This window comes from Bradyrhizobium sp. LTSPM299 (genome assembly GCF_000938235.1).
Classification (GTDB): Bacteria; Pseudomonadota; Alphaproteobacteria; order Rhizobiales; family Xanthobacteraceae; genus Bradyrhizobium.
Genome location: NZ_JYMU01000098.1, coordinates 57,672 through 115,342, shown reverse-complemented (window position 1 = coordinate 115,342; position 57,671 = coordinate 57,672). Strand labels below are relative to the sequence as shown.

Genomic DNA, 57,671 nt, shown 5'->3' with positions numbered 1-57,671 from the left:
CCTGGCCGATCGCTTGCGCCGAAACATGTCAGGAAGGCCGAGAGCTACATTCGCGAGAACGTCGGGAAATCGCTGACGGTGGCAAAGATCGCCGAGCAGCTGGGCGTAAGTGTGCGTTCGCTGTTTGACGGTTTCAAAGCGTTCCGAGGCGTGACCCCTGGTGAATTCATGCGCAGCCTTCGATTGGAGGGGGCGCGGGAGGATCTTCTATCGGGCAAGGGCACAGTCACAGATATCGCGTTGAAATGGGGTTATGCCCATGTCGGCAATTTTGCCGCCCGGTATCGTCAGCAATACGGAGAGCTGCCGGCCTTGACGTTGCGCTTCGGCGAAACGAAGACGCGGCGAGCTGACTAAATTCGGCATTTCAGCGCGGGAATCGGCGAGAATTGACGCCGGCTGCTTTCGTGCAAAACGAACTCGCGGTATGACAATTCTTCTTCAGGTAAGGAGGATCGTCGTGCATGCGATAAAATACTATCTTCCGCCGGCGGGTCTCAAAACGCCGCCCTTGTCCTTCGCGACCGAAGCAGACGGCTTCCTTTTTGTTTCCGGTATCCCCGGGTTCATGGAAGATGGAACGCTCGAACCGAATTTTGCCGAGCAGTTCCATCGCGTGGTCAGCAATATCCGCGACATCCTTCGGCAGGCAGGTTGCGAGTTCAAAGACATCCTCAAGCTCACCGTTTTTCTAACCCGCCCCGGTGATATTGAGGAAATGAACCGGCTCTACGGTCCGGCATTTGGACCCGCACCTTATCCTGCCCGAACGACATTGGTGGTGCAGGCCTTGCCGACTCCGGAAATGCTTCTTGAAGCTGAATGCATCGTTCTTTTACCCTAGAAATGATGGAGCCAACTGGGTTTTCCTCCTGGTTCACCAGGTTTCATTCGGCACGACTTTGTCGATGGCGAGAGTTCTGCAGCATTAACCGAGTTGATCTGCCGCATCATTGTCAAGCGCTCTGCCTCCTCTAAACGTCCATCGGAGGAGGCCTCTACTTTCCGTTGATCTGTCCAAAATGTGAGCCCATCGCCAGCAGAAACCGCCGGATCGAGGGCGGTGATCAAATCGCCTTCAATCAACAGGTCTGAGGCTTCACTGGCCGGTCGGCCGGCCGTGAGCGAGATCACGGTTCCACCCCGAATAAGCTTTCTCGTTCTCATCCCCCTCGCTTCCCCGAGTTTTTCGAGCCAGGAGCCAGCAGCCCCGCGGATGTGAAGGCGACAGGCTGTTCTGTGATGATTGCTGGCGGAGCATTTGCGCCTGCATCGCCGAGAAGTTTTGAAACGCGACCATTGTTGGCTCGCACAGACATCATGCTTCCGAACAGGCAGTTCAGCCGCCAGTAAAACTCGTAATCGGTGAGGTGCCAGCAACTCTTACAAGAGTGCGGTAAAGCACCGTCTTACATTGTCCCTCGCGGACAAGAACGGCCGCCCAAAGTCCACATACCAGATCAGGCACGACCCATTGCGATGTGCTCCAGAGTTCGATGCGCTCGGCGATGACCTCCGCATAGAGCACGTTCGGATCGGTAGGCCCCCTGGAAACCACCTGTCGGCATCGGGCGTTCCGGCCGCGGTTCTGGCCACGACGTCCTCGTCCAATCAGCGAGACATAGGCGTTTCCAGCATCGACCGTAACGGCGACGCGTACGTGCCGGTAGTAAATCCAATGCCACGGCGATCACCATACATGCCGGAACATTGGTCATGATTTCCCGGGCGATCCGGAACAGTGCATCGGTACGCATCATTCCCACCGTAGTTCAAGCGGAAGTCGTAACTCCCGTGCCGCCGGCCGCCGCCGTGACGGGCCCGCAACCGGGTCGAGTGGTTCTCCAACAGGATCAGCCAATGTCGTCGGGGTCGCGACGACCTACGATCGTTTACTCTCACGCTCGCACTCCATGGGATCCGCGGCGCGGCCTAGTCAATGATTTTTGCCGACAGCTGTTGGCCGTTGCCGAAACTTAGCTGTTCCTCGAAGGGCTATTTATCGAGACTTCTTAAAGTTGCACCAGAGGACACCATGCAGGTTAGCTGGTGTGCAAATAGGTTCTTGCAACCGTGACAGAAGCGACGTGCGGTCTGGAGGAAGCCTATCTGATTCCGAAGTGCACGATCTTTTCGCAGGTGTGGTCTGCATGTTGGTCGCCACGTTACTGACTGTGCCGCCTTCTCGAGAAGCGCCCTCATATTTATCCCTCATGTCGGCATTGCGTATTCATATTTTGTTTCGACTACATGCAAAGCGACGTGTGCGAATAAGCAAAGCGACACAATCTACAAATACACCGAACTGCGAGACCCGCTTCTTGCGAATGCAATTTGCGATAGGAGATAAGGTATCAAACTCAATGTCGATATCGAAAGTCGAGTAGCCCGCATGCTGCTCATCCAACTTTGGAAGAAGAGACCGGTGGAATAAGCTCCATCGCCTCTAACCCTCTCTCTAATTGGGCAGCTCGTGAGACAAAAACGATGCAGTGGCCGAACTGAGAGCTGCGGGGGCAGTAGGTCCGCGTTTGGGAAACCACCTTGGCCGACATTCGGTAAACGGATGGAGTCGGTGAACCGAGAAGGCGCTTATGATGACCACCCCAAACATCAATGGGCATGACCACTCGGTTGATGTGCCGAATGACACGCCCCTTTTGCGAGGGCAGTCAACGGACGAAAGGCTTCCAAAGTGAACATAAATCACCTTCGGCATTTGCTTGCGATCGCAGACAACGGCAGCTTTCGCTCTGCGGCACGGCAGTTGAATATCTCCCAAGCAGCGGTCACAAAATCGATAAAGGCTCTTGAGATCGAATTTGGGGTGCCGCTGATTGTGCGAGGTTCAACAAGCTCAAGTTTAACGCAATCCGGTCGTGAACTCCTCATTCACGCGCGCTCCGTGTGCTCTGAGATTGATTATGCCGCCGATCGGATCAGGCGCCTATCGAGAGAAGTCGATTGTAGAATCTCCATCGGGACCATCGCGACTGCAAGTGTAAGATTACTGCCGGAAACGGTACGCTTCTTTCGAACGCGGCATCCGCAATCCATTTTGACGGTGGTGACGGGTTTCACCGGAGTTCTGCTGCCTCGCCTTCTGGAGGGCAATCTCGACATTGTAATTGGGTCTCAGCTCGATGATCCTTTGCCGGCAGGCATAAGGTTTGATCCGTTGTTCTCCGCCAACTATTGCGTGGTTGCCCGCCAGGGACATCCGCTTGGAAACGCCAAGTCATTTGCCCAACTTGCGGATTGTGAGTGGATTCTGCCGACAGAAATGGGGAGGAATACATCTCAATTTCATCGGGTTTACCGCAATCTCGGCATAGCAGGACCCAAGATTCGCATTCACTCGGATTGTCCATTCTTCTTTCTAAAGATGGTGGCGAGTACAGATCTCGTCGGTCTATATCGCCAATATATCATGGATCAAGATGTGCTGCCATTTCCAGCGGCTCTCACGAGTCTATCTGATTTCGTGATAGCCGATCGAATCGGAGTGTTTACGCGCTCTCAGCAATCAACGTCCGTTACGGTCGTTGAGTTCGTCGAAAATCTGCGGGAGCGTGCGGCGCGGTTGGACCAGTAGCGCGCATTTGGCGGGCGTCGTGACGGAAAAGTTGCTGCTTCAGTAGAGTCAATGGCGGTGGCGTTTCCGAAAAGTTATCGCGATAAGTCTTTGAGATCTTCGCTGTCGGGGTTGCGGTTGCTACCAAACTGCATTTGCGGATGTGCAGTGGGAGCGTCTCATGTCGCCAACATTTTCGACTGACGTGGAAGGGCGCTGGCCGTACTCTTGGGAGGAGCGTGCGAAAGTCCTGGAGCTGGAGTTTCCGATAGAAGAGTATCGTCGTCGATTGCAGAAGCTTTATGTCTCGATGGAGGAGAAGGGGGTTGACGTCGCGGTAGTGTACGGTGGGCCAAACAATGACGCCAACGTCCGGTACCTGACTGGCTGGTCGAGTGCGTTTGGGGACACCTTTGTCATAGTGTTCAACAAGCGTGAACCTGTTGTCATCTCAAACAGCATCTTTCACGGCGAACCAATGCACTCCAACGCCCAGACATGCTGGGTGAAGGATTTTAGGCCATTGAAAGCATTCGGGACGGTTCTTCGTCAGCGTAGTATCGTAGAATACGTCGTCGATGCCCTGCGCGAGGAGAATCGGACAACGGGCAAGATTGGCTACGCCGGTGGTCGCCGTTTTCCAGCAGTGTTCGATCGAGAGCTCTACGCGAAGCTTCCTCAGGCAGAATTCATAGAGGTTTCTGATCTTCTCTACTCCTTGCGTCGGATCAAGTCGCCGCTCGAAATTGGTGTCATTAGAAGACTGGCAGCAGCCACGTCTGCGGGTATGGAGGCGGCGCTTGAAGCGGCCAAGCCAGGCAACTCAGAGAGCGGTCTATCGGCTGCCGCTCACCAAGCAATGATAGCGCATGGCTGTGAAGTCATACCGTTCGGTCCCAAGTGTCAAGCGGGAGTGCGGAGCGCCATGAAAAACGTATTTCCGCTGCCGGGAAAGATTATACAGGCTGGAGAGATCGTCTCGATTGATATCTCGGGGCAGATGAATGGCTACATTTCGGACCATCATCGGAGCACTATTGCAGGCCAGGGCACGGCAGAACAGATTCGCCTGTTGGAAGCTTGCGCAGAGGCCGAAGAGGCCGGCATTCGTGCAACGGGACCGGGGGTTAAGGTAGACCAAATTCTCGAGGCGATGTCGTCCGTCGTTAAGAAGTGGGGGTACGAGGAATGGGATTGGTCATGTGGTCACGGGTTCGGCCTCGATTTGGTTGAGGATCCCCTGATCATTCCTAAGAATCCTCGCCCGTTGGAGGCCGGACAGACATTCTTCATCGAGCCAATGATCGTTCCGACTCACATGGGATGCAGTTGCTTTGAAGATCCCATTCTTGTCACTGAGAACGGTGCGGAGCGCCTCACAACTACCAGAGTGCGCACATGGTAGAATGCCTGATCACTGGCGCTCGAGTTGTCGACGGGTCTGGTACAGCATCATTTCCTGCGGAAGTCACGATCGATAAGGGATACATTGGGGTCCTTCCGGTTGGCACCTCGATTGAGGCGGATCGATCAATAGCGGCAACAGGGAAGGTGGTCGCTCCCGGCTTCATAGACTGTCATTCGCACAACGATTTGGTGGCGATTGTGGCAGCAGACTTGAACGACAAGATATCGCAAGGGGTTACAACCGAGGTATTTGGCAACTGTGGGTTCTCAGCGTTTCCGGTGACGCGAGAAAACGAGCATCTTGCCGAGAGTCTCATGAGTCTCATCGCGCCAAGTGAACTTGGTCCCGCGCACCGATCGGGCTGGCCTAGTTGGAGCAAGTTCGCAGCAGCAGTAGAGCAGGCGGGCTGTCAGGGTAATATCATTGGGCAGGTGGGGCACCTGATGCTGCGCTCAGCGGTTCTGGGCATGTCGATGCGACAACCAGATGCCGACGAGCTCGGCAGAATGTGTGACTTGCTGGCTCAATGCTTGGAAGAAGGTGCATCGGGTTTATCGTTTGGCCTAATGTACCATCCCAGCAGCTACGCAGAGCAAAATGAAATTAATGCTCTCTGTGAAGTCGCTGCTCGGCATAGTTCATTCGTTTCCGTCCATCTGCGCGGATATGACAGAAAGACCCTCGTTTCAAGTATGAATGAACTTATCTCGGCGGCTGAGTCAACCGGCGTGCGCCTGCAGCTTTCCCATCTGGCTCCAACTGGCCGAGATGGTCAGGATCTAACCGAGGTAATGCTCGACACGGTCGATCAGGCGAATATTCGCGGAGCCGATGTCGCCTTGGACCGCTATCCTTACGAACATGGAATGTCTCGGCTCGGATTAATCTTCCCCAAGTGGGTCGTTTCTGATGGTCCAGAGGAAATGCTTCAGCGTCTTTCCGATCCAGTCGAGATCGCGCGCATGTCTCCCGAGATCGATAGCTTCGTTAACTCAATTGGCTACGACCAAATCAAGCTCATCCGAAATTGCGATCCGCAATATGTCGGTAAAACGCTTCTCGAGATTTCGGAGACATTGGAGATCGCGCCCGCCGAGGCTGCGGCCAGACTGATGCGGGATTCGGCAGGGCATGCGGGCATAACGTTGACGTTATCAACGATGGCGACCCAGGAGAGAGTGATCAAGCATTGCAGGTGCATGGTTGGCTCGGACGGTATGCCTTCCTTAACGGGCACCCATCCCCGAACGTTCGGCACCTTTCCGCGGGTCCTCGGGTCCTTTGTGCGTAAGGGAGTGCTGACCTTGGAGGAGGCGGTCTTTAAGATGAGCGGCTTACCCGCGGAGCGCTTCGGCCTAGTGGATCGTGGTCTAATAAGGACAGGCTTTGTGGCGGACCTTGTTATCTTTGACCCTGAAAGCGTAGGAGATCGTTCTTCCTTTGCAAGTCCGTATGATCTCGCGGGCGGAATCCAGGAAGTCTTTGTCGCCGGCCATCCTGTTTATCGCGACGGAAAGACGCTTGCTGCGCGCCCGGGGCAGGTGTTGACGTGCAGGACGAGATCTGAGCGAGGCGAAAAGCGGCCCAGTGATCCATCAGGAGGTGCTGCGTGAGCTTTAGCACACCAGTTGCCAAAGAGCAGACATTCGGCGGGGGATACGGACCGAACGGCAGATTGATCGGGTGTTCCGGGTCTGCAGACCGGCTCACGACGCCCGCACTTGTGGTCGATCGCGCGCTGCTTATCGGGAACATGGTAGCGCTCGCGAATCTCGCGAAAAGGTCGGGGCTGCGCCTTTGGCCCCATGCAAAGACGCACAAATCGTCGGAGCTGGCTCTTCTTCAACTCAACCATGGAGCGGAGGGAATTTCGGTCGCTAGCGTGCACGAAGCGGAAGTGCTGGCACACGCTGGAATTCGAAATATTCTCATTACGTCGCCGGTCATCGGCACGGACAAGATTCGACGACTGGTACGGCTGACGTCGCTAGCAGAACGTCTAAATGTCGTGGTCGATAACCTGTCGAATGTAACGGAGCTTGCCGAAGCGAGCGTGAGCGCAGGTTGCTCGCGAAGGCTAGGAGTTCTGGTCGACGTCGACATCGGAATGGGACGAACCGGTGTGACCGAGGTGCATCAAGTTGTACCGCTCGCGCGCGCTATTTCTTCATTCAGTCCACTCGAGTTTCGAGGTCTGCAAGGTTACTCGGGAATTGTTCAGCATATCCAAGCTTACTCAGACCGTCGAAGAGCCTACCTTGGTCAACTCGATCTGTTGGGGAAATGCGTCCAAGCTTTGCGCGAGGCAGGATTCCAGGTTGAGATGGTTACTGGCGGAGGAACTGGTTCACTAGGTCTAGACATTGAAAGCGGGATTTTGACCGATCACCAGGCTGGTAGTTACATCTTCATGGACTTGCAGTATCGGAATGTTGAGATCTTTGAAGGACAGGATCATCAGGCATTCCAAAACTCATTGAGCGTCCGTGGTTCAGTCGTTAGCGCGAATGCAACCGGCCGTGTGACGATTGATTGCGGATCAAAAGCGATCGCGATCGATGGTCCAATTCCTGAGGTAAAGGATCCTCTCTCGGCATGCTCATATGAATACTACGGCGACGAGCATGGAAGGGTCTCATTCGACGACCAGGAGGTCCGCCTAGCAGGATCGACTGTGGAGCTTTGGCCGCCGCATTGCGACCCGACAGTTAATCTTCACGATCACTTACATGTCGTTTCAGGAAATGTACTTTGTGGAATCTGGCGCATCGATGCGCGGGGCGTTCTGTAGCGCCCCTCAGTCTAGCGAGCTCAATCGGGACGCAGTCAATCTGTAGCAATCATGAGCATCGCTTTGTCGCGGGCGCTGCAACAAGACAAGTCGACGTTCTTGGGGGTAAGATGAGCAGTGGTGTGGGCAACCAGGCAAAGCTAAATCGAGTAGTGTTCCTTTCCACTGCAATTGGAACGGCGATTGAGCAATACGACTTTCTTTTGTTCGGGGTGCTCGCAGCATCGATCTTCAACACCCTCTTCTTTCCGTCATTTGATCCAGTCAGCGGGAGCTTGGCGTCGCTTGGTACATTCGCTGTCGGGGTAGCAGGGCGGCCGATTGGTGGGGTCGTCTGTGGTCACTTTGGGGACCGCGTCGGCCGCAAATCGATGCTTCTCCTATCCCTTATAGTGATGGGGCTTTCATCGACTGCAATCGGACTTTTGCCGGTATACGAGAGCATAGGAATCTGGGCGCCGCTCATCCTTGTCATTCTACGCTTTACCCAAGGACTCGCTCTGGGGGGAGAGCAGGCTGGCGCAAGCATACTCGCGGTAGAGCACGCGCCGCGGAACTCTCGTGGGCTCTATAGCAGTTTTCCTGTCGTCGGAAGCTTTTTGGGGGCGCTCATGGCCTTCGGAACACTATCTCTCACATCAGTTCTCTCCGGAGATGCGTTTACCACCTGGGGGTGGCGCATTCCCTTCCTTGCCAGCTCGTTTCTCCTGGCTTTGGGTTTTGTGATTAGATCGCGCCTGCCTGAAACGCCTGCATTTGACGATCTGAGGGAGACCGGCAGAAGGTCTCAAAGGCCACTTGTCGATGTACTTATGGAAAATCCAAAGGAGCTACTGATTGCTGCTCTGATCCGATTTGGCAACTTTGGCTGGCTGACGATCATCCTCGTTGTCACAGTCTCGTATTCGACCAGCTATTTGAAATTGCCTAGAGCGGTGCCGCTCAATGCTATCTCTATAGCTGCATTCTTGGCGCTATTCACCGTACCCGCGATTGGTTACTTATCCGATAGATATGGGCGTCGACCATTCATCATGGCGGCCGGGGTGCTAACAGCTTTGTTTGCATGGCCGTACTTTCTGATCCTGGAAACGAAGGACCCCCTGCTTATAGTTGTAGGAATCACCTTCGGGTTCGCAATAGTCACTCCACTCGCCTTTGCTGTTGAAGGCGCATTCTTTTCTGAGATGTTTGATGCTCGTGTCCGGTTTACCGGTGTTGCGGTCGGCCAGCAGATTGGAAGCGTCCTTAGTGGCGTGTTCATCCCGATGTTCTCGACACTTATGCTCGCTTGGACCGATGGCGAGCCTTGGCCGGTTGTGTTGTGTTGTTCGGCAATGGGATGCGTGATGGCATTTGCGGTGCTCTTAGCGAAGGAAACGCTGGGGACTTCGCTTAGTACGGGCGAAGAGGGCGATCAACTCTCGGAAGAACTGTGTGTTGGGCTCACCACCTCGCCACCGGGAGCAGCGATCAGAAAAAGTGGGAATGTGGCTTAGACTAGCCCTTGTCGAACTGGGCCAGTGATGGAACTTGTGGCCGATGGTAGCGCGCCGGTCCGCGAAATCCGTGCTCTACATGATCTCAAGAGTCGGAGCGACGACGTTGATTCGAGGACCGAGTCGCGGCTTGGCTGCGAATAGCCTGTGGCGAGAGTCCAAAGCTTCTGATGAACGCACGACGCATCCGGTCGACGTTGCCGAATCCGCTCTCGCGGGCTATCTGATCAAGAGAACGAGCGCCCGCCTCCGTCGCTGCTCGCGCACTTTCCAGTCTAAGTTGCTCGATCGCTTTTGCCGGCGCCATTCCAATTGACGCGGTAAATGCCCGTGTGAACTGCCTCACGCTCAATGCAGCACGCTCCGCAAGACTTTCCACGTCCAGCGGTTCGTTTAGATGCGATCGAGCCCAAACTAGAATCTCGTTGAATCGATTGTCTGATCGGACCAGCTCCAAAAGTGCGGAGTGCTGGGACTGTCCGCCTGGACGATTGACTGCGACAACAAGAACCTGTGCAACGCTTCTTGCAGTCGAAAATCCGTAATCTTCTTGGATCATCGCAAGTGCCAAATCAATTCCCGAAGATATTCCGGCGGACGTCCAGATATTTCCATCTCGCACGAAGAGGCTGTCCGAATCCACGTTGACAAGGGGATATCGCTTGGCCAGTTCCGGTGCCTCCCGCCAATGTGTCGCGGCAGTCTTTCCCGTGAGTATTCCGGCTTCCGCGAGAAGAAAGGCTCCTGAGCAAACGCTGGCCACTCTGCGCCCGCTCTTTGCTATCTTCTGTATGAAGGGAAGAAGGGACGTCGAGCGCTGCGCATCTTGAATGCCTACACCTCCGGGAATCAGAAGAATGTCGCAACCTCGGGATCGGCGAAAGTCGATAGCTCCAACCTGAACGCCGCAACTGCTCGTTACGTTGCCGTCGGTCGCAGCGAGAATCTCAATGGAATAGCCGGGGACGCCACACTGAGCGGCAGTTTCGAAAGAGGTGATGGGTCCGGCCATGTCGAGGAGGACGAAGCCATCAAAGAGCAGGCAGCTAACGCGTATCATAGACGTCCTAAAATGCTGACTGTATGTCCTTTGCGCCAATCTATTGCCCATCTACAGTGTTGGTCAATCACGGAGGCTGAGTGCCTCTTTGATGTTCAGATGCGCCGCAACAGCCAGTAAGGACATTGATATGGCAAATGCACCAACCAATGGTGATCGTCCGGATCGAAAGCTCTCCATCGCAATGGTGCTATTTCCGAGGTTGACGCTCCTAGACCTCATCGGCCCCGCGACCGCCTTGGCTTTCTACGCAGATATCCACCTGGTATCCAGCTCGATGAAGCCGGTGTCGAGCGATCAGGGAGTGACGGTTCTTCCGACCTGCACCTTCGATGATTGTCCGGAAGACCTGGACGTGCTGTTTGTGCCCGGCGGCATGGGGGTCATCGATGCGATGGTGGACGTAGAGCTGCTTCGCTTCGTGCGGGATAGAGGCGAGCGAGCTGGCTATGTCGCTTCTGTCTGTACTGGATCGCTGATTCAGGGCGCTGCGGGTTTGCTGAAGGGTTATCGTGCGACGTCGCATTGGGGGTGGCATGACGTACTGGCGTCTTTCGGTGCCATCCCAGTGAAGCAACGTGTCGTGACTGACCGCAACCGAATGTCGGGAGGTGGCGTGACTGCCGGACTCGACTTCGGCCTCACCCTCCTCGCTTCTTTGCGAGGCGAGGAGGCGGCGAAAAGCGTGCAGCTTATGATGGAGTATGACCCGGCACCGCCGTTCGACGTAGGTACTCCGGACAAGGCCGGTGAGGCGCTAGTAAGAATTGCTGAGCAGGCCCTCAATGCCCCGAACGAATGCGCGACGATGATTGCGCGTCAGAAAGCTTCGGGTTTTCTCCTCGACACAGCTCCGGCGGCGCGGTCCAGATCCACGACTGAGAGTGCCTGAGGGACCAAGGCTGATCCGCGACACGGAGGCGTCCCGCTTGCGTTACGCGCGCGGTCGTCCTTCCGATTCGTCCTGTCATCAATGGCGGCAACACACGAGGTGATCGTTAAATGTCCGGTATCGTCCATGTTCTTCCAGCAGATCGAAATGTCGCCTACGATCAGTTCAATATCTCACCTGCAACTCTGTGCGGCGATCTATTGCTGATGTCTGGGCTGATCGGTTTGCGCCCCGACGGATCGATCGCCGATACCCTTGAAGAACAGATCGAACTGATCTTCGAGCAGGCAAAGAGCAATCTGAATGAGGTCGGTGGGACTTTTGCGGACATAGCATCCTTTGAAACGTTTCATGCGGGCGACGTGACTGTCCTAGACCAGATGGCGGCCTTCATGAAGGTGAGGGACCGGTACGTGCAGCGTCCCGGTCCGGCATGGACGTCGCTGGGAGTGAGCAGTCTGGCCATTCTAGGTACGTTCATCGAAGTAAAGATCACTGCTTATGTTCAGCGACCAACGGAACGGCCGCGCTGACGCGCGCGTCCGTCGATAGCAGCACTGCTGCATGAAGTTCAAACGATACAACAAGACCAAAAGGGGGAGGTCGCCGATGCTCGATATCCAGGGCCCGAAGAACTGGACTGGCAAGATTTTTGGCGGTCGTTGGATCGAAGGGAGGGGAGGTGAGGTCGCGGTCGTTGAGCCCGCCACCGGAAATGACCTTGGGCAGATTGGGGTCGCTACGTCCGCCGATGTCGACGACGCTGCGGCCCGCGCTTCTTCGGCGCAGCGGGAATGGAATTCGGTATCGTTCAAAAAACGCGCGGAAATACTTCGCGATGCTGCGGGTCTGTTGAGAGAGAGGGCTGATCTATTTAACAGCTGGAACATAAGAGAGTGCGGTTCGATAGAGCCAAAGGCCAGTTGGGAACTTGACGCAACCTATGATCAGATAGTGATGGCAGCTGCATTGCCCATGCAGCCGAACGGATTGTCCTTTCCGTCGGTGATTCCCGGGCGATGCAATTCGTGGCGGCGTATTCCAGTGGGAATTGTGGGTGTCATTGCGCCCTGGAACTTCCCGCTTCTATTGGCAATTCGTTCAGTCGCGCCGGCGTTGGCTTTGGGTAACGCGGTTATCCTTAAGCCGGATCTCAAGAGTGCAATTACTGGAGGAGCTCTATTAGCCGATCTCTTTGCAGACGCTGGCCTGCCGCCAGATGTCTTTCAGGTACTACCTGGCGCTGCAGAGACTGGCGACGCGCTTGTAAGGCACCCCGCGGTAAACATGATTTCATTCACGGGCTCGACTGCTGTGGGTCGTCGGATCGGTCAGATCTGTGGTGGCTCGCTAAAGAAGTATTCGCTCGAACTCGGCGGCAACAATCCAATCGTCGTGATGTCGGATGCCGACATCGATAGTGCCGTATCGTGCGCAGCATGGGGCTCGTTCTTGCATCAAGGGCAGATCTGTATGCAGGCGGGCCGACATATCGTAGATCGGCGCGTCGCAGACGAGTACACAACCAAGCTTGCCGAGCGTGCGCGGCGCCTTGTGGTGGGAAATCCAGCTGTTGATCAGGTTCATGTCGGTCCGCTTATTAATGCGCAGCAGGCGGAACGCGTAGCTCGCATCGTCACAGAGTCGATTGCAGCTGGTGCGGATCTCGTGACAGGGGGCTCTCGCCGTGGAAACTTCTTCGAGCCCACGGTGCTCGCTAATGTGATGCCGCAGATGTCCGCCTTCAAGGAGGAAATATTCGGCCCGGTTGCGCCCGTTACCGTGTTCGATTCAATTGATGAAGCGGTCGACCTCGTTCACGCAAGCGAGTACGGCCTTGCGGCTGCGGTGCACTCTCGGTCTGTCTCCCTTGCGACCGCTGTAGCTCATCGCTTGCGAAGCGGAATGATTCACATCAACGATCAAACCGTAAACAACGAATTCCATGTCCCCTTCGGCGGTATGGGAGCTTCCGGAAACGGCGGACGTTTTGGCGGTCCAGCCAACGTCGATGAGTTTACGCAGACGCAGTGGATCAGCGCCATCGACACTCCAATTCAATATCCATTCTAAGGCCGCTTGGACCAAAGACCTATGGTCCTGCCAAGCACGCGTGCGCTGGTCGGTTCCGAATGGACCGGGCGCGCGTTGAGCCGCGGCCGGCGCGAATACTCAAAATGAAAAGTGGGGAAGGTGACATGAGCATTGCATTCAACATCGATGCCTCTCGCTGGCTATCCGACTTCCAGTCAAAATTGACCGCGGGGAATATCGAGGGCGTCGCTTCGCTGTTTCACGAGAACTGCTTCTGGCGGGATCTTGTCGCGTTCACGTGGAATATCAAGACCCTCGAGGGTCGGCTTGCTATCCGAGACATGTTGCAGACGCAGCTGGAAGATGTCGCACCGAGTAGCTTTCGGCTTAGTGACGAGGCTGCCGAGGTGGACGGGAGCCTTGAGTGCTGGTTCGCGTTTGAAACGCGAGCAGGCCACGGCATTGGGCATTTGCGCCTACGCGATGGCCGGGCATGGACGTTGCTGACAACCATGAACGCGCTCAAGGGATTCGAAGAGAAATCCCGCCACACTCGTCCCTTGGGAGCAAGCCATGGCGTGGAAAAGCATCCACGCAGTTGGTTGGACGAGCGCGTTGCAGAGGGTGCTGCGCTCGGCCGTGAGGTGCAGCCGTATTGTCTTATCATAGGCGGAGGCCAGGGTGGCATTGCTCTCGCAGCCCGTCTACGTCAACTCGATGTCCCGACCCTAGTAGTCGACCGAAACTCTCGTCCTGGTGACGCTTGGCGCAATCGATACAAATCCCTCTGTCTACATGATCCGGTTTGGTACGATCACCTGCCATATATCGACTTTCCACCGAACTGGCCTGTGTTTGCGCCGAAGGACAAAATTGGCGACTGGCTTGAGATGTATACGCGGATCATGGAGATCAACTATTGGGGATCGACCGAAGCTGTTAAAGCCAGCTACGACGAGGCAGATAGGGAGTGGAACGTTATTCTGCGGCGTGGGGACGAAAATGTCATCGTGCGGCCGAAGCAGTTGGTACTCGCGACAGGCGTGTCAGGTATGCCGAGCGTGCCAAAGATCCCGGGTTTCGAGCGTTTTCTCGGGCAGCAGCATCATTCAAGCCTACATCCAGGTGGCCATGGCTTCGCTAACAAGAAATGCGTAGTGATCGGATCCAACAATTCCGCGCATGATATTTCTGCCGATCTCTGGGCGCACGATGCCGATGTAACGATGGTTCAGCGCTCCTCCACCCATGTCATTCGCTCGGAAACGGCGGTGGAGCACCTTTTCAAGCCGCTTTACTCAGAAGACGCCCTGCACGCCGGCATCACGACCGAGCGTGCCGATCTTATCTTTGCTTCAATGCCCTACAAGCTTATGGCCCAAGCGCATATTCCTCTCTTCGAGAAGATCGCCGAGGTCGATAAGACGTATTACGAGCGTCTCAGGACAGCGGGTTTCATGCTAGACTTCGGTGACGACGGATCGGGTACTTTTCAGAAGTATCTGCGACGAGGATCCGGTTATTATGTGGATGTCGGCGCATCGGATCTCATTGCCCGCGGCGAGATCAAGCTGAAGAGCCGCGTCGGCGTCAGGGAAATCACAGAAGAGTCCGTCGTGCTTTCGGATGGGACAAAACTTGAGGCGGATCTGATCGTCTACGCGACAGGCTTCGGATCGATGAATGAGTGGGCGGCGCAGATTATCTCTCGGGAGGTCGCTGACAAGGTAGGAAAGTGTTGGGGCTTGGGGAGCGGTACCACGAAGGACCGAGGCCCCTGGGAAGGTGAACTCCGAAACATGTGGAAGCCTACGCAACTGCAGGCTCTATGGTTCCATGGCGGAAACCTGCACCAGTCGCGGCATTACTCGAAGTATTTGTCACTGCAGATCAAGGCGCGCAAAGAAGGTATTCCGACGCCAGTGTACGGATTGCAGGAAGTCCATCACAAGAACTGACAAGATTTGCGGTGTCCAAATTGGCATGCAGTCCTTTGATGAGGAGAGCCTTTGGGCCGGTTGCCAAGCGTCGCCCGGTTCGCGAATCCAACGAAGAAACTGTCGTGCCTGCCAATTTCAGTGAGTTCGGTCGCTCGAGCGGTTGCTCGGTCCGGCCGCGGGAGAGAAGCTCGCGGCATTGGCCTGGAATCGCGATCCACGGTCACTCAAGCCTCACCACCAGGCCCGATCGGCTGGGGCGCAATCGGCGATCGGTAGGAAGCCCGCCGTCGAGCGGGTTATTCGTCCAACCCTGCTTCATCTTGCGGGCCGCATCGCCACGCGGCTGCGGGCGAAGTCGAGGCCCGGTCGAACGGTGACGGTGCGCGTTCGCTTCGCTGACCTGAACTCGGTCACCCGCTCGGTGACGCTCGATGCGCCGATCTCGGCGACCGTGATCCTCGCTGAGCTTGCCGGTGAACTGGTGCGTGCGGTCCTTGCAAATCATCCGGGCGAGAAAACGATCTCGCTATTGGCGATCTCCGTGTCGCATCTCGAGGAGGACTGGGACCTGGAGTTGGAACTCACGCTCGGACTTGACGATGAAGCGCGCCGCCCTGGTAGCAAGAAGGGCACGGCACGTTGGGTCGGTGACTGCGCGATCGACAAGATCCGCGATCGTTTCGAATGGAACGCGATTGGATACGGCTCGGCAGCGCTGGGCCTGTCTCGTTCAGTGCCCGACGAGTTTCGCAAACTCGCGGAGAAGGACCTGTGACTACGGCCCGTCACAGGTTGCGCAAACAACGCCGAGCGGCTTTCAGTTGGCGCCGCCGCGATGGAGCTTCTGCGGGAACATGCGCTTCCGATCAACCGAATAGACCTTGCGTTCCTTAAGCCCTGACGGAGAAGCGGTCGAAGGCAGTCAGTATGTGGATTCGAGGCTCGAACCCGCGCTGATAGATGGTCTTCTGCAGGAACTCGATTTCTGCGGCTTGGGTATCCTCATCAACATCAATGTACCAGGACCGTGGCCTGCCGTCGGCACCGTCGCTCCAGCGATAGCCGCGCCGCTTGAGCTCGTCCTTAAGCTCGAACGGCGACTGCTCGGCCCAGATCCTGATCGTCTTGCGCCTGGCCCGCTCCAGCAGGACGGATAGCGCGGTCCGATCGAGATATGGCAGGCGAAGTGCGAGAACCTCGAGAAGCGCCAGGCAATCGTCGACCGCCCGGTGCGCCTCATGAAACAGGCCGGCTTTCATGAGCAGATAGGGGAGCCGTGACCCCTCAAAGCCATGGCTGCGCCATTCGATCTCGCTGACGGAACACGCCCATGCCTTGTGCGCGAGGGCAGGCGCGTACCGCTCCATGAACTTGCGATCGAAGGCAGCATTGTGGGCGATGGTGACGACCGCGTCCGAGACGAACCGGTTGACGGGGTCTTCCTCGAACCTGTGTCCGCGGACCATCTCATCGGTGATCCCGGTGAGGGCGATGACCTCTGAGGGAATGGCAATCGATGGCTGATTGAAGCAACTGAACGCGTCGATGACCCGGCTGATCCTGCCGTCCGGCAGATAGCTGAACTTGACCATGCCAAGCTCGATGATCTCGTCACGGACCGGATCCAGGCCGGTGGTCTCGACGTCCAGCAAGAGCCCGGTCTTGGCTCCTTCTCCGTCGCACGGGGTGAATTCCGCGCGCGGAACCAGGCGGCGCAACACCCGGTAGTCAGGTGATTGCTCCAGCCTCAAAGCTATGTCGGGCAAAGTCGGGTGAGCGGTCATATCGATGGCTGACAGATGAATCAGGTCTCGTGAGGTAGCGTTGCAGTTTAGCTGATCCGATCGGGCAGGGTACCGGAGCGCCTGTGGATAGATATCCGGGCGGTGCCCTGATCCCGGAAGTGCCTACGAAGGCGTCCTGCGGTTTGGAATCGACGAAGCCTGCTTCCGACGGGTGAGGGCCGTCCGGCGGTCCTCCCCATAAACCCGGATCAGGCGGGCCTTGCGCGCCCCGGGGAACGCGGGACGGGCTCTCGTAAACCGTGCCGATTCGCGTCACGGTAGGGTAGGCGCGGGACACCCCGAAGAGGATATCCCTACGCCTCCCCCCAAACCGTGCGGGCACTTTTCAATGCACGCGGCTTTCCGTATGCGCATGCTCAGTGATTCAATTCTTCTCTGGATGGTAACGGCCTGCATCAGCAGAATCTTTCCGTCGAAGAATCTCTTCTGCGCATTCGCGGCATCGTCCTTCCCCGATCGGAGGCGCTTTCGGTCCGGTCGCCCGGCCTTATACGCATGATCGTCCGCCTCGCGACGGCTGTCCCGGCCATTACGTCGGGCATTTGGGTACTACGACGGCTCCATCGCCATACAGGTTCACGAACGAACCTGCTGCAGGCGATCCCGTAGTTACGTGTGTGGGGAGTTACGGCGTGTTTAGGTGCCCCATTCGTTTCCTTGACCCTCCGACGGAGGTCGTCCCACGCGGACTGGTGGCGAATCGCACTGGCCGGTGCGATTTGCCCCGCATGGCGCAGCGTGTCAGCCGCTTTCGCTACCGGTAACCCTTTAGCGACTGGAAACTGGGATTCAGGCAATGCAGCTTACACCATGCACACCTTACCTTGTGCTCTCCACCGGGCTACGGCGCCCGATTTCGAGACGTTTCCCGACATGCTCTGGTTCCGTTCCTCTTTCGAGGTCTTAGTCGTTTCCGACACCGGTAAGTCGGGCAAGTAAGAGCCAAACCAGTAGGCTCCATTCTTTCGAACACTCCCTTCTTCTTCACGCCACAACGGCGCACGCCTTGCGGCTTCGATCCCTCGCGCGAGACGAGGCCGTCCAGTTCGTAAAAATTCGGAAGGGCGGCAATATTCCTTGCTGGCACTGGGAGTGAGCTAGGTCAACGCTGAGCCAAAGCAAGGCAGGCCCCTATGTGCCCCAGCTTTCTTGGGACACACAGTTCGGCAGACCCGCTGCTGAACGAGCAACCCCAAGACGGCCTCAGCTGTTCTACCTGAGAACGCCGCAACGAAATCGCAACGAATTGGGTGAAATGACCGTGAACAAAACGTGACAAAAACACATATCGTGCTATAAAAATCAATAACTTAGCAGATATCCACTGCGTTCGGGACGCAGGGGTCGCAGGTTCGAATCCTGCCACTCCGACCATTCATTTCTCAGGCGTTTTCTGAGTGTTGCCGGTTCCCGAGTCAACCGGCATTGCCCGCTTCATCGTCATACCAGCTTCCACGGCGGCGGTCGTGCGGGAATCGCTGTGCGGTCGTTCCCGCGAAAGCAGGAACTGATCGCCACCGGCGTTCGTGGCGAGAAGAAGCGCGCTCCTGCTTCAGCCCATTCGCGGTGACGTCGCCCGCGCGTGCGGGTGATCCAGTATTCCAGAGACAGTCGTGCTTAAGCCGATGGGCCGCGGCGTACTGGGTCGCCCGGTCCATGTGCGCAATTGCGCACAGGCCGGGCGATGACACTGTGGATGGGGACGCAGCTTCGCGTTCTTGCGACATGATTTGTCCGAGCTTTGCATTTCGTTTGCCCTCTCATCTTGCAGAGGGCGCAGGGAAAGCCGGGTGCCGATCGCACCCATGGGCCCGGTGCGACAAGAAGCACCGGGGTAGGACCACAGGTGTAACCGGGAACTCGGGCTTTCCCTGCGCGATGGTTTTAGGGTTTCCTTCGTGCTCCCCGGTGAGCGCTTTGTTGCCACCGTTGTCTCTGGGAAGCGTCAGCTTCTCAAAACTTTCCGCCTGCATTGCAGCGTCAGGACCACACGACTTCGCCGTCCTCCTCATGCGCACTCGCCTGTTGCGCAATCCGCGTCCACCGCATCCCACCGCGCGTTCGCGACGTGCGCTCGCGCCTCAATCGGGTGGGACGGGCATATCTATATCACTGAGTTGCAATTCCGAAAATCAGAATATTTTCACGCGAGGGCTTGACAGGTTTTAGGTGAGTTGCTCGTCGGGTTGTTTTGTCGCACCTGACGTATCCCGATCGTTCGTGCGGGGGAAGCGGCGGAGAAAATCAGCGGCTTGCTGCTGATGTCGTCGCGTGGGCACACGCTCGGTTCGTCACCAATGACCGCGACTGCGACCCCAGTATCCGCCGCCACCGAACAGGAGGACTAGCAAAACGATAATCAGGATCAGTTCCATTGGAATTCTCCGTTGATGGCGATTGGCTTGTTTGCCGCGCACCGAATATTCAACGGCGCCTTCAAAGTATTGTTCCAGATAGGCTTGCAAACCCAACGTAGCGTAGGAGTGAGCAATTTTGCTCACCCCTAGACCGCGGCTGCGTGGCCTTCGACGTCCACGGCCGCCGCCGGTCCAATGAAGACGCAACCCGTCGAAAACGGCTCGTCGAGCAAGGTCTTGTCGAGCAAGGTCTTGCCACGTCGGGCAAATCGATGATTGCAAGAGAAGAGCGGTTTTGGTGCGGCTGATACCATTGACGCCGTCGCACGGAGATACGACATATCCCGCACCGTCGACCCCAAGTCACGCCGAGGTCACGGCCCCAGGAGCAAGCTATGAACGCGCCGCCAAATATCGAGCCCGCCGCCGCGGACAGCGACGTCGTGCACTGGCTGACCAACGAGACGCGCGACCAGCGCTTTATCGACAATATTTTCGCCGAGCTGTGTCTGCGACTCCGGCGCGCGGGAATCCCCATCAAGCGGGCGTCGCTGCATCTCATGATTCAGCACCCGCAATGGCTCGGCGCCCGGGTGCTGTGGGTTGACGGCATGCAGGAGGCCACGATTACGCGGGTCGACTACGATGTCAGGGAGCGACCCGAATTTATCGGCAGTCCCGTGGAGGAAATTCAGGGCGGCGTCGCCGAGATACGCGAGAACCTCGAGCGCGATGCTTCGCAGGGGCGCAAGCATGGCGTCTTTGACGAGTTGCGGTCGAACGGCCTGACCGACTACGTGGCATGGCCGATGTACCATACGCTCGGAAAGCGGCACGTCGTGGCGTTTTCAACCGACCGGCCCGGCGGTTTCGAAGATGCGCATATCGCGAGCCTGTCAAATCTATTGCCAATCCTGGCGTTGGTCAGTGAAATCCGCATGAAGAATCGGCTGGCGCGGACGCTGCTCGAAACCTACGTCGGTACGCATGCCGGCGAAATGATCCTGGCCGGCGCCACCAGGCGCGGCAGCGGGACCACGGTGCGCGCTGCCATCATGATCTGCGATCTGCGGGAATTCACGAAAATCTCCGATAACTGGCCGCGCGATGACGTCATTGACATCCTGAACGACTATTTCGATGCGATGTCAGAGCCGATCGTGCGACATGGCGGCGAGATCCTGAAATTCATGGGCGACGGCCTGCTCGCGATTTTTCCGCTCAGCCAGCCATCGGCCTGCGCCAACCTGCTGCATGCTGTGACCGAGGCGCGCCAGGCCATGACCGCCCTGAACGAGAAGAATCGCGAGACCGGAGGTGCGCCATTGCACTACGGGATCGGCGTCCACGTCGGAGACGTCATGTACGGCAACATCGGCTCGCGCTCCAGGCTCGACTTCACGGTGATCGGTCCTGCGGTCAACATGGCTTCGCGCCTGGAGACTCTTACCAAGCAGCTGGGCAAGCAGGTGTTGCTGTCGCGCGCGTTCGCCGACCTCGTCGAAAGCGAGTTCGAGCTCGAGCACGTCGGCGAACATCCAGTGCGCGGCTTCAACGACCCGATCGAGCTGTTCGCGTTTCACGGCTGAAGGGAGTGCTTCAGATCCCCGCGTACCATTCATAGCCGCGATCTTCCCAATAGCCGTCGCGGTCGCCATGCAGATCGGTGAGGCTCTGCACCAGCTCGATGCGCATGATGTATTTCGCCATCTTGTAGCCGAGCTGCCGCTCGACGCGCTGCCGCAGCGGTGCGCCGTGGCGAACGGTCAGCGGGGTGCCGTTCATGTCATAGGCGAGGATCGTCTGCGGATGCGCAGCATCGATCAGGTCGATGCTCGATCAGATCGCCGCCGAAATCCGCCGCAGCCTGTAAGGCCGAACGCCGCCAGCCGATCTCACCATCCAAAGGCCGGCGTCAGGAAATCCGGGATGCCGCCGTAGCTCTCGCACAATTGCAGCAATTGCTGCTCGGGCAGGTGACGATGAATGCCGGTTCGCACCAGAAGCGTTGAGCTTATCGGCCTGGCGCCGGCAACATCATGCTCCGGGCTGTCGCCGACCATGAGGGCGCGCGCTTCGGGCCCCAACGCTGCGGTCGCGACCGCTTGCGCGAAGATCAGCAGGCGAGGTTTGCCGACATATTCCACCGCGCCGCCGAGATCCTCGTAAAGCCGTGCGATGGCACCGGGCGCCGGCACAAGCTCGCCGTCGCGGATCATCGTGATGTCAGGGTTGATGCAGATTGCGGGAACACCTGCTTTCGCGGAGCTTGCGAGGTCGCGGTGGTAGGCTTGCAGCGATGTCCGGGGCGCATCCGATCCGGCAAACACCAGGAAGTCGGCGTCCTGCGGCCGGTCGACCAGTTCGAAATCATCCGACGAGAAGGCGTAGCTGTCGTCGCGGCGGCCGATCACGCAGGCTCTTGCGCCTGTCGTGAACGGCGGTCCCAATATGCCGTTCCTGACGCATTGCAAGGCCACATCGCCGGAACTGACGACGGCGTCCAGATGCGAGGTGGCAAAGCCGAGCCTGCGCAGCCGAGCCAGGTTTGCCGCGGCGTCTTTTCCGGAATTCGTCAGGACGATGATCTTTCGCCCGCATGCCGCAATCCTAGCCAATCCGTCGATCGTGCCCGGACAGGGCGTGATGCCATCATGCAGCACGCCGTATTGATCAATCAGGAAGAGATCAAACTGATCGGCGATCTCACGCAATCCGGCGATGCGTTTCATGGTGTCATCGTTTCATCTTGAGTGCTATGTCGTTGCTGTTTCCCTGACCGGCGGATCCTGCACGCCGTAGCTGCCGAACGCGGCGGCGGTCTCGCTGATCTCGGCCTCGTTCAGCAGCACCGGTCCACCGATCGCGAGCGAGAGATAGTACTGCCGGGCAATCGTCTCGAGTTCGACTGCGAGCCACATCGCCTTGTCGAGCGATGCCCCGGTGGCGATCATTCCGTGATTGGCCAGCAGGCAGGCGGTGCGGCCCTCGAGTGCTTGAAGCGCATGCTCGGACAGCTCTTTGGTGCCGAACCTGGCATAGCCGGCGACACGGACGCTCGTGCCGCCGAAGGCGGCCATCATGTAATGGCACGCCGGAATTTCCTTGCGCGCGATCGCCAGCACGGTGGAATAGGTCGAGTGGGTATGGACGATGCCGCCGACATCGGGGCGCGCCTTCATGATGTCGAGATGAAAGCGCCACTCGGTGGAAGGCTTGAGCGGGCCCTTCCATGATCCGTATTCTCCGCCTTTGATCGGCATTGCGGCGATCATCTCGGGCGTGAGCGCGTCGTAGGGCGTCGCCGACGGCGAAATCAGCATGGTGTTGCCATGACGCGCCGAGATGTTTCCGGACGTCCCCTGGTTCAGCCCTGTGGCGTTCATCCATCGGCACTTCGCGATGATCGCCTCGCGCAGCTGAAGTTCGGTATCGGTCATGATCGGCTCCTTGAGATCGGCGCGGACGGCGCTCAATATTTCTGTCGGGTGGGCGTGATGCAGATTTCCTGCACCAGCGCGTTTTGCGGAAGGTTGTAGGCGTCGAGGATCAGGTCGGCGACGTGATCGGCGCCGATGCCGCCGCCGATCGCCGCCTTGTTCGCCTTGTAATTGGCGAGCGTCACCGGATCCTTCACGCCATCGAGCACTTCGGTCTCGATGATCCCTGGCGAAATGACGATGACGCGGACGTCGTATTCGGACAGGTACTCGCGAAGGCTGTCGGATACGCCGTGAACGAAATATTTGGTGCCGCAATAGACCGTGTGGTCCGGATAGACCTTGCGCCCCGCGATCGAGCTCATCATGACAAGGGTGCCGTGGCGACGCTCCATCATGCCGGACATCACGGCGTGGACGCTGTTCATGACGCCATTGACGTTGATGGCGATCATTTCGTCCCAATCGGCCGGGTCCTGCTTGCCGATGTCGCCGAGCCTGGCGAGGCCGGCATTGGCGAACATCATGTCGACCGGGCCGAACCTCGCTTCGGCCTCGCGCACTGCCGCGGTTAGCACGGCGCGATCGCGCACGTCGACCTGGCGGCAGATCGAATTGGGCAGCCGCATCGCCTCGAGCCGGTCGATCCGGCGGGCCATCAGCAGCACGGGATGGCCTGCCGCAGAAAAGGCGCACGCGGTCGCCTCTCCAATGCCGGAACTCGCACCCGTCACGGCGACAAGCGGCTTTGCGGTCATGTCACAGCCCTCCCATCAGAGTTCCCCTTCAAAGTCCGTCGTCAAAGTTCGTTTTGCGCAAATGCCTCCAGCGTTCCGGCATCTGCGGCTATGTCGAGGAACGAAAATCGGTTGCGCATTTCGCGGCAATGGATGATCGCCTCGCGATAGAGGTCGACGGGTACGCCGAGTTCGGCGGGAGTCGTCGCGCCGCCCGCAGCCGACAGCAGCCGCTTCATCTCATCGACCGGGATCGTGTAGGCGGCCAGCTCACGCCGAAGCTCCGGCCAGGTGTCCGCGAGCTTGCGGTTGAACGCCATGGCGCCATCGTCGTCGAAGGCCTTCTGTTTCAGCTCGGCCAGACATTGCAATGCGACCTCTTCACCGAAGCGGCGCTTCATGCCCGCCACGTCGATGGGCGTGGCGTGAACGGACAGCGGGCGGTCGGCGGCGAGCATGCGCTGCTGCAGCCGTGCCATGCTCAGCGAGGCGATGCCGACCTGCTGGCCGTGCAGGCTGCCCGGATGCCGCGCTCCCGCAAAGCAATCGATGTAATGGGAGATCTGGTGCTCGCCCATCGAGCCATGGTGCGAGATTCCCGTGAAGGAAATGCCGAGCCCGCACAATGTCAGCACGCGATAGAGATACCCCATCGCCTCGATGTCGCCCTTGGGCAGATTGCCGGCCCGCTTGTTGAGCTCGATCTCGTCGGCAGCCTGGATCGTGTAGGGCTCCTGGAAATAGGCCGTCCCCAACAGCCGGTGCGACATCCACCAGTCGGTCTGCGCGACCGAGCGGGCGAGGCAGTCGGCGTAGCCGGAGGCGGCGAGATAGGGCGGTGCGGCGGCGGACACTTTGAGGTCGACAAAGAAGCCGGCCGGCGTGTGCGAGGGCAGCGAGACCTTCAGCCCGCTGTCGAGCGTGAGCGAGGCGGTCGACGAGGTGTATCCGTTCATCGAGGCCGCGGTTGCGAACACGCAGTAGCGCCGGCCGTCGAGACCGGTGACGTATTTGCAGAGGTCGTTGACAGTGCCGGAGCCGACGGCGACGACGGAATCGAATCCGCGCAGCCGCTCGGTCAGGCTGCGAACCTCGGCCATATCGGCATGAGGACGATCGAGCACGATGGTTTCGACAGAGCCGAGTTCGCGCAGCGCCTTCGCGACGCGCGCACCCATCGCCTCATAGGTCGCCTGGTCGGCGACGAGTGCAAGGCGATGCCCGAGTTTCAAGGACGCAACCAGCTCGGCCTCGCGTCCCTCGAGGCTGTCCTCGATCACGATGGAATCGTAGGGCACCTTGACCTGGGCGCCGGTCACGGGATTGGTCCAGCGACCAGCCACCATATCGTCGATCAGCGCGGTCCAGTTCTGCTTCGACATCTGCAAAATCCCGCGCCGCGTTTGGGTCGGCGCGGCCCTCATCGTGACATTTGACAAAATCGAGTGACAATTAACCGAGCCAATTGACAATTGTCAACTCAGTGTGCATTTTGTGAAAAATCGACGCTGGGCCGGATTGCCGATGACCAGGACGCTGCAACGCAATGTGACACCGCCGCGGATCAAGCGCCGCGCGTTGTCGATTCCGGCAGAGTTCGACAGTGATCCTGTCGTATGGGCGGCTTGGCTCTACTACGAAGAAGGCATGACGCAGGAGGAGGTCGCCGATCAGCTCGGCGTCTCGCGCGCCTCGGTGGTGAACTTCCTGCAGGAAGCCCGCGACCGCAACATCGTCACCATCGCCGTCTCCTCACGGCACCTGCAGACCATCGGTCTTGCGCGCGAAGTGGCCGACGCTTACGGGCTCACCAACTGTCTCGTCGTGCCCGACGATGGCGGTCGTCTGCCGGTCCACGAACGGATCGGCCGGGCCAGCGCGCGGCTGTTGATCGAGCGGCTGCAGCCCGACGATGTGCTCGGGGTGTCCTGGGGCCGCACGGTGCAGGCGCTGTCGGCGGCGTTGCCCGAGATGAAGCTTCCGGGCGTGACCGTTGCGCAGATCACCGGCTGTTCGATCGGAACGACGGAATTCTCGCCGGAACTGTGCACCTCGAATATCGCCAACCGGCTTGGTGCGCGCTGCGTCAATTTGCATGCCCCCGGCATCGTCTCGACCGCCCAGATCAAGCGCCTGTTCATGCAGGAGCCGGCGCTGGTCGAGACCTTCAAGATCATCCACAGGAGCAACAAGGTGCTGTTCGGCGTTGGCAGCGTTGACGACGCCGGCACCGCGATGCGCAGCGGCTACATGTCGGCCGAGAACATCGGGCCGTATCTCGCGCGCGGCGCGGTCGGCGTGGTGAGCGGACGTTTCATCGACCGCGACGGTAAGCCGATCCTGGGCGCGCTCGACAACCAGATGATCGGGCTGACGCTCGACGAGATCGCCAAGGTGCCGGAACGCATTTGTATTGGCGGCGGCAGCGACAAGATCGACGCGATCTATGCCGCGCTCAACAACAGTTACGCAACGATACTGGTGACGGACGTGGCAACGGCGAAGGCGCTGGTGCCGCGTGCGGCCCGGTCTGCCCAAACCGGAGTATCACGCCGGCCCTGAAACAAGACTGCGAACCGGGCCAAAGAGCCCGGCGCCGAGAAGAAGCGAATGCGCGAGGAAACGTCAATGGTTTCGCACCGTGCGCCAGGTTTGGGTGCGCCAAGTTTGAGTGCGCAGAGTCTGGATGCGCAAGCTCTGGCTGTCGAAGTGCCGGTATCAGGCACGCCGCGCCGCCGCGTCTGGCCGCGATTTCTGACCTCGGAACACCCGTTCCCGTGGCTGGCGCCGATCACCGCGCTGATTCTCGCGTTCGGCGTCTATCCGCTGCTGTATGCGCTGTGGCTCTCATTCTTCAAGCGCAACCCGATCACCCGCCTGAACGTCTTCAACCCAACCTGGAATTGGGGGAAGCTGTTTGCCGATGAGCGCGTGTGGGGTGCGATTGGCCACACCTATCTGTACACGATCTCTGCCCTGGCGATCGAACTCTGCCTCGGGCTTGCGATCGCGCTGCTGCTCGACAGCGATCGCAAGGGCTACGGACTGCTGCGTGCGCTGATGACGCTGCCGCTGGTGGTGCCGCCCGCCGTCACCGGCATGATGTTCCTCTTGATGCTGGACGGATCGTTCGGCGTGTTGAGCACCGGCCTGGTGTCGCTCGGGCTGTGGCCGGCGCAACATCCGATTCTCGCCTCCGGAAACACCGCGCTGGCCGGCGTCCTGCTCGCCGACGTCTGGCAGTGGACGCCGTTCATGGTGCTGATCATGCTCGCTGGCCTGCGCGCCTTGCCGAAGGAGCCGTTCGAGGCTGCCGCGATCGACGGCGCGACGGCGAGCCAGGCTTTCTTCCGCCTGACGTTACCGATGCTCTCCAAGATCATCGCGCTCGCCGTTCTGATCCGCGGCGTCGACCTGTTCCGGATCTACGACTACGTCAAGGTGATGACGGACAGCGGGCCGGGCACCGCGACCGAGACGCTGACCTCCTATGCCGGCACCATCTATTTCAAGAATGCCGACTTCCCTTACGCCTCGACGATTTCGCTGTTCACGCTGCTTTTGGTGATCGTCACGTCGAGCATCTTCATCAAGCTGTTCAAGGTGCGGTTCTGATGCAGGAAACGTTTTGGCAGAAGCGATTGCGGGATGTGGCCGCCGTGCTGGTGGTGGGCCTGTTCATGTTCCCGCTGTTCTGGTGGGCGCTGACATCGTTCAAGCCGACGTCGGCGATCTTCGACAAGGACGGCATCGTCTGGTTCAATTTCAAGCCGACCCTGGTGAACTATGCCGTCACGATGCTCGGCAAGTCGCGGGCGGAGCTTGCGATCGAGTCAGGCAACACGTTCGGGATCGGCGGCGCCAGCTCCTATGACAGCCGCCAGACCATCATCGACTCGCTGATCGTGGCCGTGGGCTCGACCGCGCTGACGGTGCTGCTCGCGGTGATGGCGGCCTACGCGCTGTCGCGGATGCGCTTCTTCGGGCGGCAGGCCTATCTGAACTGGATCCTGTCGCAGCGCTTCATGCCGCCGATCGCGATCATCGTGCCTGTCGTCTTCATGTTCCACTACATGTCGCTGCTCGACACACGGCTCGGCCTGGTCATCGTGGATACGCTGATCAACCTGCCGATCGCCGTGCTGCTGATGAAATCGTTCTACGATGACGTCCCCGCCGACGTCGACGAGGCCGCCATGATCGATGGCGCCACACGATTGCAGATCTTCCGGCGCGTCGTCCTGCCGATGGTGAAGGGCGGCGTCGCGGCCACGGCGGTGCTTTGCTTCATCTTCTCGTGGACCGAATTCCTGCTGTCGTTGTTCCTGACCAATTCGATCCGAACTCTGCCGGTCAAGATCACGACCTTCGTCACCTCGACGGGCTCGGAATGGGGCTTCATCGCGGCTCTCGGCACCACCGCCGTGATCCCGAGCTTCATCTTCATCTTGCTCGTCCAGAAGCAGCTTGTCCGTGGCCTAACCCTCGGATCTCTCAAGGAGTAGGCGCACGTAACGAGACTAGAACGTCAACAAAAACTTTGGGAGGAGTATCTATGAGCTTCAAGAAATTCGACCAGCAGACATTCATCGTCGATAGCGCGAACGCGTATACGAACAAGCAGATTTCCAAACGCGAATTCCTGCGTCGGATGGGATTGGCGGGCGTCGGCTTCTCGGCCTTCGGCGCCGGCATGCTCGGCAATCCGCGGGGCTTGCGCACCGGCAACATGCTCGGCACCGAGGCCTATGCCGACGGCCTGCCGGACAACCAGGCCAAATGGCTGAAGGACGTCGGCAGCAAGTTCAAGGGCGCCAAGATCCGCTACTCTACCGAATCGACGCCGCCGTCCGTGATCCTCAACCAGATCAAGAAGGAGTTCACCGATCCGACCGGCATCGAGGTCGAGGTCGAGATCGTGCCGCTGGAACAGGTGCTCGCCAAGGCGACGCAGGACGTGCAGGGCCAGCTCGGCTCCTACGACCTCTACTATCTCGATCAATCCTGGATCTCGATGTTCCAGCCCGATTGCATCGATCCCGTCGCCTATTACAAGGACAAGCCGGAACTGGCGATGCCCGATTTCGATTGGGACGATTTCTCCAAGCCGCTGGTCAAGAATGTCGCCCAGGTCGAGGGACAGTGGATGGGCATTCCGTTCGACATCCCGATCTTCACGATGATGTACCGCAAGGACATCCTCGAGAAGCACAAGATCGCGGTGCCGACCACCTACGAAGACTTCCTCGCCGCCGCCAAGCAGATCACCGAGGCCGAGAAGGGCAACGGCGTGTTCGGTACCGGCCTGCAGGCCAAGTCCGGGCACTATTCGCTGGAATGCGACTGGAGCCAGGCGGTGTGGGGCCACGGCGGCTCGATCTTCAACAAGAACAAGAAATTCTCGGGCAATGACGAGCAAGGCATCGCCGGCCTGAAATGGTACCAGGAGCTGTTGAAGGTCTCGCCGCCGAATTCGACGGCATCGACCTGGGACGGCCAGTTCGAGATGATGCATTCCGGCCAGATCGCGCTGGCGCAGAGCTGGGATGAATTCTTCCCGGGCCTCGACGCCGACGATTCCAAGGTCAAGGGCCTGTGGGAGCCCGCCAAGCCCCTGACCGCCAAGAAACTGCGTCCGCCTTCGGAGGCCGGCTTCAACGAGCAGCCGAATCTCGGCCATCAAGGTGGCTCGTGCATCTCACTGTCGAAATACTCCAAGAACAAGGAAGCCGCGTGGATCTTCATGCAGTGGGGCTGCTGCAAGGAGATCATGACACGCTGCACGCTGCTCGGCGGCTTCGCGCCGATGCGCAATTCCTCGTTCGCTGATCCGCGTGTCAAGGCCAAGGCCAAGGTCGGCGCAGGCACCACGCGGCATCTCGAAACCGTGAAGTGGACGATCGACAATGCGATGGCGACCGAGCCGCACATGCAGTTGTGGGCGGGCCTGTCGACCAACGAGATCCCCACCGAACTTGGCAAGCTGCTCACGGGGCAGGCCTATGACGGCGACGCCAAGAAGTGCATGGACGCCCTGGCGAAGGACATCGACGCCAAGGTGAAGGACGCTGGCCTGCTTTAAGGTTCGCGTCGCAAGAGTTCGCGAAGGCGGCGCGAGTCGCCTTCGCTTCTTTTGAAATGGGACGGCATGACCAAAGACCTGGTGATCGGCATCGACAGTTCGACCTCGGCGACCAAGGCGATCGCCTGGGACCGCAGCGGCCGCGCCGTGGCCGAAGGACGCAAGGCGATCGGCCTCGCCAATCCGCAGCCGGGGTATTTCGAGCAGAACCCGGACGAGTGGTGGGATTCGACGGCGGCCGCATTGCGCGGCATCACCAACCAGGTCGGTTCGGAGCGGATCGCCGCGATCGCGATTTCCAATCAGCGCGAGACCTTCAGTGCATTTACCGAGGACGGGATCGCAATCCGGCCCGGCATGACCTGGCTCGACGAGCGGGCGCGGCCCCAAATGGTGCGCTTCGGCAAGTCGTTCGGGGCCGAACGTCTTCATGCCATTTCCGGCAAGCCGCTCGATGTCCTGCCTTGCCTCTACCGCATGATCTGGATGGCGGAGCAGGAGCCGGAGATCTTTACGCGGGCGGCGCGGTTTGCCGAAGTTCACGGCTATCTGACGCATTGCCTGACCGGCCGATGGCGGACGTCGACGGCCTCGGCCGATCCAACCGGCCTGCTCGACATGACGCGCGATGTCTGGTCGGCCGAGATCCTCGATGCGGCCGGCATCGCCATCGAAAAATTGCCGACGCTGCTGCCGCCGGGCGCGCGGATGGGTGAAGTCACGCACGCGGCGGCTGCATTCACCGGCCTGTCGGCCCGGACGCCGGTCGTTGCCGGCGGCGGCGACGGCCAGTGCGCAAGCACCGGCGCCGGCGTCACCTCGCCAGGCAGCGCCTACATCAATCTCGGAACGGCGGTGGTCTCGGGCAGCTACAGCCGCGACTATGCCTATGACCGCGCTTTCCGCACCGAGAAGGCCGTGTGCGACGACGGCTACATCTACGAGCAGGTCATCCGCACCGGAACTTTCCTGGTCGACTGGATGGCGCGCGAGATGTTCGGGATCGATGCGACGGCGCAACGGAGCGTGTTCAAGGCGCTCGAAGCGGAAGCGGCGACCTGTCCGATCGGAGCGGGCGGCGTCGTGGTGCTGCCGTACTGGCTCGGTTGTATGACGCCTTACTGGGATCCCTATGCGCGCGGCGTCATCGCCGGATTGTCGGGCTCGACCCGGCGCGGCGCGATCTATCGCGCCTTGCTGGAAGGCATAGCGTTGGAAGTTGCCGCTCAGAGCGAGAGGATTGAGGCGGCGACCGGCGCCGAGATCCGGCAGTTCTCGGCGATCGGGGGCGGTTCGGACAGCGACCTCTGGCTGCAGATCTTCGCCGACACGTCAGGCCGTCCGGTTTTCCGCTCGACAGCGCGGGAAGCATCGTCGCTCGGCGCCGCAATCGCTGCGGCCAAGGGCGCCGGCTGGTACGGCACGATTGCGGAAGCCACCGCGGCGATGACGAACCCGCCGGCGAAGCAGTTTCAGCCCGAGCCCAAGAACGTCGCGCGCTACGCCGAACTGCGTGCCATCCACGCCGACCTCTGGCCCAGGCTGATCGATTGGAACGCGCGCCTTGCCGCGTTTCCCGAGGGCGCGCCGTCATGAAGCCGATGGCAAGTTTTCCCGCGGAGACCGCGCGGCGCATCGTCTGCGTCCTGACCGATATCGATGATACGCTGACCACCGACGGGCAGCTCCCCGCGGCCTCCTATGCCGCGCTGGAAAAGCTTCGCGGCGCGGGTCTCGCTGTTGTTCCCGTCACCGGTCGGCCGGCGGGCTGGTGCGACATGATAGCGCGGTTCTGGCCGGTCGACGGCGTGATCGGCGAGAACGGCGCGTTCTATTTCCGGCACGATCCGGTGGCCCGCAAGATGATCCGCAAGTTCATTGCGACGGACGCCGAGCGCGCTGTCAACCGCAGCAGATTGACGGCGCTCAGCGAGCGCATTCTGTTGGAGGTGCCGGGCGCTGCGATCTCGGCCGATCAGCTCTACCGCGAGGCGGACCTTGCGATCGACTTCTGCGAGGACGTGCCGGCGCTGCCACGCGCGGCCATCGACAAGATCGTCTGCCTGTTTGAAAGCGCGGGCGGCATCGCCAAGGTGTCTTCGATCCACGTCAACGGATGGTTCGGCGGCTACGACAAGCTCGCCATGACCAGGATTTTCTTGCGCGAGAGGCTGGGCCTCGATCTCGACGAGGCGAGGGACCGCATCGTGTTTTGTGGCGATAGCCCGAACGATGCGCCGATGTTCGGATTCTTCCCCTACGCTTGCGGCGTCGCGAACGTACGGGATTTCGAAGGTTCGATGTCCGCAACTCCGGCCTTCGTTGCCAGCAAGCGCGGCAGCGAGGGCTTCGTCGAGATTGCAGAACGAATATTGTCGGCAAGGGCGAGCGCGTAGCGGGAAGGTTTTAGGCATGGCATCGGTCACCATCAGCAATATCCGCAAGTCCTATGGCGGGCTCGAGGTGCTGCACGGCATCGATCTCTCCGTCGCCAACGGCGAGTTCGTCGTGCTGCTGGGACCCTCCGGCTGCGGCAAGTCGACATTGCTGCGGATGGTCGCAGGCCTCGAAGCGATCAACTCGGGCCAGATCAGCATCGGCAACGTCGTGGTCAACGATCTGCATCCGAAGGATCGCAACATCGCGATGGTGTTCCAGAACTACGCGCTCTATGCGCATTTGAGCGTGTTCGACAACATGGCGTTCTCGATGCAGCTCAAGAAGCTGCCGAAGGATGAAATCAGGCGCAAGGTGGAGTGGGCGGCGTCGATCCTCAACCTCACGCCCTATCTCGACCGCCAGCCCAGGCAATTGTCGGGCGGCCAGCGCCAGCGCGTTGCGATGGGGCGCGCCATTGTGCGCGATCCCTCCGTGTTCCTGTTCGACGAGCCATTGTCGAACCTCGATGCGAAGCTACGGGTGCAGATGCGCACCGAGATCAAGGAGCTGCATCACAAGCTGTCGACGACCATCATCTATGTCACCCACGACCAGATCGAAGCCATGACGATGGCCGATACGATCGTGGTGTTGCGCGACGGCAATATCGAGCAGATCGGCAAGCCGCTGGAGATCTACGACCGTCCGGCAAACCTGTTCGTCGCCGAGTTCATCGGATCGCCCTCGATGAACTTCCTGTCCGGTGAGGTCGGCGCAGAGGCGGGACGCCCGGTCGTGCGCGCCAACGGCGTTACGCTGCCCTTGCCATTGGATGCACAGGTCACCGCCGGACAGATCGTGAAGTATGGCATCCGGCCCGAGCATCTGCGGCCAGGCACCGGCAGCGAGGGTATCCCAGCCAAGGTGTCCGTCGTCGAGCCGACGGGTCCCGAGATTCACATCTATGCCGATATCGGTGGGCAGGAGGTCTGCTCCATCACGCAGGACCGCCTCGAACTTTCGCCGGACGATCCGATCAGGCTGGTGCCCGCACTCGACAAGATCAGGCTGTTCGAGCCCGCGACCGGCAAGGTCATCAACGGCCCGGACGAAACCAAACCGCGTGCGCTGCTGCGGGCCTAGTTCGGGCATCGGATTTTCTCCCTCGGGCGCGCTCGGCGCCGCCGCCAAATATAAGAAGCCGGAGGAAAAACATGGTGGACTACGTCATCGTCGGTGCCGGCTCGGCCGGGTGCGTGTTGGCGAACCGTCTGTCAGCGTCGCCAGGGAACGAGGTCGTTCTGCTTGAGGCGGGCGGCAAGGACAGCAATCCATTCATCCACATGCCGGCGGGATATCTCGCGCTGATGAAGTCCGGAAGCATTGATTGGCATTACCACACCGAGCCGCAGCCGCATCTGGACAATCGGGTTCTGTTCTGGCCGCGCGGCAAGGTGCTGGGAGGATCGAGTGCCATCAACGGAATGGTCTATATCCGCGGCCATGCGTCTGATTATGATCTATGGGCGCAGCTCGGCAACCGCGGCTGGTCCTATGCCGACTGCCTGCCATACTTCATTCGGTCGGAAGGGCGCGAGGCGGGGGCCGACGACTATCACGGTGGCGACGGTCCGCTGCGGACGAGCCGGCTGCCGGAGATCACCCATCCGTTGACCAAAGCCTGGTTCGAAGCCGGCAAGCAGGCCGGATATCGCGCGACGGATGATTTCAACGGCGCCGAACTGGAAGGCTTTGGCCCGGTCGACAGCACAATCGCAGACAACCAGCGCGCCAGCGCGGCGCGGTGCTACCTGCATCCGGTCCGTAACCGGCCCAATCTCAAGGTGATCACCAAGGCGCTTGCCTCACGCGTCCTGATGGAAGGCGGGCGCGCTGTCGGCGTCGAGTACATCAGGAACGGTCAAGTCCATACCTTGCGAGCCGAACGCGAGGTGATCCTGTCGGGCGGCGCGATCAACTCGCCGCAATTGCTGCAATTGTCTGGGATCGGCGATGGAGACCATCTGCGATCGCTCGGCATCAAGGTCGCCCATGAGCTCAAGGGCGTCGGGCAGAATTTGCAGGATCACCTCGCCTGCGGCGTCAAGCAGCGCTGCACCCAGCCGATCTCGTTCCTCAACCACACCAAGCCGCTGGGCGCCACCAAGGCCTTCATCCAGTATGTGCTGACCAGGACGGGCCCGGCGACGTCGCACGGCCTGGAGGCCATGGCGTTCCTCAAATCGCAACCCGATCTCGTTGCGCCGGATCTTCAGTTCTTCTTCGTGCTCCTGATGTACAGCGATCACGGTCGCAAGATCGAAAATGAGCACGGCTTCATGGCCTATTTCAACATCGCGCGCCCCGAGAGCCGCGGCAGCATCATGATCAAGTCGGCCGATCCGCTGCAGCATCCTTCAATTCGCCCGAACTATCTGGAGGCGCACGAGGATGTGCGCAACATGCGCGACGGCATCAGGATTGGCCGCGAGATCATCGCCCAGAAAGGTTTTGATCCCTATCGCGGAGACGAATATGCCCCGGGCTCACGCGCCAAGTCGGACGCCGACATCGACAGCTATGTTCGCCAGACCTGTGAAACCATCTATCACCCGGTCGGCACCTGCAAGATGGGTTCGGACCCGCTGGCCGTTGTCGACGAGCGCCTCCGCGTTCGCGGCGTCGAGGGGCTGCGGGTGATCGATGCGTCGATCATGCCGCGATTGGTTTCGGGCAACACCAACGCGCCGACAATCATGATTGCGGAAAAGGGCGCCGACTTCATCCTCGACCGGCAGCCACTCGCAGCGGCGACGAGGCCTGCGGGAGCAAGGCAACAGGCGAGCCTTTAGCGCGCCGCCTCTCTCCACAACGATCGCTGAGGCCAACTAATCATACAAATGTCAGTTGTATGACTGTGGGCCGCCGGAGCAGGCTGGCGCCCAAGATTTGGCCAATACGTCGTTGCGCGTTACTTGACGTTCTGCACGGCTGGAGCAACACTTCGCTGGCTTGACCGTGGTTTCTCGCCCGATCAAGGGCGTCAAGCGCGCGCCAACTGAAGCTGGTACCAGCGGGGTGTGGGACGATGCCTGACCAGGTTCGTGACGATTGTCCCACCGCATTCAGTCTTGACCGCCGGGAGTTCTTGGCGGGCGCATTCTTCGTCGGCGGGCTTGCCGCGTTCGGGACCTTGCCGGCGGCCTCCGCGGCGGCCTCGTGGTCCGCGGAATCGGCGGCGCGATTTCAGGAGATTTCGTCATTGTTGATTCCCCACCGCTTGAACGCGGAGATCGGGAAACGCATCGGCAGTGCGATGAGTCAGCTAAATCCGTCGCTGTCGGATCATGTGGCCGGGCTGCTCGCGATCGCCAAACAAAAGAACGCGAAGATCGTCGAAGACTTCTTCCCTGACGTGCCGGAGGGGCCGCTCAAGCAGACCGCGCTCGCGATTATTTCCGCCTGGTATCTGGGCGTGGTGAGCGACGCGCCCGATGCCGAGGTGTTCGCCTTCGAATATGCGCTGATGTACCAGCCGACGCGCGACGTCATGACCATCCCGTCATACGCGATTTCCGGGCCGAACGGGTGGTCGTCCAATGCTCCGCCACTGAGCGACATGCCGGACTTCTGAATGGACCGCGCGCGACAAGAACTAGGACATGACCCTGATGGCGAGTGACACCAGCGCAGATGTCGTGATCGTCGGGACCGGGGTGGTCGGCTGCCTGGTCGCGGAACGTGCCCTGGATGCCGGTCTGTCGGTGCTGATGCTCGAAGCCGGGCCGCGCGTCGATCGGTGGCGGATTGTCGAGAATTACCGAAACCTTCCGCCGAGCATGCGGCTGTTTCATTGGGACGCGCCTTACCCGCCGAAGCCGTGGGCGCCACATCTGGAAACGCGCGTGGCCAAGGAGTCGGAGCAGTACCTTCAACTGGAAGGCCCGAACGCCCGCGCCTATCTGCAGGGCTATGTCCGCTATGCCGGAGGCGCGACCTGGCACTGGGCCGGAATCTGCTGGCGCCTCACGCCTGAAGACATGCGCCTGAAGAGCCTCTACGGCGTGGGGCGGGACTGGCCATTCGGCCACGACGTTCTCGAGCCGTACTATACGGCCGCCGAATATGCGATCGGCGTGTGCGGTCCGTCCGACCCTGCATTGCAGTGGCCACCGAATGCCGAACGTTCAAAACCCTATCCGATGGGACCGATACCGTTCGGTCCCGGTGAAAAGCGCCTGACCGAAGCGGCTGCCAGGATCGGCATGATGAACTTGCCGGCGCCGCAGGCCCGCAACAGCGGCGTGTCCTATCATGGGCGGCCGCCGTGTTGCGGCAACAACAATTGCTTTCCGGTCTGTCCGATCGCCGCCAAATACGACGCGGCGACCGCGCTGCCGAAGATCGAGGCCAAGGGCGGCAAGATCCTGGCCAACGCGGTGGTCTATCGCGTCGAGACCGGCGAGAAGAATGCGGTCGAAGCCGTGCACTATTTCGATCCGAACAAGGTTTCGCACCGGGTCACGGCAAAACTCTTCGTGATCGCCTGCAATGGCATCGAGACGCCGAAGCTGCTGTTGCTGTCCAAGGACGATCGCAATCCCAACGGGGTCGCGAACAGCTCCGATCAGGTCGGCCGCAACATGATGGATCAGCCGAAGCTGTTTGCGGAAGTGGAGCTCGCGGAGCCGCTGTGGACGGGCGTCGGACCGGTTCAGAGCAGCAGCATTCTGAACACGACGCAGGGTGAATTCCGCAATCGATACGCCGGAGCCATGTTCCGCATGGAGAACTTCGCCCGCAGCCCGCTCGGCTCCGCCGCTGCGCTGAAAAAGGGGCTGGTGGGCAAAGCCCTGGATACGGAAATTCGACGGCTGTCCGCCTGTACGGCAAGGTTGACCGTCGAGCACGAGCCGCTGCCCCTGCCGATCAACCGCCTGACACTGTCGAGCAAGACGGACTGGCTCGGGATCAACAAGCCAAATATCTATTACGACGTCAGCGACTATGTGCGCCGAAGCGCCAAGGAATACACCGTGCCGCGGCTGCAACAGCTGGCATCCGAACTCGGCGCCACCAGTTTCCAGCTCTCTCCCGAGTTTCTCAACAGCGACCACATCATGGGCGGCTGCATCATGGGGAGCGAAGCGGCGACTGCGGTGGTCGATGCCGACTGCCGTGCGCATGATCACCAAAATCTGTTCCTGCCTGGCGGCGGGGCGATGCCGAGCGGCACCGCGTCAAACAGCACGCTCACGATGGCGGCGCTGGCGCTGAAGGCGGCTGACGCGATCACGGCTCAACTCAAGCATGGCTGATCATGGGTAGCTCTGGTCATCGACTTGGTGCGCTGCTGATCGGCTTCGCCGGATTTCTGGCGGCCGACACCTCGCATGCGGCCGACACCGCGGCCGTGATCGACCGCGGCGCGTATCTGGCCACGGCCGCGGACTGCGGAGCCTGCCACACCGCGCCGGGCCGCGAGCCCTTTGCGGGCGGGCTGCCGATCAGCACGCCGCTCGGCACGATCTACTCAACCAATATCACGGCGTCGGCTGAGTTCGGGGTCGGACGCTATACGGAGGAACAGTTCTCGCGGGCGCTTCGCCGCGGCGTCAGACGGGACGGGGCCAACCTCTATCCCGCGATGCCCTACACGTCCTATGCGAAATTCACCGAAGACGACGTGCATGCGCTCTTTGTGTATTTCACGCGGGCGGTCAAGGCGGTCGATCATTCCGCGCCGAAGACCGAGCTGCCGTTTCCGATGAACATCCGGCTGTCGATGATCGGCTGGAACCTGCTGTTCCTGAACAGTGCGGCTTTCGTGCCGGATCCTAACCAATCGGCGGAATGGAACAGGGGCGCTTATCTGGTCCAGGGCGCGGCGCATTGCAGCACCTGCCACACGCCGCGCGGTTTTCTGATGCAGGAGCAGACCAGCCGCGCGCTGTCGGGCGCCTCGGTCGGGCCCTGGTACGCACCCAACATCACGTCCGATCCGACCAGCGGCATTGGCAGCTGGACCAAGGACGATCTCGTCACCTATCTGCGGACCGGCCATCTGTCCGGCATGGCGCAGGCTGCCGGAAGCATGGGCGAAGCCGTCGAACACAGCTTCCAGCATCTCACCGCGTCCGACCTCGAGGCAACAGCGGTTTACATCAAGAGCGTTCCGGCGATCCACGACCCCAGTGACGACGCGTCCCGCTTCACGGCCGGAAGGCAGTCCTCCGAACTGGCCACGTTGCGCGGACGCGACGGCGTCAAGTCCGACAACGGCGCCGATCCCGCGGGTGCGCTGCTGTTTGCAGGCAATTGCGTGTCCTGCCATTCGGCCGAAGGGCAAGGCAGCAAGGACGGCTATTATCCGAGCCTGTTCCACAACTCGGCCACCGGCGCAAAGAACGCGACCAACCTGATTGCCGCTATCCTGTACGGCGTCAATCGCGTGACCGTGGGCAAACAGGCCTTCATGCCTGGCTTCGGTGGTCAACCGACCGATGCCAATCCACTCAACGACCGCGAGATCATGGCGTTGGGCAACTATGTCCTCACGCATTATGGCGCCGGCGGCACGGCCATCACCGAGCGGCAAGTCGCCGAAGTGCGCAGCGGCGGGCCATCGTCCCCGTTGCTCATGCTGGCGCGTGGGGGCATCGCTGCAGCGGCTGTCGTCGTGCTGTTGGGTATTGCCTTTGTCCTGTTCAGAAGACGGAAGATCGTCTCCAGGTCTGCGGCTGCATCCTAAGCAGATCTCGTCCATAATGCGGGCTTGGCGACCGGAGCGCTGTCGGACTACGATGGCGCCAGATCTGTCGCTCCAGGAATGAGCCCGCGAAGGATGCCGGCGTCACTGCTTGCCAATTGGATGGAGCGGTCGTCGTCCGGCCGCATCCTGATGCGGATTCTGGTCCTGATCGCCTATCTCATCATCTTCGCGCCGGTCTCGATGATCGTCGCAACCAGCTTCTTCTCCCAGGAGATCGTCAGCTTTCCGCCGCCGGCGCTGACCTGGCACTGGTACGCCAACGCCTGGGACAGGCCGGAATTTTTGCGCGGCCTGATCACAAGCTTGCAGGTCGCCCTGCTTGCGGCCGCCGTCGGCGTGCCGATCGGCACCGCAGCCGCGCTCGCCATCGTGCGCGGCGAGTTTCCCGGCAAGCAGGTGATCAGCGCGCTGTTGCTGGCGCCGCTAGCCGTGCCCGGGGTCGTCGCCGGCTCCGGGCTCTATATGTTCTATGTGCTCGCGGAAAACGCCCTCGATCGCGACATCAAGGCGACGACCGAAGGGCTGGTCGCGGCCCATGTGATGCTCACGATTCCCTGGACCGTGCGGCTGGTGGTTGCGAGCCTGCAGGGCCTCGACCGCGCGGCGGAGGAGGCGGCGGCCAATCTCGGCGCCGGTCCCCTCACGGTGTTTCGCCGCATCACGCTTCCGATGATGCGGCCCGGCATCGTGGCGGCGGCTATGTTCTCCTTCATCCAGAGTTTTGAGAATCTCGACCTGTCGCTGCTGCTGGTCGGTCCCGGCCGGATCACGTTGCCGGTCGCGATGCTCAACTATCTCGAATTCCGGATCGATCCGACGCTGGCCGCGGTCGCAACCGTGCAGATCGTGATCGTCGGGGTGCTGATGGTGGTGACCGATCGCTTCGTCAAATTGTCACGGGTCGTCTGATGGCGAGCCTGTCGATCGACAATCTCACCAAGCGTTTCGGCGCGTCTCTCGCCGTCGACGGCCTCAATCTCGCGGTGCAGGAAGGCGAGCTGGTCGCGCTGCTCGGTCCCTCCGGCTGTGGCAAGACCACGACCCTGCGTATGGTTGCAGGATTTTTGCCCCCGACCAGCGGGCGGGTGCTGTTCGACAGCGAGGATGTCACCAATCTGCCCGCGCACAAGCGCGCGACCGGAATGGTGTTTCAGTCCTATGCGCTGTTTCCGCACATGACCGCAGCGCAGAATGTCGGCTTCGGGCTGGAGATGCGCGGTGTTGGTGGCGCCGAGCGTCAGGCCAAGGTCGAGGAGGCGCTGAAACTGGTGCGGCTGTCGCATCTGGCAGGTCGGCTGCCGCGCGAATTGTCGGGCGGACAGCAGCAGCGCGTCGCGCTGGCCCGTGCGCTGGTGATCAATCCAAAGCTCTTTCTGCTCGATGAACCCTTGTCCAACCTCGACGCCAAGCTGCGCGCCGAGGTCCGGATCGAGATCCGGGCGCTGCAGCAGCGGCTCGGCCTGACCACGCTCTTGGTCACGCATGACCGCGAGGAGGCGCTGACCATGGCCGATCGTCTGGTCGTGATGGAGGGCGGCCGGGTGCGGCAGGTCGGCTCGCCACGCGAGCTCTATGATGAGCCGCAGGATGCGTTCGTGGCTGACTTCGTCGGCCGCTGTAACATCCTGCTCGGCCGGCGCGAGAACGAGGTCCAATTTCGCACTGCGGGCGGGCTCGTTTTAACCGTCGACATCGCGCCGAACGAGAGCAAGAATGCGAACGCCTTTGCGTTGCGGCCGGAACGGATTTCGATCCGCCCGGGTGCCGAGGGCGATCTCCACGGGCCGCTGCAGGCCGTGACCTATCTTGGGCCGCAGACTGAATACCATGTGCGTGTCGGCGACGAGATGTTCGTGGTGGTGCAGCAAACCCCGGGCGCGGACGAGCCGCTGGCTTCGGTCAGGCCGCAAGATCAGGTTTCGCTGCGGTGGGACCGCAAGGCCCCGCGGCTGGTGCCGCAAACATCTTGAGGGAGATGGTCATGATATCGCGACGTCATTTGTTGTCCGCCGGTGCCGGGGCTGCCACCATGCTGGTCCCGGGCGTGCCGATCGCGCGCGCGGAATCGAGCCAGGTCGTGGTCGGCACCTGGGGCGGCGATTACGGGCAACTGCTCAGCGATCTCATCGACAAGCCGCTGCTGGCACCGAAGGGTGTCGAGGTGCTGCAGGATGTCGCCAACGCCGATCCCCGCAAGACCAAGCTGCTGGCGGAGCGGCAAAGCCGGCGTGGCTCAATGGACGTGGCCTGTCTCTCGGACACTGACCACTATGTCGTCGCGACCACCAATGTCTTTGAGGCGGTTGATGCCACGAAAATCCCGCGGCTCGACAAGGTGTTTCCCGAGCTTCGCACCGACACTGCGATTCCGCACATCTACTCGGCGCTGGTGATCCTCTACAACGAAAACCAGGTCAAGACGCCACCGACCTCCTGGGCCGACCTTTGGGATCCCAAATGGCGCGGTCGCGTCGGTCTTGCCGATATTCTTTATTCATGGAACACGCTCGCGGCGGCGTTGGCGAACGGCGGTGGCGTCAGCAATCTCGACCCAGCGGAGCAAAAGCTGATGGAGTTGCGCTCGCTGGATGCAAAGATCTATCCGTCCAACGAGGCGCTCGCGGCCGGGCTGAAATCCGAGGAAGTCTGGCTCACGGCCATGTGGCTTGCCCGCGGCTTCATGTGGAAGAAGGCGGGCATTCCGCTCTCCCATGTCGTGCCGAAGGAGGGCGCGGCATCGATCGTGTTCGAAGCCAGCGTGCCGCGCAATGCGCGCAACAAGGACGGCGGCTTCGCCTATCTTGACGCGATGCTCGATGCCAAGGCTCAAATCGCCTTTGCTGACAAGATGGGATATGTGCCGACGGTGTCGGACGCCGTGCTGCCGGAAGATCTTGCGAAGCAGGTCAGCCTGAGCGAAGCCGACCGCGCCAGGCTCCTGAAACCCGACTACAAATACCAATCCGAGCGCTCGCAGCGCACGCTCGACTTCTGGAACAAGCAGTTCAAGGGCTGATTGTGGAGCTTCGGCTTTGACGTTCGCTGACACGCATCGCGACACGAAGGGGGCAAACGTCAAATCGGCTCCATCGGGCATGGCGTTGCTGGTGCTGCCGGCCTGCCTGCTCGTGCTTGGGCTCCTGATCGGGCCGATGCTCCTGATGTTCCGGATATCGCTCAATCGGTTCAGTCCGACACAGTTGATGATCGAGGCGTTCTCGTTCGAGAATTACGCACGCGCAGCGGCGGATCCTTATTATCAGGAGGTCATCCTGACGACGCTGGGCATGGCGCTGCTCTGCACCGCGTTGACGCTTGTTATCGCGTTTCCGGCGGCTTACTGGGTCGGGCGGCTCCAAAGCCGCTGGAAAAGCCTGGTCGTGATCGCGACGCTGTTTCCGCTCGTGGTCGGCAATGTCGTCCGCTCGGCCGGCTGGGTGGCCCTCTTTACGCGCGACGGGCTGATCAACGCCGTTCTCCTCAAAGCGCATGTGATCAGCGAGCCGCTGACACTGATGTATACGCCGAAGGCGGTCGTGTTCGGCATCATCGCGGTGGTGCTGCCCTACATGATCCTGACCATTGCTTCGGTGATCGAGAGCATTCCCCGCGACCTCGAGGATGCCGCCGCCAATCTCGGCGCGTCCGCTCTGCAGACATTCTGGCGCGTGATCCTGCCGCTGTCGGCGCCGGGCGTCGCGGCGGGGTCAATTCTGGTCTTCGTTTTGTGCATGAACACCTATGCAACTGCGGTGCTTCTCGGCGGGCCGCGTTTCAAGATGATGGCACCGGCGATCTTCGACCAGTTTGTGCGGGGCAACAACTGGCCGATGGGCGCCGCGCTGGCTTTCATGCTGCTCGCGCTGACCATGAGCTTTACGATTGTCGGCAGCATCGCCTTTGCGCGGCGCTATCGCGTGAGATAACCGCGGAACGCTCCAGCGGCCCGCTGTATGGGAAGGAAACGCTCGATGTCTGACCAGGCGAAAACCGACGTTCTGCCGGGCGATGAGCTCGCGCGCATCCGCAACAAGGGCGAGGTACCGATCGTCGCAAAGGCGACGTCGCGCGACCGCGGCATTGGTCCGTTCAAGCGGCTGGCGCTGCGCAGCGCCACGGTGATCGACGGCACCGGCGCGCCGCCGATCGGCCCGGTCGATATCATCGTGGAGAATGGCCGCATCGTCAGCCTGAAGAAGGTCGCAGGCTATGGCGCCGGTCCGGGCGAACCCGCCGATCACGAGATCGACTGCCGCGGAAAATGGGTGACGCCGGGCTTTGTCGATTGCCACGCCCATGCCGGCGTCGCCTATCACTCCGCGAACGGCTGGGTGCCGCCGGTCGACTATGTCTACAAGCTCTGGCTCGCCCACGGCGTGACCACCGTGCGCGAAATGGGCTCGATGAACGGCCTCGGCTGGGTCATCGACCAGCGCCAGCACTCGGCGGACAACACCATCGCGGCACCCCGGCTACTGGCTTACGCCTATTTTCCGGCGGTCAACGACATGATCAAGACCATCTATACGCCGGAGCAGGGCCGGGAATGGCTGCGCAAGGTTAGGGATCGCGGCGCCGACGGCATCAAATTCTTCGGCGCGCCACCTGCGATCATGGAAGCGGCACTCGACGAGTGCGCGAAACTCGGCCTGCGCTCCGGCTGCCACCACGCGCAGATGGCGGTGACGCGGATGAATGCACTGACCACCGCGCGCTGGGGCCTGACCAGCGCCGAGCACTATTACGGCCTGCCCGAAGCGCTGTACGAGGATCGGATCGTCCAGAATTTCCCGCTCGACTATAATTATACCGACGAATATTTCCGCTTCTCGGTCTCGGGCCAAATGTTCGGGCAGGCCGCCAAGCCCGGCTCGCGCAAATGGGAGGAGACGCTGGAGAAATTCCTTGAGATCGGCTTCACCTTTGTTCCGACCTTCACAATCTACGACGCCAATCGCGACCTGATGCGCGCGCGCCAAGCCTATTGGCACAAGGACTACACCTGGAAGTCGATGTGGGACTATTTCACGCCGCAGCGCGGCGGCCACGGCTCCTACTGGTATCGCTGGTCGACCCAGAACGAAGTCGAGTGGAAAGAAAACTACCGGCTGTGGATGGCGTTCATCAACGAATACAAGAACCGGGGAGGACGCGTTTGTACCGGCAGCGACTCCGGCTTCATCTACCAGATTTTCGGCTTCGGCTATGTCCGCGAGCTCGAACTGTTGCAGGAGGCCGGCTTCCATCCGCTGGAAGTGATCCGCGCCGCGACCTCGCAAGGTGCGGCGCTGTGCGGGATCCAGGACGAGGTCGGCACCATCGATGTCGGTATGCGCGCCGACCTTCTGGTGCACGATTACAATCCGCTCACCGACTTCAAGCTGCTCTACGGTACCGGCGCGATGCGGTTCAACGACGCGACCAACGCGGTCGAATGGCATCGCGGCCTGAAATACACCATCAAGGACGGGATCATCTATGACACCGAGGAATTGCTGGCCGATGTCCGCGAGCTCGTGAAGGCGAGTTGGGAGAGCGACGTTCCGGAAAAGTTCGCCGCGCGGGCCGCGGCCGAATGAACCGCGAGCCGCTCGATTTCTTCGTGCTGACGGGATTCCTGGGCTCGGGAAAGACCACGCTGCTGCGTGACTTTCTCTGTCGTCCCGAGGCAGCCGACACGGCTGTCATCGTCAACGAGGTCGGAGAGATCGGGCTTGATGGCGTCGTGTTGCGTGAGAGTGACGCCGATCTGCCGATCGCGATGCTGTCAAATGGCTGCGTCTGCTGCCAGATCGGCAGCGATCTCGCCTTCACCATCGACCGGTTGATCATGACGCCGCGGCCGCCCGGGGCGGGCCCGTTGCGCCGGATCATTCTGGAGACCAGTGGACTTTCGATGCCCGGGCCGGTGCTGCGGACGCTCGCGACATTGGCCGAGCACCGGATACGGGTGGCCGTGATCGGCACATTCGATCTCCAGCACGGCGGCGAGGTCGCGGCCTATGAGGAGGCGGTGGCGCAATGGACCGCCGCGCATCGCATCGTCGCGACCAAGGCCGATCTTGTCACATCGGTGGAGTTGGCCGGCGCGCCATCTGTGATCGCGGATATCAACCCGCTCGCCGAGGTGGTTGTGTCAGCAGATCGCGCCGGCACGGTGGTTGCGGCATTTGCTCCGTTGACGGCGCCGCCGCGGTTCGAGATCGCCGGCGCTCCGGGAAACGTGCATCCGCGCATTGCGCTCTGTCTTGCGAGGCCCGTGGGCGAGGTCGCCTATCCTGATCTCGCGGCCTGGCTCGACAATCTGGCCGGCGCGCTCGGCGAACGCCTGTTGCGGATCAAGGGACTGGTTCGGGTTATGGAGAGCGAACGGCCGCTCCTGATCGAGTGCGTCGGCACGACGTTCTCGCTGCCACGCCCGCTTCACGTCGATGCTGCGCCGTCCGGCCTTGTCATCATCGCACGCGATGTGGAAGGGGCTGAACTCGACCGCGTGGCGCCGATTGGCCTCGTCGAATTGTCCTCCTGGAAGACGCCCGATCCGAACGGCCGGTCCGCTCGCGCTCCGATCAAGGCCGAGTGGGTGGTGTGATCGATGAGCGGCGGCGCAAATCTCGACCGCCCCTGGCGGCCATAGCATGCATGGAGAAGCTGGAATGACCGACGGAATGATCAATGGCGAGACAATGGAGCGGCCGATGCTGTTCCAGCCGCTCACGATTCGAGGGCTCTCGCTGAAAAATCGCCTCGTTGTGCCGCCGATGGTGCATTATCGCTGCGACCCCGGACACACCTGTGGCACGTTTCACGTCGTTCATCTCGGCCGCTATGCGTTGGGCGGCTTCGGGCTGGTCTTTGTCGAGGCGACGGCGGTTGAGGACATTGGACTGATCAACGAAAATGACCTCGGCATCTGGAACGATGCGCAAGCCGAAAGCTTCAAGCCGCTGATTGCCTTCATGAAGCGCCAGGGCACCGCAATAGGCATTCAGCTTGCCCATGGCGGGCGCAAGTCTTCGTCGCAAACTGCCATGCAGGGCATGGGGCCGCTGACCGAGGAGAATCTGAAAGCCGGCGCCAAGATCTGGCAGCCGGTCGGACCGACGGCCGGACCGGTCGCCGAAGGCTGGCTGACGCCGCGGCAGCTGACCACGGCCGAATGCAAGGCGATGGTCGGCACCTGGGCGGCCGCCGCGAGACACGCCGTTGATGCCGGGTTCGACACCATCGAAATCCACACCGCGCATGGCTATCTGCTGGCGTCGTTTCTGTCGCCGGTTTCCAACACGCGCAATGACGAGTACGGCGGTGACCGGGCCAGGCGCATGCGCCTGCCGCTGGAGATTGTCGAGGCGGTGCGCCGCGAGATGCCCGCATCGATGCCGCTGTTCGTGCGCGTCTCGTCCGTCGACGGGACCGTGGAGGGCTGGAATATGGACGACACGGTCGCCTTTGCGCACGAACTGAAGGCGCGCGGCGTCGATGTCATCGACTGCTCCTCGGGCGGTATCTCTGGTGCTGCGACCGCAGCCCAGGTGACGCGCAGCCTTGGATTTCAGGTCCCGTTCGCGGAGCGGGTTCGCAAGGAAGCTGATATCACCACCATGGCCGTCGGCATCATTCTCGAGGCAGAGCAGGCCGAAGCCATCCTGCAGAAGGGGCAGGCCGATCTTATCGCGGTCGGCCGCCAGTCACAGTTCAATCCCAACATCGCTCAGCACTGGGCCCACGACCTCGGCGTCAACCAGCGTTTCGAAGACTGGTCACCCGAGTTTGGCTGGTGGCTCGAAAAGCGGATCAGAACCCTGCAGGGTTTTGCCACCGCGACCGGTGTTGTCACGCAGCGCCCCTGAGTTTCTTCGCCGCCGCCGCGAGCGGAACGCGAAACGCCCCGCTCGTCCTTCTCATTCGCCCGGGACCAGACGCCCGACGGGCGGATGCGTGAGACGGCGGCGCGACAGATAGAGCAGCAGGCCCGTCACTGTGAACAGTGGCATCAGCGCCGCGGCCAGCATGAAGGCGAGCTTGCCCGGCCATCCGAGGATGGCGCCGCGGTGAATGTCGAGCACGCTGGCGAGGACGCGCTCGCCAAAGGTCTTGTCCGCGTAGAGATCCACGGAGATCACCCGCCCTGTGACGGCATCGATGCGGAACTCGTCGCGTACGGTGTCCAGTGACGAATCTTGCGCCCAAGACCTGACGCGCACGGCCGTGCCGGCGCCGGCCGGCAGCGTCAGCAGGGCCCTTCCGTAACGGCTGCCCTCTTGTTGCAGGAACGTGGCCCAGACGCGGTCGAAGCCGAGTGGCTTCGCTTCGGTCTTCGCATCTGTCGTTGCGTCGGCCGCCGCCGCGCTGCGCGGCGGCTTCGGTTGCATCGCCGTCGCCGTGGTCACAGGGCGCGCGAGCAGCCATTTGGCGCCGTCCTTGTACCACTCGAACGAATAGGTCAGGCCGGTGAGCGTCATTACCAGGTAGATCGGCAGCACCCATATGCCGATGACCGCGTGCAGCGAGCGGTGCAGGCCGCGGCCGCGGAGTCCCAGATTTGGCTTCAGCCACATCTTCACGCTGCGCGCGCGGTGCGGCCAGCGCAGCACGAGGCCCGTGATCAGCATCACCATCAGGCAGATCGCGGCGGTGCCGGTGATCTTGCGGCCGTAGCCATTGCCGTCGCCGGGCAGCAACAGCCAGCGATGCAGCTTGCGGACGGTGGCGAAGAAGACCTCGCCGCGCGGTGAGCCGAGCACATGCGCACTATAGGGGTCGGCATAGACCGAGGACGGCCGCGCGCCACCCTCGGTGCGGGCAAACCGGATATGCGCTGCGGCCGATGGATCGCTTGCCATGGTCACGGCCGACGCCTTGCCGAAGTCGCCAGCCGCCTGCACCCGCGCCACCAGTTCATCCGGCGTCAGCCGTCGCGTCACGCTGGCTTCGACGCGCATGATGCCGGCATTCAGGCTCGCCTCGATCTCGTCCTCGAAGGCCATCGTCGCGCCGGTGATCCCGACCACGGCCCACAGCAGCGCGAGCACGAGGCCGATGACGGAATGGACCTGCAACAGCACGGTCTTGGTTGCGCGCCAGGCTTCACTCATCGACGCCGACCTTCTTGATCAGCGCGATCGCGGCCTTATGATTCATTGCGATCTCGTCGATCGGCAGCGCGTCGGGCGGGAACGATCCGATCTCGTCGAGGATCGGGTGGCGCTCCGCCGCCGCGCGCACCGGATATTCCAGCTCGGCACCGGCAAAGATCGTCTGCGCCGCCGGCGTGAGGAGGAATTCGATGAACTTTCGCGCGGCCGCCGGGTGGGGTGCACGCCTTGCGATCGCCGCGCCAGTCAGGTTGACGTGACTGCCGCCGCCCTTGAACACAGTCGGTACCGCCTTCACGGTCAGCGCCCAACTGCGCCAGTCGCCGCCTTCGCGCCCGTCACGGAGCTGCGCCAGCGCGACCGTATTGCCGATACCGATCTCGCAGGCACCTGCCGCGATCTCGCGGATCACGTCATTGTCCTTGCCATCGGGTTTGTGCGCGAGATTGGCCTTCAGACCGTTGAGCCAGGCCTCGGTCGCCTCGGCGCCGTGATGCACGAGGTAGGCAGCGACCAGCGCGACATTGTTCTGGTGCAGGGCCGGGCGCATGCACAGTCTGCCGCGCCATTTGGGATCCGCGAGATCCTCATAGTCGATTGCGGCGAGCGGATTGTCCTTGCGCGCCATCACGACGCGCGGACGAAGGGTAAGCGCGATCCATTGCGAACCGTCGTCACGCAAATTCGCAGGCACCGCCTGATCGAGTTGCGGCGATGCAAGCGCCTGCGTCAGCCCGCGTGTCGAAAGCTGGGTGGTCTTGTCGAGGCCGATGGTCAGCAGGACATCGGCGGGCGACGCGTCGCCTTCCGAGGTCAGCCGCTTGACCAGGCTGTCCTCGACGAAAACGGTCCTGACCTTGATGCCGCTGGTCTCTGTGAAGGCCACGATGACCGAATCGAGCAGGCTGGCTTCACGGGTCGCGTAAAGGGTGATCTCGTCGGCACGGACCGCCGTGCAGCCGACGATGGTGGACGCCAACGCGACCAGCAGGGCAATCGCTGTCCGAGGCGCGCGCATCGCTAGAATTTCGCCGTCGCCGACAGCGAGAAGCGCCGCGCGTCGCCGATCGCAACAGCCAGATTGCTGACCGCTGAAGGATAATAGACCTTATCGAACAGGTTCTTGACGTTGAACTGGTAGATGACCGGGAACGTCTCGACCTTGGTCTCGTAGGTCGCGAAGATGTCCGCCACCGTATAGGACGGCAGCACGAACGTATTGTTCGCGTCGCCCGGCCGGTCGCCGACATAGCGCGCGCCGCCGCCGAGGCGGAGCTGGCCGGGCAGGGTGGTGCCGAAATCGTAGACCAGATAGAGCGAGGCGGTGTTGAGGGCGACATTCTGCAATTGCTTGCCGCCGAGCGTCGGATCATCGGTCACGCGCGCATCGGTGTAGCCGTAGCTGCCGATCGTGCTCCAATTGTCGGTCAGCCTGCCGGTGACGTCGAACTCGACGCCGCGCGAGCGGACCTTGCCGGCCGTGCGATACTCGACAATGCCCGTCGCGGCGTTGAGCTGCGAGACCAGCACGTTTGTCTTGTCGATATCATAGAGAGCGAGCGTACCTGACAGGCGCTTGTTGACGTCGAACTTGACGCCGGTCTCCCACTGGACGCCCTCTTCGGGTGCGATGTTGGACCCGATCACGACGCCGCCGGTGAGCGGTGCGATGGTCGAGGTTGGCTTCAGCGATTGGGTGTAGCTCGCATATAGCGACACCTGCTCGTTGAGCTTGAGAATGGCGCCGCCGAGCGGCAGGGCCTTGTCACCGCTCAGATTGGTGTTGGTGATAAACGGTCGCCCCTTACCCGCGATCTGGTCGTAATCCGCGTAGCGCACGCCGCCGACCAGCGCGAAGCACTCGGTGAGATGCAGCGTGTCCTGGAAGAACAGCGACCACTGGCCAAGTTTGTCGGTCTGGGCGCTGTCGACGGCTGATACCGTCGTGCCGGGCCCGATCAGCCCGTAGACTGGATTGTAGAAGTTGAAGCTCGGGGTCGCCTGCCGGATCAGATTGTCGCGGTAGATCGTGCGGTATTGGCCGTCGCCGCCGAAGAGCACCTCGTTGCGCATGTTGCCGAGCCAGAAATTGCCCTGCACATACGAGGTGCCGTAGCTCGAATTGCTCAGCGAGCCCTGCGTGCCGTCGTCGCTGCGTGTCTCGACGCCAGTCTTGGTGTTGATGCCAGTGATGCGGAGCTGGTTGGCGCTGAACGTCTCGGTGTTGTAGCTGTAGGCGGCGAACAGCTTCCAGCTTTCATTGAGGCGATGCTCGACCGAGGCCTGCATCAGGTCGGAGGTGCCCCACATGTTGTTGAAGGGCTCGTCGAGCCGGCGCGTCGCCGGGATCGCCAGCGGCGCCTTGGTGACAGGGTCGAACGCGGTGCCGCGGTCGAACGGAGTGATGAACTCGCGATGCTCGTAATTGAGCTGAACCGTAGTGTTCTCGCCATACCAGGCCAGTGACGGCGCGACCAGCATCTCGCGGTGCCGACCGAAGTTGCGCCAATAATCCTCGCTCACGCCGTAGCCGATGAAGCGATAGGCGAGGCCGTCCTTGCCGATCGGGCCGGTGATATCGATCGTTCCGTCGGCGCCGCTTTTGGGGCCGGCGTAGCTCGAGCCGAGCAGGGTGACCGAGCCGTGCTGATAGAGCTCGGGGCGCTTGCTGATGGTGTTGACGATGCCGCCGGGATCCATGATGCCGTAAAGCAGCGAGGCCGGACCTTTCAAAACCTCGACGCTCTCGACCGCGGCATTGAGGCTGCGGCCCTGCACCAGCGGCATGCCGTTGCGCATGATCGAGCCGTCGCGATTGTCGCCGAAGCCGCGGCGCATGACGGCGTCCTGGGTGCCGGCCAGCGTGTTGGCCTGTGTGATGCCACTGACATTCGCCAGCGCGTCGTCGAGGTTGCGCGGCAGCTGGTCCTTCAGCACCTGCTCGGGCACGACGGCGACGGATTGCACGGTATCGAGCGGCGAGGCGCCGCTGCGCAGCGTGGTGGAACTCGGCATCGCGCGATAATGCAGCTTGGCTTCGTTCAGCACCGCGGCAGCGGCGGCGGCGCGCTCCGATGGTGTCGGTTGCGCCGGCTGGGCATTCCGGTTGCGCTGGCGGGCAGCGCCGGCTGCCTGTGTCCGTTGCGCCGGTCTTGCTGCAGCATTCGCGGGCTGGCGCTTTTTCGTCGGCGATTCCACCGTGACGGGCGGCAGCGCGACGCTCGATTGCGCGCTCGCGGGCACCACTGCACAGGAGAGATCGGTGAGCAGGAAGGCCGCGCCGATCAGCAGGTGGGTGCGACTCTTGTCGGTAGGCGTTCGATGGTCTCCGACAAGCCGGCCATCAGCGTCAACAATCACTTTTCAATTCCAGTCAGTGAATTTCATTTCCGACCGCGCCTCTAGCAGCCGCGCGTGACGAAAAGAACCGCAATGGAATTGAATCTCTCTAAGCAGTGATGGATTTGAATCTTTCTAATCAGCGGCAGCGCCATGCACTGCTGCGCGAGTGCTCGTCTGCACGCGGCATGCGTGGAGAGTGCCTGATCGGCGCGCGCTTGCATCGGCGCGTCAAACGGTCGCAGATTGCGCGCGGATCAGTGTGAGCCGGTCCGACCGATCGGTGTGGGCGTCAATTGGCTGCCAGGACGACAGTCGCCGAGTTGATCGTTCCCGTGCTCACGCCGTCGCGGGCCATCGATTCGATCGTCATCCAATTGTCGCGAAAAATCTTCGCCGCCTCATTGGCGCTGTCCGCCTGGATGGTCAGACTGCACGCGCGCCGCGTGCCATTGCTGGCAAACTGGAAATGGAAAACAAATCCAGACGGCTCCGCGCTCCGCGCGCCCAACGGTTCCTGCTGCATGAAGACTTTCCCCAATACTGTGTTTGCGACCACCCGCACGCAGAGTTGAACCGTGATGCGGCGCAGTCGTGATTCCAAATGACGCAATCGGCGTGATCGCGCATTTTGTCGGACGGTGTTGCCGGGATTCAACACACGATGGAACTTTGGGGCAGTTCGCGAGCCGGAATCCGGCAATGGTCAGGGCGTGGTCTCAATCTCAACGCGTCACGCCGCGGCGCTTTCTTGCATCGCCGTCGGGATGAACCATCAGGGTTTCCTGGATCGAGGTCGCAAGCATCGATCCGTCACGGTCATGAACGCGGGCGATCGACAGGCCGCGGCCGCCGTCGGCGCAGGGGCTTTCGGCTTCGATGTGCATCCAGGTGTCAGGCGAAAATGCGCGGTGAAACCAGATGCAATGGTTGAGGCTCGACAGATAGAGCGGTTCGCGGGACTGCAATTCGCGCAGATGGCCGCCGACGCTCGAGAAGTTGAGCCACCAATCCGAGAGATAGGCGAATATCGCGGCCTGGGCGCGGGAGCCGGGGGCAAGCCTCTGCCTGCTTCGCAGCCAAAATCGCAGACGCGGCTGCGCCGTTTCGGCGGAAAGCTGGAGCTCGATCTCGGGGATACGAAAATCCATGCATGGTTTGATGTGCCGGGAGTAGGGACCGAGCGGCCGCAATTGCGCCATCAGCGCGTCCGGTATCGTGCTCAGTTCGGGCAGGCTCTCGGGCTCTTCCAGCCGCGCGAACCGCACTGCGTGACGCGGACCGGGCTGCGGCGCGCAGAATGTGGCCTGCGCGCTCACAACTGCGCGCCCATCCTGAGCGCCGACGACCTGGCGGGAGGAGAACCGCTTGCCATCCAGAAGAACTTTAGCGTCGAACGCGATGCGCCGGTCGGGATCGGCGCCGCGCAGGAACGTGAGCTGCAGCATCGCGGCCGGGCGATCGTCAGGCGCGCTCAGCGTTGCCGCCATCATCGCCTGTCCGAGGATCTGGCCGCCATAGGAGCGCCCGTTGAGATTGGCGTCGCCGAAGCGGCTGCGATAACGCAGCGGCGCGATCGGTTCGAGCGAGACCAGCGCTGCGATATCCTCATTGTCCCACGGATCGCACGCCGTTCCGCCGCTCTCCGCGCTGCCAGGGTCTTGCCCGTCCATCCCGATCACATTGCCGGGAATTTCTGTGGGCCCGGATACCGCGGATAGCCGGCCGCCACGCCGTACTCGCTGATTCCAATGCCTGTCTCGCTGCCGCTTTCGAGCCGGACGACATGGTCGGACAGCGTGCGTGCGATGGCGCGCGTCGCGGCATCGTCAAGATTCCAGATGTCGTGCGCGGCATCGCTCTCACCGCGGTCGTCGCCATGGGCCCAGCCCTGCAGCCCGCCATACATGCCGGCTTTGAGATAGAACCGGATCGGCAAGCCCAGCATCTTCACGTGACGGGGGGAGCCACGATCAAATGTGAAGGTGAAATCGGCCGCCGCGATGGTCTGGCCGAGCGGATCGTCGGCCCATTCGATCCCGTGCTCGACCGAGGTGACCTCGCGATGTGACACCGATCCGTCGGCCTCGCGGCGAAATTCGGTTCCAGAGAGATAGTGCGGCTTGCCGGGCATCCGCTCCTTGATGAAGATCGACAGCGCGGACTGTTCGAACTGGAACATCGACCAGGTCCAGAAGAAGTTCCGGTGGGTCGCAACCGGCGGCCTTGTTTCGTCGGTGCGCATCTCGGAGCGCAGCCCCCAGGAGCGATCACGCTGGCCCCACCATAGCTCGGGCTCGATGTCGTAGCGGCGGCCGTCGACCACGATCCATCCGCGCCAGCGGCCGAACTGAGAGACGCGGGCGAGATCCTCCTCGACGACTCCGTTGCGCTCGCGAAAATTCTGCTTCTCCAGCGCCGCAGGAAAGCTCGCCTTGAATTCGAGCGAGAAGCTTATTCCTGACGGGTTTTCGGCGAGTGACAGCCGGTGCAGGCTCATGCCCTCGACGATCTCGATTCTGAGGCCGCCGACCGACGTCTCCAGCGGGTTCGTCCCGAGCCGCCGCGAGGCACGGAAATTGTGCTGGCGGCGGCCGACGGTGATGCCGGCAAATCCATCCATCACATTGCGGTTCGGGTAATAGCCGAGGCCGATATCGATCAGCAGTTCGGTGCCGTCGATCGGATGCGCGGTGTACCAGTAGCGCTCCGTGAACCTGATGTCACCGCCGCCCGCTTTGGCAAAGGGCTGCGGCGTCTGGTGGCCGATCAGATCATCCTGGGCTGTCAGCATTGTTCTTGTTCCTTGTTCAAGCCGTCCCGGTCATCAGATGCGTCGCGCCGGTCAATCCTTTGCCGGCCCCGCGCCGACGATGGCGCCGAACAGCACCCAGGTCTTGCCGTCGAAGCGAGCGAAACGGCGCTCGGTGATCGCCGCATAGTCCTGTGGCGTGGTCTGGATCGTGATTCCCGGAAGCAGCATCGGCAGCGCGATGCCGCTCAAATTGGTGGCTTGCTTCAGCACGTTCTCCCTCGTGAGATTGTCGCCGCAGCGTTCAAGGATGATCGCGCCGAGCTGCGCGGTGGTATAGGCGGTAACCGCGATCACGTCGTTCGGGTCCATGCCCGGCAGATATCTCGCGGCAAAGGCGAGATAGTCGATCATGCCCTTGTCGTTCGCCCAGGTCGGGTCGTTGGGCGTCTTGTAGGATGTGGTGGTCAGAATGCCGGTAGACGCCTCGAGCCCGGCCGGCACCAGCACGCCGCCGATCGAATTCGCGGTCGAGCCGAGGAAGATCAGCGGCTGCCATCCGAGCTCGTGGATTTTGCGGATCGCCATCGACGCGAACTTGTTCTGTGCGGCGATCAGGATGGTATCGGCACCGGACGCCTTGAGATTCACGATCTGCGAATCGATGGTGGGCTCGGTCGACTGGTACATCGCCTCCTTGACGATCATCGTGTCGGCTTTCGTGCCGAGTCCCTCCTTGAGGCCGAGCAGGAAATCCTTGCCGATGTCGTCGGCCTGCATCAGGACGCCGATCTTGGCACCTGCCTTCTCGCGCAGGATGTAGCGCGCGATGATCCTGGATTCGTTGACGTAGGTCGGCGAGTAGGGCGTCGTCCAGGGAAACTGTTTCGGATCGTTCCAGCGCGTGCCGCCGCTTTGCACCAAAAGCTGGGGAACGCCTTGACCGTTGAGATATTTCTGGATTGCGGCGTTGGTCGGCGTACCGAACGGCGCCATGATCGCGAGCACCTTGTCGTTCTCGACCAGTGCGCGCGTCACCTCGACGGTCTTGGGCGGGCTATAGGCGTCATCGCGGGTCAGCAAATTGATGTGGCGGCCGTTGATGCCGCCTTTCTCGTTCAGCATCTCGAAGTAGGCGAGCATGGTCTTCGGGAAGCTCGCATAGATCGACGCCGGGCCGCTGTAAGGGGCGTTGGCCCCGAGCGTGATCTCGGTGTCGCTGACGCCAGGACCGTAGGCTTTCTCGGCGTTCGCCGTTCCCAAGACGCCGGCGAGCATGAGCGCCGAGACCGCAAGCGTGAAAACTGGCTTTCGCATCGTCCCCTCCAAATGGCGCCCTCTTTACGAGGCTCGTTGATCCGGCGGCGGGGCCTTCAAAGGCTTTACCCCTCGCGACGGCTGTGCAATAATAGACCGTCCGTTCGGATTATCAACTGATTTCTCCGAAACAGGACTGCGAGGCCACGGCATGACGGAAATATCCGCAAAGCGTGTGCTGCCGCATGTGGTTGAGGAGGAAACATGAAGCTGACGCAGGCTCTCACTTCAGCGGTGCAATTGCGCAAGGATGCGCCCGGCACGATCCATGCGGGGAGGTCGCGGAGCTGGAAGGAGATCGGCCGGCGCGTTGCCGGTGCGGCCGGGGGATTGCGCAGGCTCGGCATCGAGGCCGGCGATCGCGTCGCCATTCTCGCGCACAACAGCGATCTCTATATCGAGGCACTCTATGCCATCGCTTGGGCCGGCGCAGTCGCCGTGCCCCTCAACACCCGCTGGGCCGTGGCGGAGAACGCCTATGCGATCGACGACTCCACGCCGAAGCTGCTGCTGGTCGACAGGACTTTCGCCGAGGCAGCAACCGCGCTCCGAAGCGCAAAATCCCTCACCGCGATGGTCTATCTGGACGAGGGGCAAGTCCCTGATGGCATGCAGGGCTATGATGAACTGGTGGCGCATGCGCCGATCGAGGATGCCTCAGGCGCCTACAACGATCTGGCGGGCATCTTCTACACCGGCGGAACCACGGGCTTTCCCAAGGGCGTGATGCTGTCACACGCCAACATCATCTATGAATCGCTGGTCTGGATCTACGCGCTCCGGTTCCGCGAAGACACCCGGTATCTGCATTCGGCGGGGATGTTCCATCTGGCCGGGACCTCGCCGATGATCGCGCTGACTTTGGTCGGCGGCACGCATGTGACGATTCCCAAATTCGACCCTGAACTCGCGATGAAGACGATCGCCGAGCACCGGGTGGACTACTGCCTGTTCGTGCCGACCATGCTCAACATGCTGCTCAATCATCCGTCGTTCGGGACGTACGACCTCAGCAGCGTCAAGGATTGCGAATATGGTGCGTCTCCGATGCCCGACGCGTTGCTGGTCAAGCTGATGCGCGTGTTGCCGACCTGGCGCTTTCACCAGGGATACGGCATGACGGAAAGCGCGGCGCTGGCGACGATCCTGCCCTGGGAGTATCACGCGCTGGAAGGACCGCTGGCGACAAAGCGAAAATCCGCCGGCCGTGCCGCGCCGGGCGTCGAGATCCGTATCGTCGACGCCGCCGGCGCAGAAGTGCCGCGCGGGACGGTCGGCGAGATCGCGATTCGCGGTGCCGGCGTGATGCTGGGATATTGGCGCAAGCCGGAAGAGAGCGCGCGCGTGCTGCGCAACGGATGGCTTCATACCGGAGACGGCGCCTGCATGGACGAGGACGGCTTTGTCTACATCGTCGACCGCTTGAAGGACATGATCGTCTCCGGTGGCGAGAACGTCTATTCCGGCGAGGTCGAGAACGCCATCTTCCAGCACGAGCAGGTCAGGGAATGCGCCGTCATCGCGGTCCCCGATCCGCAATGGGGCGAGGCGGTGCATGCGATCGTCGTGCCGAAGGATGGCGCCACGCTCGATGCGGAACTGGTGATCGCACATTGCCGCAGCCTGATCGCCGGCTACAAATGCCCGCGTTCCGTGGATATCCGCCTTGAGCCGCTGCCGCTGACCGGCTCGGGCAAGATCATGAAATCGGCGCTGCGCGAGGAGAAATGGCGCGGCTTTACCAGGTCGGTCAACTGATGCAGGACGCCGCCATACGATCCGACGATTTGCCGCGTCCCGCGCCGGAGCAAGCTCGCTGCCCTGAAGTCGCGAATGATGACGCGGTGCGGTCCGCCCTCGCGCGGTATCTCTCCCGGACATCTGCAAGCGGGGTCGAGATCGTCCATTTCTCGCGCAAGTCATCGGGCTTCTCCTGGATCACGTATGGGTTCTTTGCTCGCTTGACGGACGGATCGGATCGCAAGCTGATCCTGCGCGTAGGGCCGCCGAACGGATTGTTCGCGCCCTATTCGGTGCTGCCGCAGGTCCACGCGTTGCAGTCGCTGGCCGGCAGCAACATTCCGGTTCCGGCGCTGGTATCGTTCGAGCAGGACGGAGCCGAGATCGGCTTTCCCTTCTTCATCTGCGTCCATGTCGAGGGCGACGTTCCCGCTCCCTGGGCCGCGAGCCAACTCGGCGAGGACCATAGGCGCGTCATCGCCCTGCAGTTCCTGAACATCCTGGGCGAATTGCACCGGATCGACTCACGCACGACGCCGCTGGCGTCATTGCAGGGCGGAGGCGAGCGCGCCGAGGTCAGCGCGATCGCAGCCTGGCGTGCGTCGCTGGCGCGTCCGACGGCGCGCTACTATCCGCTACTCGACTGGGGCGGACG

The 57,671-nt window shown here is 61.2% G+C and carries 48 protein-coding genes and 1 pseudogene (2 of these 49 cut by a window edge); 33 read left to right on the top strand and 16 right to left on the bottom strand.

All coding sequences use genetic code 11. The features are described from left to right. Positions 1-357, top strand: the final stretch of a protein-coding gene (locus tag UP10_RS43780; protein ID WP_082077555.1) for a helix-turn-helix transcriptional regulator. The gene continues 612 nt to the left of window position 1, outside the view; 357 of the gene's 969 nt are visible here — the last part of the coding sequence; its start codon lies off the left edge, out of view; the stop codon is at positions 355-357. Positions 358-427: 70 nt separating this feature from the next. Then, on the top strand, positions 428-844 hold the full coding sequence (locus UP10_RS41110; protein ID WP_044592840.1) for a RidA family protein: 417 nt from the start codon (positions 428-430) through the stop codon (positions 842-844). On the opposite strand, the gene UP10_RS44995 is transcribed toward UP10_RS41110, so the two are convergent. Further along, positions 841-1,134 carry a hypothetical protein gene (locus UP10_RS44995; RefSeq protein WP_156180765.1) on the bottom strand — a complete coding sequence of 98 codons (294 nt, stop codon included), beginning with the start codon at positions 1,132-1,134 and terminating at the stop codon, positions 841-843. The genes UP10_RS41110 and UP10_RS44995 overlap by 4 nt on opposite strands. Before the next feature lie 1,561 nt (positions 1,135-2,695). Here UP10_RS44995 and UP10_RS43775 point away from each other — a divergent pair. The 5 genes from UP10_RS43775 (at position 2,696) to UP10_RS41090 (ending at position 9,272) form a co-directional block, all read left to right on the top strand. After that, positions 2,696-3,595: a LysR family transcriptional regulator gene (locus UP10_RS43775; RefSeq protein WP_082077554.1), complete on the top strand. Its 900-nt coding sequence runs from the start codon at positions 2,696-2,698 to the stop codon at positions 3,593-3,595. A gap of 160 nt (positions 3,596-3,755) precedes the next feature. Beyond that, the gene (locus UP10_RS41100) at positions 3,756-4,979 is read left to right on the top strand and encodes a M24 family metallopeptidase (protein WP_044592838.1); all 1,224 of its coding nucleotides are present in this window, start codon (positions 3,756-3,758) and stop codon (positions 4,977-4,979) included. Continuing rightward, positions 4,973-6,595: an N-acyl-D-amino-acid deacylase family protein gene (locus UP10_RS41095; RefSeq protein WP_082077553.1), complete on the top strand. Its 1,623-nt coding sequence runs from the start codon at positions 4,973-4,975 to the stop codon at positions 6,593-6,595. Before UP10_RS41100 ends, UP10_RS41095 begins: the two co-directional genes overlap by 7 nt. Then, complete coding sequence (locus UP10_RS43770) at positions 6,592-7,773, top strand: DSD1 family PLP-dependent enzyme (protein WP_156180764.1); 1,182 nt, start codon at positions 6,592-6,594, stop codon at positions 7,771-7,773. The genes UP10_RS41095 and UP10_RS43770 overlap by 4 nt, the downstream gene beginning before the upstream one ends. A gap of 110 nt (positions 7,774-7,883) precedes the next feature. After that, complete coding sequence (locus UP10_RS41090) at positions 7,884-9,272, top strand: MFS transporter (RefSeq protein WP_082077551.1); 1,389 nt, start codon at positions 7,884-7,886, stop codon at positions 9,270-9,272. Between the two features lie 85 nt (positions 9,273-9,357). Here UP10_RS41090 and UP10_RS41085 read toward each other — a convergent pair whose 3' ends face one another. Then, positions 9,358-10,332, bottom strand: a complete 975-nt coding sequence (locus UP10_RS41085; protein ID WP_044592917.1) for a GlxA family transcriptional regulator — start codon at positions 10,330-10,332, stop codon at positions 9,358-9,360. Between the two features lie 130 nt (positions 10,333-10,462). Between UP10_RS41085 and UP10_RS41080 the strand changes: the two genes are divergently transcribed. The 5 genes from UP10_RS41080 (at position 10,463) to UP10_RS41060 (ending at position 15,973) form a co-directional block, all read left to right on the top strand. Next, positions 10,463-11,224, top strand: coding sequence for a DJ-1/PfpI family protein (locus UP10_RS41080; RefSeq protein ID WP_050044064.1), 762 nt, complete (start codon positions 10,463-10,465; stop codon positions 11,222-11,224). A 110-nt stretch (positions 11,225-11,334) separates the two neighbouring features. Then, positions 11,335-11,757, top strand: coding sequence for a Rid family hydrolase (locus UP10_RS41075; protein ID WP_044592836.1), 423 nt, complete (start codon positions 11,335-11,337; stop codon positions 11,755-11,757). A gap of 76 nt (positions 11,758-11,833) precedes the next feature. Next, positions 11,834-13,297: a benzaldehyde dehydrogenase gene (locus UP10_RS41070; protein ID WP_044592915.1), complete on the top strand. Its 1,464-nt coding sequence runs from the start codon at positions 11,834-11,836 to the stop codon at positions 13,295-13,297. Positions 13,298-13,422: 125 nt separating this feature from the next. After that, on the top strand, positions 13,423-15,216 hold the full coding sequence (locus UP10_RS41065) for an NAD(P)/FAD-dependent oxidoreductase (protein WP_044592835.1): 1,794 nt from the start codon (positions 13,423-13,425) through the stop codon (positions 15,214-15,216). Positions 15,217-15,358: 142 nt separating this feature from the next. Beyond that, positions 15,359-15,973, top strand: a complete 615-nt coding sequence (locus UP10_RS41060; protein ID WP_156180763.1) for a DinB/UmuC family translesion DNA polymerase — start codon at positions 15,359-15,361, stop codon at positions 15,971-15,973. Positions 15,974-16,088: 115 nt separating this feature from the next. Here UP10_RS41060 and UP10_RS41055 read toward each other — a convergent pair whose 3' ends face one another. Further along, positions 16,089-16,982, bottom strand: a complete 894-nt coding sequence (locus UP10_RS41055) for a 3'-5' exonuclease (RefSeq protein ID WP_044592834.1) — start codon at positions 16,980-16,982, stop codon at positions 16,089-16,091. Positions 16,983-19,294: 2,312 nt separating this feature from the next. Continuing rightward, positions 19,295-19,504, bottom strand: coding sequence for a DUF3309 family protein (locus tag UP10_RS46270; RefSeq protein ID WP_245322206.1), 210 nt, complete (start codon positions 19,502-19,504; stop codon positions 19,295-19,297). Positions 19,505-19,755: 251 nt separating this feature from the next. Between UP10_RS46270 and UP10_RS41050 the strand changes: the two genes are divergently transcribed. Beyond that, positions 19,756-20,949 carry an adenylate/guanylate cyclase domain-containing protein gene (locus UP10_RS41050; RefSeq protein ID WP_044592833.1) on the top strand — a complete coding sequence of 398 codons (1,194 nt, stop codon included), beginning with the start codon at positions 19,756-19,758 and terminating at the stop codon, positions 20,947-20,949. A 10-nt stretch (positions 20,950-20,959) separates the two neighbouring features. Here UP10_RS41050 and UP10_RS41045 read toward each other — a convergent pair. From UP10_RS41045 to UP10_RS41025, 5 genes and pseudogenes are all read right to left on the bottom strand, one after another. Next, positions 20,960-21,196 (bottom strand): annotated as a pseudogene (locus UP10_RS41045) (molybdopterin-dependent oxidoreductase); the annotation flags it as partial. Positions 21,197-21,255: 59 nt separating this feature from the next. Next, the gene (locus tag UP10_RS41040) at positions 21,256-22,092 is read right to left on the bottom strand and encodes a TIGR01459 family HAD-type hydrolase (protein ID WP_044592831.1); all 837 of its coding nucleotides are present in this window, start codon (positions 22,090-22,092) and stop codon (positions 21,256-21,258) included. 24 nt (positions 22,093-22,116) lie between these two features. Further along, entirely contained in the window at positions 22,117-22,800 is a 684-nt protein-coding gene (locus tag UP10_RS41035) for a class II aldolase/adducin family protein (RefSeq protein ID WP_044592914.1), read from the bottom strand. 32 nt (positions 22,801-22,832) lie between these two features. Then, positions 22,833-23,558 (bottom strand): SDR family oxidoreductase, encoded by a 726-nt coding sequence (locus UP10_RS41030; RefSeq protein ID WP_044592830.1) that lies wholly within the window; start codon positions 23,556-23,558, stop codon positions 22,833-22,835. A gap of 41 nt (positions 23,559-23,599) precedes the next feature. Then, positions 23,600-24,919 (bottom strand): sn-glycerol-1-phosphate dehydrogenase, encoded by a 1,320-nt coding sequence (locus UP10_RS41025; protein WP_044592913.1) that lies wholly within the window; start codon positions 24,917-24,919, stop codon positions 23,600-23,602. 142 nt (positions 24,920-25,061) lie between these two features. On the opposite strand from UP10_RS41025, the gene UP10_RS41020 reads away from it, so the two are divergent. From UP10_RS41020 to UP10_RS40935, 18 genes are all read left to right on the top strand, one after another. After that, the gene (locus UP10_RS41020) at positions 25,062-26,099 is read left to right on the top strand and encodes a sugar-binding transcriptional regulator (protein WP_050044063.1); all 1,038 of its coding nucleotides are present in this window, start codon (positions 25,062-25,064) and stop codon (positions 26,097-26,099) included. A gap of 105 nt (positions 26,100-26,204) precedes the next feature. Next, entirely contained in the window at positions 26,205-27,152 is a 948-nt protein-coding gene (locus tag UP10_RS41015) for a carbohydrate ABC transporter permease (protein WP_245322205.1), read from the top strand. Continuing rightward, the gene (locus UP10_RS41010; protein ID WP_044592829.1) at positions 27,152-28,042 is read left to right on the top strand and encodes a carbohydrate ABC transporter permease; all 891 of its coding nucleotides are present in this window, start codon (positions 27,152-27,154) and stop codon (positions 28,040-28,042) included. The genes UP10_RS41015 and UP10_RS41010 overlap by 1 nt, the downstream gene beginning before the upstream one ends. 50 nt (positions 28,043-28,092) lie before the next feature. Then, positions 28,093-29,619, top strand: a complete 1,527-nt coding sequence (locus UP10_RS41005) for an ABC transporter substrate-binding protein (protein WP_044592828.1) — start codon at positions 28,093-28,095, stop codon at positions 29,617-29,619. Positions 29,620-29,685: 66 nt separating this feature from the next. Beyond that, a complete protein-coding gene (locus tag UP10_RS41000; protein ID WP_044592827.1) occupies positions 29,686-31,215 on the top strand; it encodes an FGGY-family carbohydrate kinase in 1,530 nt (509 codons plus the stop codon). Beyond that, on the top strand, positions 31,212-32,015 hold the full coding sequence (locus tag UP10_RS40995; RefSeq protein ID WP_044592826.1) for an HAD-IIB family hydrolase: 804 nt from the start codon (positions 31,212-31,214) through the stop codon (positions 32,013-32,015). The genes UP10_RS41000 and UP10_RS40995 overlap by 4 nt, the downstream gene beginning before the upstream one ends. A gap of 16 nt (positions 32,016-32,031) precedes the next feature. Continuing rightward, positions 32,032-33,141: an ABC transporter ATP-binding protein gene (locus tag UP10_RS40990; RefSeq protein ID WP_044592825.1), complete on the top strand. Its 1,110-nt coding sequence runs from the start codon at positions 32,032-32,034 to the stop codon at positions 33,139-33,141. A gap of 71 nt (positions 33,142-33,212) precedes the next feature. Further along, on the top strand, positions 33,213-34,850 hold the full coding sequence (locus UP10_RS40985) for a choline dehydrogenase (protein ID WP_044592824.1): 1,638 nt from the start codon (positions 33,213-33,215) through the stop codon (positions 34,848-34,850). Between the two features lie 236 nt (positions 34,851-35,086). Continuing rightward, complete coding sequence (locus tag UP10_RS40980; RefSeq protein ID WP_044592823.1) at positions 35,087-35,632, top strand: sugar dehydrogenase complex small subunit; 546 nt, start codon at positions 35,087-35,089, stop codon at positions 35,630-35,632. Between the two features lie 28 nt (positions 35,633-35,660). After that, positions 35,661-37,316, top strand: coding sequence for a GMC family oxidoreductase (locus tag UP10_RS40975; RefSeq protein ID WP_245322204.1), 1,656 nt, complete (start codon positions 35,661-35,663; stop codon positions 37,314-37,316). A gap of 2 nt (positions 37,317-37,318) precedes the next feature. Then, positions 37,319-38,749, top strand: coding sequence for a c-type cytochrome (locus tag UP10_RS40970; protein WP_044592822.1), 1,431 nt, complete (start codon positions 37,319-37,321; stop codon positions 38,747-38,749). Positions 38,750-38,869: 120 nt separating this feature from the next. Then, the gene (locus UP10_RS40965) at positions 38,870-39,679 is read left to right on the top strand and encodes an ABC transporter permease (protein ID WP_044592910.1); all 810 of its coding nucleotides are present in this window, start codon (positions 38,870-38,872) and stop codon (positions 39,677-39,679) included. After that, positions 39,679-40,740 (top strand): ABC transporter ATP-binding protein, encoded by a 1,062-nt coding sequence (locus UP10_RS40960; protein ID WP_044592821.1) that lies wholly within the window; start codon positions 39,679-39,681, stop codon positions 40,738-40,740. Before UP10_RS40965 ends, UP10_RS40960 begins: the two co-directional genes overlap by 1 nt. Positions 40,741-40,751: 11 nt before the next feature. Beyond that, the gene (locus UP10_RS40955) at positions 40,752-41,786 is read left to right on the top strand and encodes an extracellular solute-binding protein (RefSeq protein ID WP_044592909.1); all 1,035 of its coding nucleotides are present in this window, start codon (positions 40,752-40,754) and stop codon (positions 41,784-41,786) included. 79 nt (positions 41,787-41,865) lie between these two features. Further along, a complete protein-coding gene (locus UP10_RS40950) occupies positions 41,866-42,696 on the top strand; it encodes an ABC transporter permease (RefSeq protein ID WP_044592908.1) in 831 nt (276 codons plus the stop codon). A 45-nt stretch (positions 42,697-42,741) separates the two neighbouring features. Continuing rightward, complete coding sequence (locus UP10_RS40945; RefSeq protein WP_044592820.1) at positions 42,742-44,349, top strand: amidohydrolase family protein; 1,608 nt, start codon at positions 42,742-42,744, stop codon at positions 44,347-44,349. Further along, on the top strand, positions 44,346-45,362 hold the full coding sequence (locus UP10_RS40940) for a CobW family GTP-binding protein (RefSeq protein WP_044592819.1): 1,017 nt from the start codon (positions 44,346-44,348) through the stop codon (positions 45,360-45,362). Before UP10_RS40945 ends, UP10_RS40940 begins: the two co-directional genes overlap by 4 nt. Positions 45,363-45,426: 64 nt before the next feature. Next, positions 45,427-46,623 carry an NADH:flavin oxidoreductase/NADH oxidase gene (locus UP10_RS40935; protein ID WP_245322203.1) on the top strand — a complete coding sequence of 399 codons (1,197 nt, stop codon included), beginning with the start codon at positions 45,427-45,429 and terminating at the stop codon, positions 46,621-46,623. A gap of 51 nt (positions 46,624-46,674) precedes the next feature. On the opposite strand, the gene UP10_RS40930 is transcribed toward UP10_RS40935, so the two are convergent. The 7 genes from UP10_RS40930 to UP10_RS40900 all read right to left on the bottom strand — a co-directional run bounded on the left by UP10_RS40930 (position 46,675) and on the right by UP10_RS40900 (position 55,276). Next, positions 46,675-47,868, bottom strand: a complete 1,194-nt coding sequence (locus UP10_RS40930) for a PepSY-associated TM helix domain-containing protein (protein WP_044592818.1) — start codon at positions 47,866-47,868, stop codon at positions 46,675-46,677. Beyond that, positions 47,861-48,886 (bottom strand): extracellular solute-binding protein, encoded by a 1,026-nt coding sequence (locus UP10_RS40925; protein ID WP_044592817.1) that lies wholly within the window; start codon positions 48,884-48,886, stop codon positions 47,861-47,863. The genes UP10_RS40930 and UP10_RS40925 overlap by 8 nt, the downstream gene beginning before the upstream one ends. Positions 48,887-48,888: 2 nt before the next feature. Next, positions 48,889-51,228, bottom strand: a complete 2,340-nt coding sequence (locus tag UP10_RS40920; protein WP_082077548.1) for a TonB-dependent siderophore receptor — start codon at positions 51,226-51,228, stop codon at positions 48,889-48,891. A 271-nt stretch (positions 51,229-51,499) separates the two neighbouring features. Then, positions 51,500-51,733 carry a hypothetical protein gene (locus UP10_RS44985; RefSeq protein ID WP_044592816.1) on the bottom strand — a complete coding sequence of 78 codons (234 nt, stop codon included), beginning with the start codon at positions 51,731-51,733 and terminating at the stop codon, positions 51,500-51,502. Positions 51,734-51,932: 199 nt separating this feature from the next. Next, positions 51,933-52,880, bottom strand: a complete 948-nt coding sequence (locus tag UP10_RS40910) for an acyl-CoA thioesterase (protein WP_050044061.1) — start codon at positions 52,878-52,880, stop codon at positions 51,933-51,935. 5 nt (positions 52,881-52,885) lie between these two features. Beyond that, positions 52,886-54,001, bottom strand: a complete 1,116-nt coding sequence (locus UP10_RS42465) for an Rv3169 family protein (protein WP_050044060.1) — start codon at positions 53,999-54,001, stop codon at positions 52,886-52,888. A gap of 51 nt (positions 54,002-54,052) precedes the next feature. Further along, entirely contained in the window at positions 54,053-55,276 is a 1,224-nt protein-coding gene (locus tag UP10_RS40900; protein ID WP_044592815.1) for an ABC transporter substrate-binding protein, read from the bottom strand. Positions 55,277-55,480: 204 nt separating this feature from the next. Here UP10_RS40900 and UP10_RS40895 point away from each other — a divergent pair, with 204 nt between their 5' ends. Together UP10_RS40895 and UP10_RS40890 are read left to right on the top strand one after the other, a co-directional pair. Continuing rightward, on the top strand, positions 55,481-57,034 hold the full coding sequence (locus UP10_RS40895; protein WP_044592814.1) for an acyl-CoA synthetase: 1,554 nt from the start codon (positions 55,481-55,483) through the stop codon (positions 57,032-57,034). Then, a protein-coding gene (locus UP10_RS40890; RefSeq protein ID WP_044592813.1) for a phosphotransferase family protein crosses the window boundary here: on the top strand, positions 57,004-57,671 show its 5' portion. The gene runs 436 nt beyond the window's last position; only the first 668 of its 1,104 coding nucleotides appear in the window; its start codon is at positions 57,004-57,006; its stop codon lies off the right edge, out of view. The genes UP10_RS40895 and UP10_RS40890 overlap by 31 nt, the downstream gene beginning before the upstream one ends.

Excerpts from the sequence above, each read along its gene's own strand:
- UP10_RS41110 (WP_044592840.1), top strand. The coding sequence starts at position 428 with ATGACAATTCTTCTTCAGGTAAGGAGGATCGTCGTGCATGCGATAAAA.
- UP10_RS41100 (WP_044592838.1), top strand. The coding sequence starts at position 3,756 with ATGTCGCCAACATTTTCGACTGACGTGGAAGGGCGCTGGCCGTACTCT.
- UP10_RS41095 (WP_082077553.1), top strand. The coding sequence starts at position 4,973 with ATGGTAGAATGCCTGATCACTGGCGCTCGAGTTGTCGACGGGTCTGGT.
- UP10_RS41090 (WP_082077551.1), top strand. The coding sequence starts at position 7,884 with ATGAGCAGTGGTGTGGGCAACCAGGCAAAGCTAAATCGAGTAGTGTTC.
- UP10_RS41085 (WP_044592917.1), bottom strand. The coding sequence starts at position 10,332 with ATGATACGCGTTAGCTGCCTGCTCTTTGATGGCTTCGTCCTCCTCGAC.
- UP10_RS41080 (WP_050044064.1), top strand. The coding sequence starts at position 10,463 with ATGGCAAATGCACCAACCAATGGTGATCGTCCGGATCGAAAGCTCTCC.
- UP10_RS41075 (WP_044592836.1), top strand. The coding sequence starts at position 11,335 with ATGTCCGGTATCGTCCATGTTCTTCCAGCAGATCGAAATGTCGCCTAC.
- UP10_RS41070 (WP_044592915.1), top strand. The coding sequence starts at position 11,834 with ATGCTCGATATCCAGGGCCCGAAGAACTGGACTGGCAAGATTTTTGGC.
- UP10_RS41065 (WP_044592835.1), top strand. The coding sequence starts at position 13,423 with ATGAGCATTGCATTCAACATCGATGCCTCTCGCTGGCTATCCGACTTC.
- UP10_RS41055 (WP_044592834.1), bottom strand. The coding sequence starts at position 16,982 with ATGACCGCTCACCCGACTTTGCCCGACATAGCTTTGAGGCTGGAGCAA.
- UP10_RS41050 (WP_044592833.1), top strand. The coding sequence starts at position 19,756 with ATGAACGCGCCGCCAAATATCGAGCCCGCCGCCGCGGACAGCGACGTC.
- UP10_RS41040 (WP_044592831.1), bottom strand. The coding sequence starts at position 22,092 with ATGAAACGCATCGCCGGATTGCGTGAGATCGCCGATCAGTTTGATCTC.
- UP10_RS41035 (WP_044592914.1), bottom strand. The coding sequence starts at position 22,800 with ATGACCGATACCGAACTTCAGCTGCGCGAGGCGATCATCGCGAAGTGC.
- UP10_RS41030 (WP_044592830.1), bottom strand. The coding sequence starts at position 23,558 with ATGACCGCAAAGCCGCTTGTCGCCGTGACGGGTGCGAGTTCCGGCATT.
- UP10_RS41025 (WP_044592913.1), bottom strand. The coding sequence starts at position 24,919 with ATGTCGAAGCAGAACTGGACCGCGCTGATCGACGATATGGTGGCTGGT.
- UP10_RS41020 (WP_050044063.1), top strand. The coding sequence starts at position 25,062 with ATGACCAGGACGCTGCAACGCAATGTGACACCGCCGCGGATCAAGCGC.
- UP10_RS41010 (WP_044592829.1), top strand. The coding sequence starts at position 27,152 with ATGCAGGAAACGTTTTGGCAGAAGCGATTGCGGGATGTGGCCGCCGTG.
- UP10_RS41005 (WP_044592828.1), top strand. The coding sequence starts at position 28,093 with ATGAGCTTCAAGAAATTCGACCAGCAGACATTCATCGTCGATAGCGCG.
- UP10_RS41000 (WP_044592827.1), top strand. The coding sequence starts at position 29,686 with ATGACCAAAGACCTGGTGATCGGCATCGACAGTTCGACCTCGGCGACC.
- UP10_RS40995 (WP_044592826.1), top strand. The coding sequence starts at position 31,212 with ATGAAGCCGATGGCAAGTTTTCCCGCGGAGACCGCGCGGCGCATCGTC.
- UP10_RS40990 (WP_044592825.1), top strand. The coding sequence starts at position 32,032 with ATGGCATCGGTCACCATCAGCAATATCCGCAAGTCCTATGGCGGGCTC.
- UP10_RS40985 (WP_044592824.1), top strand. The coding sequence starts at position 33,213 with ATGGTGGACTACGTCATCGTCGGTGCCGGCTCGGCCGGGTGCGTGTTG.
- UP10_RS40980 (WP_044592823.1), top strand. The coding sequence starts at position 35,087 with ATGCCTGACCAGGTTCGTGACGATTGTCCCACCGCATTCAGTCTTGAC.
- UP10_RS40975 (WP_245322204.1), top strand. The coding sequence starts at position 35,661 with ATGACCCTGATGGCGAGTGACACCAGCGCAGATGTCGTGATCGTCGGG.
- UP10_RS40970 (WP_044592822.1), top strand. The coding sequence starts at position 37,319 with ATGGGTAGCTCTGGTCATCGACTTGGTGCGCTGCTGATCGGCTTCGCC.
- UP10_RS40965 (WP_044592910.1), top strand. The coding sequence starts at position 38,870 with ATGGAGCGGTCGTCGTCCGGCCGCATCCTGATGCGGATTCTGGTCCTG.
- UP10_RS40960 (WP_044592821.1), top strand. The coding sequence starts at position 39,679 with ATGGCGAGCCTGTCGATCGACAATCTCACCAAGCGTTTCGGCGCGTCT.
- UP10_RS40955 (WP_044592909.1), top strand. The coding sequence starts at position 40,752 with ATGATATCGCGACGTCATTTGTTGTCCGCCGGTGCCGGGGCTGCCACC.
- UP10_RS40950 (WP_044592908.1), top strand. The coding sequence starts at position 41,866 with ATGGCGTTGCTGGTGCTGCCGGCCTGCCTGCTCGTGCTTGGGCTCCTG.
- UP10_RS40945 (WP_044592820.1), top strand. The coding sequence starts at position 42,742 with ATGTCTGACCAGGCGAAAACCGACGTTCTGCCGGGCGATGAGCTCGCG.
- UP10_RS40940 (WP_044592819.1), top strand. The coding sequence starts at position 44,346 with ATGAACCGCGAGCCGCTCGATTTCTTCGTGCTGACGGGATTCCTGGGC.
- UP10_RS40935 (WP_245322203.1), top strand. The coding sequence starts at position 45,427 with ATGACCGACGGAATGATCAATGGCGAGACAATGGAGCGGCCGATGCTG.
- UP10_RS40930 (WP_044592818.1), bottom strand. The coding sequence starts at position 47,868 with ATGAGTGAAGCCTGGCGCGCAACCAAGACCGTGCTGTTGCAGGTCCAT.
- UP10_RS40925 (WP_044592817.1), bottom strand. The coding sequence starts at position 48,886 with ATGCGCGCGCCTCGGACAGCGATTGCCCTGCTGGTCGCGTTGGCGTCC.
- UP10_RS44985 (WP_044592816.1), bottom strand. The coding sequence starts at position 51,733 with ATGCAGCAGGAACCGTTGGGCGCGCGGAGCGCGGAGCCGTCTGGATTT.
- UP10_RS40910 (WP_050044061.1), bottom strand. The coding sequence starts at position 52,880 with ATGGACGGGCAAGACCCTGGCAGCGCGGAGAGCGGCGGAACGGCGTGC.
- UP10_RS42465 (WP_050044060.1), bottom strand. The coding sequence starts at position 54,001 with ATGCTGACAGCCCAGGATGATCTGATCGGCCACCAGACGCCGCAGCCC.
- UP10_RS40900 (WP_044592815.1), bottom strand. The coding sequence starts at position 55,276 with ATGCGAAAGCCAGTTTTCACGCTTGCGGTCTCGGCGCTCATGCTCGCC.
- UP10_RS40895 (WP_044592814.1), top strand. The coding sequence starts at position 55,481 with ATGAAGCTGACGCAGGCTCTCACTTCAGCGGTGCAATTGCGCAAGGAT.